This window comes from Simplicispira sp. GW247-4R2A (assembly GCF_059424465.1).
In genome coordinates this window covers 190,349-246,537 of record NZ_JBWKZM010000001.1, presented here as the reverse complement: position 1 = coordinate 246,537, position 56,189 = coordinate 190,349, and the positions used below count along the sequence as shown (strand labels likewise).

Below are 56,189 nucleotides of genomic sequence, written 5' to 3'. Positions count from 1 at the left end.
GGCGAGTGCACCTCCATCCTGTCGAACACCACCATCGAATGGGTGCTGGCAGACCTGGCCGTGCTGTGCTGCGGCGGCGTCTCCAACGGCATCTACCCGACCGATGCCGCCGTGCAGGTGCAGTACCTGTGCGAAGACTCGTCCACCCGCGTGCTGTTTGTCGAGGACGACGAGCAGCTCGACAAGGCGCTGGAAGTGCGCGCCCGGCTACCCTTGCTACGCAAGATCGTGGTCTTCGACATGGAAGGCCTGCGCGCCCTGGACGACGAAGGCGTGATGGGCCTGCCCGCGCTGCGCGCCCTGGGGCGCGAGTACCTGGCGCAGCACGCAGGCGAGCTCGAACGCCGCTCCCAGGCCTGCCAACCGCAGGACCTCGCCATCCTCGTCTACACCTCGGGCACCACCGGCAAGCCCAAGGGCGCCATGCACACGCACGGCGCCATCACCTACACCTTGCGCGGCTACAACACCTTGATTGCGCGCAGCGAAGCCGACGAAGCCATGTGCTTCCTGCCGCTGTGCCACATCGCCGAGCGCATGGGCGGTGAATACTTTTCGCTCTACACCGGATCGAAACTCAACTTCGTCGAGAACCCCGACACCGTGCCCGAGAACGTGCGCGAAATTTCTCCCACGGTGTTCACCGCCGTGCCGCGTGTGTGGGAGAAGTTCTATTCGGGCGTGATGATTTCGCTGAAAGAATCGACCCGGCTGCAGCAACTCGCCTACGCCTGGGCGATTGGCGTGGGCACGCGCATTGCCGATCGGGTTTTGGCGGGTGAAGCCGTCGGCACCAGTCTGAAATTGCGCTTCTATCTGGCGCGCTGGCTGGTGCTGGACAACGTACGCAAGCTCATCGGCATCCACAAGGCGCGCTTTCTCGTCACGGGCGCGGCGCCGATTTCGCCAGAGCTGGTGAAGTGGTACCTGGCGCTGGGCGTGCCCATGCTGGAAGTCTGGGGCATGACGGAAACCTGCGGCGCTGCCACCGGTGTACCGGCGAGCCGCATGAAGCCTGGCTCCATCGGCCCGGCGGCGCAGTTCAACGAAGTGCGTATTGCCGAGGGCACGGGCGAAATCCTGGTGCGCGGCCCCAACGTGTTCAAGGGCTACCTGAACCAGCCAGAAAAAACCGCCGAAGCCATCGACGCCGAAGGCTGGCTGCACACCGGCGACGTGGGCAGTATGGATGCCGATGGCTACCTGCGCATTACCGACCGCATGAAGGACATCATCATCACCGCCGGCGGCAAGAACGTGACGCCAAGCGAGTTGGAGAACGAGCTCAAGTTCAGCCCCTACATCACCGACGCAGTGGTAATCGGCGACAAGCGGCCCTACCTCACGGTCATCGTCATGATCGACCAGGAAAACGTCGAGAAGTACGCGCAGGACCATGACGTGCCCTTCTCCAACTACGCCAGCCTGACGCGCACGGCCGAGGTGCAGGCGCTGATTCAGGGCGAGCTCGACCGCGTGAACGCCAAGTTCGCGCGGGTCGAGCAGCTCAAGAAGTTCTTCCTGCTCGACACCCAACTAACCGCCGAGGACGAAGAGCTCACGCCCACCATGAAGCTCAAGCGCAAGCTGGTGGAAAGGAAGTACGCCGAACAGATCGAGGCGATGTACCGATGAATGGCGCGGCGCGCGGTTCCTAGGGAAATTGCCCGTGTCTGCTGCGCTGCATCGTTCTATAACCCTTCCACCCACAGGAGACAAAGCCATGAAACTTCACCACCTCGCAGCCCTGGCGTTCGCGCTGGGCACCACGGGCGCCGCCTTGGCGCAGGCGCAGCAGGGCGTCACCAAGGACACCATCACGCTGGGCACGATTCAGGATTTGTCCGGTCCGCTGGCCGGTTTTGGCAAGCAGGTGCGCCTGGGCATGATGCTGCGCGTGGACGAGGCCAACGAGCAGGGCGGTGTCGATGGCCGCAAGCTCGAACTGAAGGTGGAAGATTCGGGCTACGACCCCAAGCGCGCCGTGCTGGCTGCACAAAAGCTCGTGAACCAGGACAAAATTTTCATGATGGTCGGCCACATCGGCACGGCGCAGAACATGGCCGCCATGCCGGTGCAGTTCGCCAAGAACGTCATCAACTTCTTCCCGGTGACCGCCGCGCGTGAAATGTACGAGCCCTTCAATAGGCTCAAGTACTCGTTTGCCGCGACCTATTACGACCAGATCCGCCTGGCCCTGCCCAAGCTGGTGAAGGAAAAGAACGCCAAGAAGGTCTGCACCATTTACCAGGACGACGAGTTCGGCCTGGAAGTCGAGCGCGGTGGTGAAGCTGCTCTCAAGGCCATGGGCACGGACTACACCGAGAAAACGTCATTCAAGCGCGGTGCCACCGATTTTTCCTCGCAGGTGGCCAAGATGAAGGCTGCGGGTTGCGACTTCGTCGTGCTGGGCACCATCATCCGCGAGACCATCGGCACCATTGGCGAAGCGCGCAAGACGGGCTTCAACCCGACCTTCCTCGGTTCCAGCGCGGCCTATACCGACCTGATCCACAAGCTGGGCGGCAAAGCCATGGACGGGCTCTACGCCACCATGACGGTGCAGAACCCCTACCTGGATGAGGCCTCTCAGCCGATCCGCTTCTGGGCCAACAAGTACAAGACCAAGTTCAACGAGGACCCGACCGTGTTCTCGGTCTATGGCTACGACATCATCGACTCGTTCATCCGCGCAGCGCAGAAGGCGGGCAAGAACCTGACCACCGACAGCTTCATCAAGGCCATGGACACGATGGTGATCCCGCCGGACATTTTCGGCAGCGCCGAGGCCACCTTCGGCCCCAAGAAGCGCCTGGGCAGCAACCTCTCGCGCCTGTCGCAAATCCAGGATAGCAAGTGGAAGGTCGTGTCCGACTACGTGCAGCCCTGAGCCTGCGCACCGGTCGCCTGAGCCGCCCAGTAGGCGGCTCTTTTTTTGCCGCCATGCGCGGGGGCGCGAGCCGCCTCGCGCTTGTGAAGCGCTCGCGGCGAACCGCGCCCCGGTAGTCTCAGCGTGCGGGCCGGCGCAGTTCGCGCAGACGGCTTTCGAGGGCACTTGCGTCCAGGCTGGTGAAATCCGCATCGTGCACCCACTGCAGCCGGGCGGCCACGGCATGGCTCAGAACGGCCTTGAGGGCTCCCAGGAAGGGACTGGATGCCGTGAGCCACAAGGCCTCGTATTCCCCCTGTGCCAGGCCCTCCTCGAGCCGTGCCGCCAGTTCACAGGCGAACTGGTGCATCACCTTCTGGCGCGTGCTGGTGTGCAGCTCGAAGTGCGCGGCAGCTGTGCTGTTGTCGCTGCTCTCATGGCCCTGGCGGTCCCGTTCAAGTTCACCATCCTTGAGACGACCTTGGGGAAAGTCGATGGTCTCCAGCGCCACCAGCGGATCGCCCGCGCCGGCACGGCTGAAGAATCGGGCCAGGGCCCCGTTGGCAACCAGAATCCACTGCTTACTCATGGCCGTTCCTTTCCGAATCGAGGGCTCCCAATCTAGGACCAGCGAGGGCACACACCACTGAGTGCGATCAACATGGATGCAGGCGGGGGGCGCAACAGGCGGGCGCCTTCGCCACAGAACCCCGTGCACGGTGGGGCGCGGATTCCCATTCGTGCCGGCGCCGAAGGCGGACCACCAGCGTCCTGCAGAGAGGCGGGCTGGCGCACGAGGGCGACGTGGCCGACGCGGGTGGGCTATCAGCCCAGGCCGGGGCGGTACAGCAGAGAGCGGGGCATCGCACCTGCGCGGCCATTGAGTACGCTCAAGGCCACCGCCTGCGGCACCGCACAGACTGAAGGCCTCTGCTGCACACAGCATTTGGCGGGAAAGTGGTTTCGCAATCCGGCCCTGGAGACCGCACTGCGGCGGTCATCTGTACAAGCGTGGCGCAGACGTGAAGCGCCACCTACCGCCAGCCTGACGGCAGTTGGCACATCCCATCCTGGGGACAAGGAGGATCACCATGTTCAAGGTCCTGATTGCAGTCGACGGCTCCGAGCACGCCAACCACGCTATCGAGGCCGTGGCGTGGCTGCCGCGCGGACCGGGTGGCCTGGAGGTGGCGCTCGTGAACGTGAGCAACCCGGTGTACTACGGCGAACTCCCGGCCCTGGCGCAGGAGGAGGTCGAGAGGGCCCGGCGTGAACGGCAGGAGCGGATTCTGGAAGAGGCGGCGCAGCGGGCACGAGGCCTGGGCCTGATAGTGGGTGGCAAGCACGGCACGAGTGGATCGGTGGCCGAGGAGATCGTGGGGCTGGCGCGTGAGACCAGTGCCGATCAGATCGCCATGGGCACGCGCGGCCTGGGAGCGGCGGGCAGCCTCTTCCTCGGCTCGGTGGCCCTGGGCGTGGTGCACCGTTCGCATGTGCCCGTGTTGTTGGTGAAGTGAGGTAGCGACATGTCCGCGAAAGATGTCTGTGAAAGGAACCCCGCCGTGAACCGCATCCTGGTTGTCCACTACTCCCGAACGGGCCACACCGACCACGTGGCCAGGCATATTGCGGCCTCCTGCCATGCCGACATCGAGCGCATCGAGGACCGACAGAGCCGGGGGGGCATGTCTGGCTACCTGCGCAGCGCAGTCGAAGCGCTTCTCGGTTGGCGCCCGCCGATCGAACCCGGACACCACCGCCCGAGCGACTACGACCTCGTGATCCTGGGCACACCCGTATGGTTCTGGGGCGTGGCCAGTCCGATGCGCACCTGGGTGGAACGCCACCACAGCGAGCTGGACAATGTGGCGGTGTTTTGCACTTGCGGCGGTTCCGGATACGACAAGGCACTGGACGACCTGGAGCATTTGTGTGGCCGCCCTGCATTGGCGCGGCTGGCCCTGGCCGAACGCGCGGTGGCGAAATGCCAGCACAACCCGGCATTCCACCAATTCCTGCTCGAACTCAAGCGGGCGCGCTCAATCCCCAGTTTCACTGCCTCCACGTATGGTCAGGCGCACGCCTGAAGCACCATGAAAGCCGCTGTACTGGTTTTTCTCGGCCTGTCGGCATCCGCCGCGTTCTGCCAGCCAACGGCGGTCAAGCAGAACGTGCAGATGATGGGTCCATCGGTGCGCTCTGAAGCGGTGGTCGAGGGCGACTTCGCCGCGATGGGCGGGCATGTACTGGTGAGCCTCCCCGTGGCTGGCGACGCTCTGCTCCTGGGTGGCACGGTCGATGTGCACGCTCCAGTGGGCGACGACCTGCGCGCCGCCGGAGGCGATGTGGTCGTCGAAAGCTCCATCGGTGGCGACGTGCTGGCCGCAGCCGGCAACCTCAGGCTGACCAAGGCCGCGCGAGTGGCGGGTGGCGCCGAGCTCGCGGGTGGCGATGTGCGGGTGGACGGCCGGGTGGAGGGTTCGCTGAACGTGCGCGCCCGGCGGCTGGTGCTCAACGGACCGGTAGGCGGCAACGTGCAGGCCGCCGTCGAGGAACTCGAACTCGGGCCAGAGGCCCACGTCGGGGGCAGCTTGCGCCATACCGCATCCGCCCCCACGCAAGATCCGGCCGCGGTGGTTTCAGGCCCTGTGGAACGTGTCGACTGGCTGTTTGGCGAACGCCCGCGATGGAACGGCAGGCACCCCATGCACGAAGGGCGGTGGCCCGCCATGGGTGGGTGGTGGTTGCTGGTGCCGCTGTCCATGGGCCTGCTCGGTGTGCTGACCTTGGCCGGTCTCGTGCTGTTCGTCTTTTCCCACTTTGCCGATCAGGCGGCGCACCAGATCGAGACCCGACCCTGGCTCGCCTTGGGCGTTGGCGCGGGGTTGCTGGTCGCCCTGCCGATGCTGGCCCTGCTGCTCCTCTTCACGCTGCTGGGCATCCCGCTGGGCCTGGTGGTCATGGCCTTGTACCCGCCGCTGTTGCTGCTCGGCTGGTTGATTGGTGCGTTGTTTGCGGCGCGTTGGCTGGCAGCGCGCACCCGGCGAGGCCAAGTCACCGGGCCGGCTGTGTCCTACGGCTGGATGGCCGTGGCCGTGATCGCCTTGCTCATGGCCGGGATGATTCCGATCGTGGGGCCCCTGCTGGCAACCGCCACCATGGCCGTCGGCCTGGGCGCCTGCGTGCTGGAGTGGCGCCGCCGACTGGCCAGCCGCCCCAGGGACACGCCTTGAGCCGCAGTTCCCATCTGCGCCGCGCAGGGGTGTTCCTGTCCTGGGCACCGGCAAAATGGAGTTCCTTGTGCGACCGGGGCACCCAGTTTCCCAAGCACGCTCAATGCGACAGCAACACCGGCAGCGTCATCGAGGCCAACACGGTATGCGAGGCACCCCCCAGCACCCATTCGCGCGCTCGGCGGTGCCCGTAGCAGCCCATCACAAGCAAATCCGCCCCCACATCCGCAGCCATCGACAGCAGGTGGCTGCCCACATCGTTGCCCTCAGGACCTCCCGCATGCACCGTGATGTCCACGCCATGCACGCGCAGATAGCCCTGGAGCGAGCGCAGCGGCGCATCCGTGGCTCTACCGAAACACACCCCGTGCACATGCCGTGCGCGCTGCAGCCAGGGCAGGGCGGCCGACAGCGCTCGGGCGGCCTCCCGGGTCTCCTTCCAGGCCACCAGCACGTTGCGCCCGACGGGACCGATCGCGCCGGCGTAGGGCAGAACAAGGGCGGGACGGCCGCTCTCGAGCAGCACGCTGGAGACAAAGTCCGCCGGCAATTGCACGGCCGCGGGGTCGTCCGCATCGCGCTGGCCCAGGATCATCAGATCGGTATACAGCGCCCGGCGCGCAAAGCCCCACGGCCCATCGGCCAGCGGCTCGGCCCAGCGCAGCCGCTCACTCTCGCCCGCGAGTTGCCGGAAGGTGCTGCGCATTTTCTCGATGGCTTCCTGGTCCAAATCCTCCATCAGGGCGATGGTTGCTGCCGCACCCTCGATGGCGAATGGGTAGCTCACCAGGGCCGTCAACAGGCAGGGCTGGCCGATGACCTCGGCCTCGAAATCGTCCGCCAACTGGCGCGCCAGCTTGATGCGCTCTGGCGTGCGGACGGAACTGTCGAGGTGCAGCAGGATGGTTCTGGGCGTTTGCATACGCATTCACTCCCTCTAAAGTGGCGGTACCCACATTGGTACCTGCGCTTGCACCGATTGAAACGCGCCTATGCCGCATGGACGGGAATGCGCCGACCGCGCTCGCGGTCTGCGCGCGGCATGTCGATGCGCAACACGCCGCTACGGTAGTGTGCCTGGGTGCGCTCTGCATCGACCGCATGCGGCAGGACCAGGTTGCGCCGGAAGCTGCCGTAGGCGCACTGAACCAGGCGGTAGCTGCCATCGCCGCTCTCTTGCTCAAGGTGCTTTTCACCCGACACGCTGAGTCGGTCGCCGTCGATGTCGATCTGCAGATCTTCCCGGTTCATGCCGGGCAGCTCCATGCGCACGATGATGCGGTCATCCTCCACGCGCAGGTCGGCGGCCACCAGCCCCCAACTTGCACGGGCATCGCGGCCGGACAGATCGCTGCGCCGAAAGCGCGTGAGCGCCCCGCCGGCACGCCTGCGCAGATCTCTCCAGCCGTGCGCCAGCGAAGCCCAGGCCTGTTGCGCGCCCTGCTGCCAAGGTTTGGTCAGCGTGCTCATGGCATCACGCGATCGCGATTCGCTTGCTGGAGCTATCCGCCTTCTTCGGCAAGGTCAGGGTCAGGATGCCATCCTTGTAGCTGGCCTCGACCTTGCTTTCGTCCACCGGACAAGCCAAGCTGAAGCTGCGGCTGGCGTAGCCCTCCTGGCGTTCGCGGCGCAGCATGCGGCCACCGTTGCCTTTTTCCTCTTTCTCGGACTTGATTTCGGCGCTGATGGTGACCATGCTGCCGTCGATGCGTACGTCGATATCGTCTTTCTTCACGCCGGGAATCTCGGCCTTGACGGCGTAGCTGCCGTCCTGCTCCGAGAGGTCCAGTTTGATGCGCGGCGCTGCTTCCGGCATCTCGACGCGCCATGGGCGCATGAAGGAGCGCAATGCATCGTCGAAGGGGTCAATGGCAAAGGGATCCAGGGGGAGAAGCTCGTTCATGGTAATGCTCCTGTTGAACGGTGGAGATGGATTGCCTGACAGGTCCACGACATCACGAGGAATGTGCCAATGCAGGAAAGATGTTGAAACGGCAAGGTCCTGGCGCCATTGAGTGAACGCAATGCGGAAGCACTCTCTGGCGATGCCATCAAGTGCGCTCACGCTGCTCGCGCAGGGATTCCGTCTCGATCACCGCGGCCATCTCGCGCATCTGCTCGGACATCAGGGAGAGCACGTCGTCCATCGTCACCAGCCCGACCAGAACCCCTTGCGGCTTGACCACCGGCAACCGGCGGATGCCCTTGCGCCGCATGGTCGCGAGCAGGTCCTTGATCGAGTCGTCTTCCAGTGCGCTGATCAATTCATGGCCCATCACATCACCCACCGTGAGCTGGGCCGGGTTGAGTTCGTTGGCCACTACCGCCACCACGATGTCGCGATCTGTGAGCAGGCCCACCACCAGCGGCCCTGCTCCGGTTTCGTCGACAACGACCAGAGAGCCGACATGCCGCTTGCGCATGAGTTGCGCCGCCTTCACCAACGACAGACCGCGTTCGGCGACCACCACGATACGGTTGCAGATATCTCTTGCCAGCATCTTTTCATGCATGTCGCTCTCCAGCCAAGTTGCTTGATCAAGGCCGCGCGGATCGGACCTCAGGAGTTGACGCGCAACTCGTTGTCCACCCGGGTGACGCCGGGCGCCGACCAGGCCGCGCCCTGGGCAGCCTCGCGCTCGGCCCAGGTGTGCACCGAGCCGCGCAGTACGGCCGTCGAACCGTTGATGCTTACCTCAATGCCCTTGGCCTCGCGCTCGGCCCGGCGGGTCAGCGCGTCCCGGATGCGTTTTTCAATGTTGCCCGGTGTGGTTCGGGGTTTGAGCACAATGGCGTTGCTGACGCCCACGACCCCGAGCAAGGGTCGCACCAGATTGGCTGCGGTGGCCCGCTGGTATTCCCAGTCGACCTCCCCGCTGAGTGTGACCCAGCCCTTCTCGACCTTGGCCTTGATGCGTTCGGCCGGTACGGAACTGTGCCAGGCGAGTGCGGTCTCCACCGCATGGGCGATCTCCGTGTCGCTGCGCTTGCTGCCGCCGTTCAGCTTCACATCGATCTCGATCGCCACGGCGCGCACGCCAGCCACCCTCTGCACCACCTTCTCCACCTCGTACTTCTCGATGAAGCTATCCAATTGGCCGGACAACGTGACCACTCCGTCCTTGACCGCCACACCCACCTCGGCGGCATTGATCGAAGGGTCCCAGTCGAGTTCGTCCTCCACGTCCTTCTTGATCTGTATATCGGATTTCATGTTCAACCTTTCTGTTGAGAGGTGTGAAAAAAGATGGCCTGCCGTCCTTTCGGAGGGCAGGCCAAGGTGAAGGTCCCCGGCAAGACCCTCTCGGGCTCAACCGGTCTGAGGTTGCCTTCATCCCTTCATGGGGTGATTGACACTCCACGAACATTCCCCTAAGGGAAATCCTCACTTGGCCTTTGCATTTCGGTTTGACCCGTAGAGGCATCGGCAATTGCAGTATCGGCGGCGCCGGTGGCTGGCCCGTTGAGCATGCTCAACGCGGCCTCAGATCATGCAAACGATGGAGAAACACTGCGGATATCCGTACTGCGGGAAATCCTCGCACGGCGAGCAAGGGGCCACCCCGGAAGGGCTTCGCGGCGGGCCCCGTTGAGCGGAGTCAATCGATCCCGCTGTCCGCGATGCCAGGAAGCGGGACCGATGTTCGGCGATGCGGTGTTCGCCCTCCGGGCCGAGCCCTGCAAGCCCTGCTCAAGACGCCTGCCCGCATGGCGGTCCTGTGCCCACTGCTGCTTCGTCACACCCCAAAAGGATAGGTGTCGGCCAAGCCCTCGCCCACTTTCATCGGCAACGGCGTCACTGCATGGGTTTCGTCGAACCAGATGTACTCGTCGAACTGGCTCGGGAGCACCGCATCGAAATAATGGCTCTGGCGCTCCGTCTCGGGACGATAGAGGACGCCGATCGCGCGTTCCAGCCGAGGCGCTGCCAAGCCACCGAGCAGGGCTTTGGACAGGGAGGGTTCACGCAACGGCAGCAAGAAGCACGCGATACCGCTTGCGTGAAACAGGGACTCGTAACTTCGCGGCAGGGCGGGTCGAACGGCCTTCACTTCCATAGGGCCATCCCAGTCGGTGGCGGCGGCCACGGTGCCTGCGTAGGTTCCGAAACCCATCAGGCAGGCCGATTTCCCGAATTCCTGGCGACAGAGATGCCCGAGATTGAATTCCTCGCGCAGCGACATTTCGGTGGCGGCCGAATCGCCAACATGCGAGTTGTGTGCCCACACCACGGCCTTGCTCTGCGCGCCATGGAACGACAGCAGGTGCCGCAAGGTCGTGAACATGTGGGTATCGCGCAGATTCCAGGCCACGCGCGAACCGTAGTACATGGTGCGGTAGTAGCGCTCCGCCTGACTGACGACCCGCGCGTTTTGAAGCGCGTCCAGCAGGCGCTCGCCATCCTGGCCGATGTAGAGCGGGCTCTTTTGCTGCAGGTCGACGAGCATTTTCACGACGTCCGGCTCGCAGCTCCTGTAGCGCCTGGTCAATGCCGCCAGGCCATAGCTGGCGGGATCGGACTCCCAGGGGGTAAGACACCCGTAGCGCTGCCGCGCCACCCGCGCCGTCGGGGGATCGACCCGGTCCAGATAGGCCAGCACCGCGTCGATGGAGCTGTACAGGCTGTAGAGGTCCAGCCCGTGGAACGCAGCGGGTTGCTTCGCCTGCGCATTGTGTTCGCGCAGCCAATCGACAAAGCCCCGCACTTCCTCGTTGCGCCACATCCAGGCGGGAAATCGGGCGACCCCGGACCAGGCCTGGCCGGGCGCCGCACCCGCGCGCACGGACCGATCGATCCGCGCCGCATCGGGCCAGTCGCCTTCAATGGCGACAAAGGAAAAACCCTTGCGGGCGATCAGCTCGCGCGTGATGCGCTCGCGCATGCGATAGAACTCGGAGGTGCCGTGGGTGGCTTCACCCAGCAGCACGACACGCGCCTCACCAACGCGCTGCAGCAGCGGCTCCAGATCGGCGGACTCGACCGAGTCGAACGCTTGGGCCGCTTCGGCCACAAGGCGCGCCAGCGCGGCGTCCGCAACAGCCGCCTCCTTGCCACCTGCCGGCCTGCGCCACATGGCACCCGCATGCGGGTGCACGTGCGGCGCTTCCCCCAGCACCGGAGCCGGCCCGATGTCGGCCATGTCCTCGACACGAAACTGGTTGTCCGGCAAGCGCGTCACACGCACCAGCTCCGCGACCTCGGGATCGTCCCCCAGCGCCATGACAAGTCTCCCGCCCGGCACCAGCTGCTCTCTCAGCACGCGCGGAACGTGGCGGGCACTGGCGTGCACCACGATGGCATCGAACGGCGCCTCCTCCGGCCATCCCTGGGCCCCGCTGTCGTGGCGTATCTCGACGTTGTGGCAGTCCAGACGCGCGAGCGTGGCCGTGGCCGCCAATGCGGCCGGCCCCTGGGGCTCGACGCTGTAGACGCTCGCGCACAAACGCGACAGCAGCGCCGTCACATACCCCACGCCAGTGCCGATCTCCAGCACCCTGTCCCGCGCCTGGAGGTCCAGTGCGGCCAGCATCACGCCCACCTCGCTCGGACACGGCAGCAACAAACCCTCCGGGATGGGCAGCGCGACATCGTCAAACCCGAATTCCAGCAATGCCTTGGGCACGAACTCCTCGCGCGGCACCTCGCGCATGGCGTCGAGCACGCGCTCAGCACGCACATTGCGGCCCACCACATACCGCTCCACCATGACAGCCCGGCGCCGAGAAAATTCCGAATGATTCATAGGGCTGCCTCCTGGAACGCAACGGCCATCCCAGCGATGGCAACGCAATGGCCTATGGTCTGCGAGACGCATTCACCAGGCATTGAGTCGGCGCAACCGGGACTCCCAAAAAGCACGCTACGGCATTGCGGGAGCTGGAGGGCTGCTGCCTTGGCTACGTATGCAACTGCCTGGAACGGGGCGGCCGCAGCAGAGAGGCCAAGGCCGAGACGCTGCGGCACGCGCGGATGGCGCCGTTCAGGGTATTCTCAAATCCGATTTCAGGAGTCCCCCATGATCGAACGCAGTCTTTTCAGCACAGACCATCGGAGCTTCGGCGAGAGCTTCGAGCGCTTCATCGCCAAGGAAATCGCACCGCACCATGCCAATTGGGAAGACCAGGGCTACGTGGACCGCGCGGTCTGGACCAAGGCCGGCGAGAACGGCTTTCTGTGCATGACGCTGCCCGAGGCATACGGTGGCGCGGGCGCGGACAAGCTCTATTCGGTGCTGCAAATGGAGGCCATTGCCCGCGCCGGCGCGAGCGGCGTCGGCTTTGGCCTGCACAGCGAAATCGTCGCCCCGTACATCCTGCACTACGGCACCGAGGAGCAGAAGCAGAAGTACCTGCCCCAGCTTGCCAGTGGCGCCATGGTGGGGGCCATTGCCATGAGCGAGCCGGCCGCCGGCAGCGACCTGCAAGGCATCCGCAGCACCGCCATCAAGAGCGCGGACGGGGCGCACTATGCGCTGAACGGCAGCAAAACCTTCATTACCAACGGCTGGCACGCGGACCTCGTCATCGTCGTTGCCAAGACCGATCCAGCGGCGGGCGCCAAGGGGACCAGCCTGCTGCTGATCGAAGCCGGAATACCGGGCTTCGAGAAGGGCCAGCGCCTGAAGAAACTGGGCATGAAGGCGCAGGACACCTCGGAGCTGTTCTTCAACGACGTGCGGGTGCCGGCCGAGAACCTGCTCGGCGGCCCGGCCATGGAAGGCCGGGGCTTCATCTGCCTGATGGAGCAGCTCCCCTGGGAGCGTTTGCAGATTGCCATCGGCGCCGTCGCATCCGCAGAAGCCGCCATCGGCTGGACGGTGGATTACGTGAACCAGCGCAAGGCCTTCGGCCAGAGCGTGGCAGCCTTCCAGAACACACGCTTCAAGCTCGCCGAACTGCAAACCGAAGTGCAGGTGGCGCGCGTATTTGTCGACAAATGCTGCGAGCTGATGCTGGCCAACCAGCTCGACACCCAGACCGCCAGCATGGCCAAGTACTGGACCAGCGACCTGCAGTGCAAGGTGATGGACGAATGCGTGCAACTGCATGGCGGCTACGGCTACATGTGGGAATACCCCATCACCCGCGCCTACGCCGACGCACGCGTCCAGCGCATCTACGGCGGCACCAACGAAATCATGAAAGAAGTGATTGCGCGCGGGATGGGACTGGGAGGCAAATGATGACGCTTCACTATTAATAGCTGCTAGCGCTTACTGCATAAGCGCTAGAGGCCATTTTCACCAAATAATTGGTAATTGGGGTCAGATTCCAATTAATTGGCTGTTTGCTGCCCCTGAAGGCACCACAAACCTCCCATACCTCTGGCACCGTGCTTTCTTGAATTAAACAAAGCGTTCGCTCAGTTAAATAATTTATACTGATTTTCTGAATGCAACCAGGAGACCCCGCCCCATGACCGAAGCCTATGTATTCGAAGCCCTGCGCACCCCGCGCGGCAAAGGCAAAAAAGACGGCAGCCTGCACGAAGTCAAGCCCATCACCTTGCTCACCGGCCTGCTCACCGAGCTGCAGGCACGCCAGGGTTTTGACACGGCGGCGGTGGATGACATCGTCATGGGCATCGTCTCGCCCATTGGTGAGCAGGGCTCGGTGCTGCCCAAGGTCGCGGCCATCAAGGCGGGTTGGGCGTTTACCACGGCGGGCGTGCAGATCAACCGCTTCTGCGCCTCGGGCCTGGAGGCCGTGAACCTGGCGGCGCAGAAGGTGCGTTCCGGCTGGGAAGACCTGGTGGTGGCTGGCGGCGTCGAGAGCATGAGCCGCGTGCCGATTGGCGCCGACGGCGGCGCCTGGGCTCAGGACCCCGAGACCAACTCGGCCACGCTGTTTGTGCCACAAGGCATTGGCGCCGACCTGATTGCCACGCTCGACGGCTTCACACGCGAAGACGTGGACGCGTTCGCGCTCGAATCCCAACGCCGCGCCACCGCTGCACGCGCGGCCGGCTACTTCAAGCCATCGGTGGTGCCGGTGCGCGATGCCCTGGGCCTGGTGATTCTGGAAGAAGACGAATTCATCAAACCCCAGACCACGATGGAGGCGCTCGCCGGCCTCAAGCCCTCGTTTGCGCAACTCGGCGCCATGGGGTTTGACGCCGTGGCGCTGCAACGCTACCCGCAGGTGGAACGCATCCACCACGTGCACCACGCAGGCAACGCATCGGGCATCGTCGATGGCGCGGCGGCCGTGCTCATCGGCAACGAAGCAGCAGCCAAGTCGCAGAACCTCACGCCGCGCGCGCGCATCGTCGCCACCGCCCTCTCGGGCGCCGACCCGACCATCATGCTCACCGGCCCCGTGCCGGCAACGAAAAAGGCGCTGGCACGCGCCGGCATGACGGTTGACCAGATCGACCTGTTCGAAGTGAACGAAGCCTTTGCCGCCGTGCCCATGCGCTTCATGCGCGAGCTGGGCGTGCCGCACGAGAAGGTCAACGTCAACGGCGGCGCCATCGCCATGGGCCACCCGCTGGGCGCCACCGGCGCCATGCTGCTGGGCACGCTGGTCGATGAACTGCACCGGCGCCAGTTGCGCTACGGGCTTATCACGCTGTGCGTCGGCGGGGGCATGGGGATTGCCACCATCGTAGAAAGGATCTAGCTCCCCCTGTGCCGCTTTGCGGCTTCCCCCTGAGGGGGACGGCTCCAGCGGACTGGTGAAGCCAGATCCGCGTTGCCACTGGCTTAGGGCAACGGTTCGCTTCTCCATGCGCAGTCATTCATCAGATAGAGACACCACCATGCAAACCATTCGCTACGAACTTCTGGACACCGCTTCCGGCAAAGTTGCCCTGGTCACGTTTGACGAAGCGGGCTCGCCCGTCAACACCATGTGCCGCCAGTGGCAGGACGACATGGTCGAACTGGTGGCGCAGGTGCAGCAGGACCGCGCGCAGCTTTCGGGCATCGTCCTGACCTCGGCCAAAACCAGCTTCTTTGCCGGCGCCGACCTGAAGGCCACCATGCGCGCCACGGCGGACGACGCCCAGGCCGGCTTTGCCGTCATCGAGCGCATGAAGCAGCAGTTCCGCACGCTCGAAACCCTGGGCATCCCGGTAGTGGCGTGCCTCAACGGCGCGGCGCTCGGCGGCGGCTGGGAAGTGGCGCTGATTGCCCACCACCGGATTGCGCTCGACAACCCAAAAATCCAGTTTGGCCTGCCCGAAGTGACACTGGGTCTGATCCCCGGCGCGACCGGCATCACCAAAATGACGCGCCTGCTCGGCCTGATGGGAGCACAGCCCTATTTGCTGGAGGGCAAGCTTTTCAACCCGCAAGAAGCCGTGAAACTGGGCCTGGTGCACGCCACCGTGGCGACGGCGCAAGAGCTGCTGCCGGCGGCCCTGACCTGGATTGCCGCCAACCCCAAGGCGCAGCAGCCCTGGGACGACAAAAACCACAAGATCCCCGGCGGCACGCCTGCCAATCCCCAAATTGCCAACGCCTTGGTCGTGGCGCCCGCCATGCTCAAGAAAACCACGCGCGGACGCTACCCCGCGCCCGAGGCGGCGCTGGCCTGCATGGTGGAAGGCGCGATGGTGGACTACGACACCGCCCTGCGCATCGAAAGCCGTGCGCTGGCCAAAATCATGAGCGGCCAGGTGGCACGCAACATGGTCAGCGCCTTCTTCTTTGACATGAATGCCGTCAAGAGCGGGCGCTCGCGCCCCGGCAACGCGCCGCGCGCCAAGCTCGCCAAAGTGGGCGTGCTCGGCGCCGGCATGATGGGCGCGGGCATCGCCTGGGCGCAGGCCAGCAAAGGCATTGCCTCAGTGCTCAAGGACGTGAGCCAGGAGAAAGCCGACGCCGGCAAAGCGTACAGCGCCAGCCTCGCGGAAAAGCGCGTCGCCAAGGGCCGCATGGATGCCGCCAAGGCGCAGGCGCTGCTGGCACGCATCACCCCCACGGCCGACGCAGCAGACCTCGCTGGCTGCGAACTCATCATCGAAGCCGTGTTCGAGAACCGCGAACTCAAAGCTAAGGTGACGCGCGAAGCCGAGCCGCAGCTCGCGCCCGGCGGCTTCTTTGCCAGCAACACCTCCACCCTGCCCATCTCGGGCCTGGCGCAGGCCAGCAGCAACCCGGAGAAGTTCATCGGCATCCACTTCTTCAGCCCCGTGGACAAGATGAAGCTGGTCGAAATCATCCGTGGCAAGCACACGGACGATGAGACCGTGGCCCGCGCCTTCGACTACGTGCAGCAGTTGGGCAAGCTGCCCATCGTGGTCAACGACTCGCGCGGCTTCTACACCAGCCGCACCTTCGGCACCTACGTGATGGAAGGCGCGGCCATGCTGGGCGAAGGCCTTCCTGCCGCCCTCATTGAAAACGCCGCCATGCAGGCCGGTATGCCCGTGGGCCCGCTGGCGGTGCTGGACGAAACCGCGCTGACGCTGAGCGTGCATGTACTGGACCAGACGCGCGCTGATTTCGCGGCGGAAGGTAAGACTTACGAAGCGACGCCCGGCGAGCTGCTGGTCGAGCGCATGGTGAAGGAATTGAAGCGCCCCGGCCGGGCCGGTGGCGGCGGGTTCTACGACTACCCCGCCGGGGAAAAGAAGCATCTGTGGCCCGAACTGCGCGCCTTGTTCGAGAAACCCGATGTCGCGTGGAGCGTCGAAGAAGTGCAGGACCGTTTGCTCTACCGCCAGGCCATCGAGACGGCCCGCTGCCTGGCCGAGGGCGTGCTGACCAGTGTGCACGACGCGAATATCGGCTCCATCTTCGGGATTGGCTTCCCGGCCTGGACCGGCGGGGCCATGCAGTTCATCTATGGCACGGGCGTGGACGCCTTTTTGCGCCGCGCGGAGGAACTGGCAGCCAAGTTTGGGGCGGGGTTTGTGGTGGACGCGAAGGTGCGGGAGGCGATTGAGCGGTTCCGACCGGTATATTAGCGTTGAAGCTGGGAAAATGCTTGCCTCCACAAGCAAGACCCGTAATTCACCCAGTTCCTATTTGGGAATTGGGCAGGAGTATTCGGTCCACAGCGCCAATGAGTTCAAATGCGGTAAGACTTCGAAGGGAATAAAGTAAGCTGCAATTGGATTTTTACCATCCAGAACTACGATCCTCAGATCAAAAGTTACGTCCTGCTCTGGATGTTGGTCGGATAGATATCGCTGAATTTCACTCCAGTCGATAATTTGGATATTTGGATCATGCGTATTCCAACGAACACACGTGTGATGAGGTTGTACCTGTCCAAGTAATTCCAGCTTATGCAATCTCTCCAAGTTGTCGACTTGCCAGCGCAGATGTTTCTCACGATACTGGTTAATTGACCAATCTCCACATAGAAACCTGAGCACGGAAACGCAGAGCTGAGCGAAGGTGCGAAGGTCACCCGCACTAAGTTCTATGCGGTCATCCGCCCCTTTTTTCGAGCTAGCTACGTGCAATGCTCCGTTCTCTGAGACAAAGTTTTGAGAATGAATGATAGAGCCGCGCAGCGGTTCCGAGTTTATGTAGAGCGCCTTGAGGCGCGCTACCAGCCAAGGCCGTGATTCAAGGAAATACGGGTATCGAACATTCGGTACCGCCAACTTTTTGATTTTTTCCGAGAAACGAAATCCTACTGGCCCGTCATTTTTCAAAATCCACTCGAACAACATGTCGAGGAGCTTGAACGATGTTACAAAAATGAGTGGTGCGGCCGCGTGCTGAAAACTTGGCCGCCAGTCCCCCAAAACAATATTTATACGTCCATATCCCGTCGTCACCGGATTTTTAGTTTCTGCGTCATACACGGTTTCGTCCGGCCACTCAGGGAAAAGTTCGTTTTCGGTTAGCTGATATACAGACTGGAGGAGCCAATCTTCGTAGCCCACAAGTTCGCGAAGCTCTCGCATCTCCCGCACGGAGAAAATATTCTCAGTCATCATGCCAATTCACCCACTGCAAGCCCGCCACCCGCGAGAACTCGCGCACATTGCGGGTTACCAGAATCGCCTGGTGGCGCAGCGCAGTGGCCGCGATCAGCGTGTCGTGGGGGCCAATGGGGATGCCTAACGCCTCAAGCTCCGCACGAATGCGGGCTGCGTGCGCAGCGCACTCGCTGTCGAAGGGCAAGCTCTGCAAAGGCTGTAGCAGTTGCGCCAACGCAGCCAGCCGAGGCGCGGCGGCTTCGCTGGATAAGCGCAGCAGGCCGTAGCGCAGTTCGTATTCCACGATGGCAGGAACGCCTACGTCTGCGGGGCGTAGGGCCTGCATGCGCGGCACCACCAACGGGTCGCCACGGAAGTAGTAGCTGATGGTGTTGCTGTCCAGAACCCACATTGCTAGAACCCCAGACGTGGCACATCAGCAGCAGGCTTGGTGGGTGTCTTGTTGCCATCTTCGCTCAGAGGAAAGTCGGGAAACCGGCCGGCAAGTTGCAGGCAATCCTGTGGCCATTCGTGGGCAGCGTGTTTGCGGATGATGTCGGCCACCCAGCGGCTTTTGGAGACGCCATGGGCTTGTGCGGCCTGGTCCACCAGGGCCTGGGTCGCGTCGTCCAGATACAGGGTAATTTGCGACATGGAAGAACCTCTTTAGCAAAACACTTATATGTGCGAGTATAAGTTATCGCCCTATCAGATTTCAAGCACAAAGGACGGACAAAGGCCTCGCAGCCATCTCAGTGCCTGGGCATCGGCGGCGCTCTCATCTCGTTGTTCGCCAGCGTTGCGATAGGGGGTTACAGCGAGTCCGTCAAAATTTATTCCTCGCATATTGATCGTCAAATAATCAAAATGCAAGGATGATTAACCGCCAACTCAGCCCCCTTCTCGACGACCGCCTCGCCTTCTACCCCGGCATCGTCCTGCTGGGCCCGCGCCAGGTGGGCAAGACGACCCTGGCCAGGGCGATCGCCGCGCAGCACCCCGGCGCGCTGTTCCTCGACCTGGAACGGCCCGCTGACCGGGCGCAGTTGGCGGAGCCCGAACTCTTCCTGGCGCAGCACCGGGATCGCCTGGTGGTGATGGACGAAGTGCAGATGCTGCCCGACCTGTTCACCCACCTGCGGCCCGAGATTGACGCCGACCGGCGGCCGGGGCGCTTTCTGCTGCTAGGGTCCGCCAGCGGCGCGCTGCTGCGCCAGCGCTCCGAGTCGCTGGCGGGGCGCGTGGGCTATATGGAGCTGACGCCCCTGCTGGCCAGCGAGGTGGCGGCCACCAACGACTTGAGCGACCTGCAAAAACTGTGGCACCGAGGCGGTTTTCCGCTGGCGCACCTGGCACCCAGCGACAGGCTGGCCTACGCTTGGCGGCAGGACTTCATTCAGACCTTTTTGCAGCGCGACCTGCCGCAGATGGGCGTGACCGTGGCGGCGGATACGCTGCACCGCTTCTGGCGCATGCTGGCGCATCTGCAGGGGCAGCCTTTCAATGCATCGCAGCTCGGTCAGTCGCTCGGCGGGGCATCGCACACCACCGCAGCGCGCTACCTAGACCTGCTGGTGGACACCATGGTGGTGCGCCGGCTGGAGCCGCATTTGCCCAACGTGGGCAAGCGCCTTGTCAAGTCGCCCAAGACCTACATTCGCGACAGCGGCCTGCTGCACGCGCTGCTGAACATCGCCAGCCTGTCGAACCTGCAGGGCCACCCCATCGTCGGCGCTTCGTGGGAAGGGTTTGTGCTGGAGCAGGTAGCAGCGCACCTGCCCGAAGGCGCGCAACTGGGCTTCTACCGCACGGCGGCCGGTGCCGAGATGGACATCGTGGTGCAGGCCGGGCAGCGCCGCCTGGCTATTGAGGTGAAATTCTCGTCTGCACCGACGGTGACCAAGGGCTTCTGGCACGCGCGCGAAGACCTTCAGCCCACGCGCACGGTGGTGGTGGCGCCGGTGGAGCGGCGCTATCCGCTCAAGGAGGGGGTCGAGGTAGTGCCGGTGAGTGCCATTGCACCATTGCTGGCTGGACTGGGTTGAGCCTGGGGGCAGGTCTCCTGCGCGACGCTCGCCGAAGGCAGCATGGTCTGGAGAATCAAAATGCTATTAACTATGTAGCTAATGACGCTTACCCATCAAGCGCTAGAGCCTAAAACAGTCAAAATTTCCTATCCCGTGACCGGCTCACGGCACAAACCGATACCCGATCCCCGCCTCAGTACGCAGGTGCCGGGGCATCGACGGGTTGTCCTCCACTTTTTTGCGCAGGTTGGCCATGTGTACGCGCACGTAGTGCGTGTCGTCGGCATGGCCGGGGCCCCATACTGTTTTCAGCAGTTGCTGGTGGGTGATGACGCGGTCGGGCTGCGACGCCAGGTGGGTGAGCAGTTTGTATTCGATGGGCGTGAGGTGCAGCGGCTGACCGGCGCGCTCGGCGGTGCGCCGGGCGAGGTCGATGCGGACATCGCCAAAGGCAATCAGCGGCTCGCCACCGGGCGTCTGCTGGTAGTGGCGCCGCAGTTGCGCACGCACACGGGCCATCAGCTCGCCGGCCCCGAAGGGCTTGACCAGGTAATCGTCGGCGCCAGCGTCCAGCGCGGCAATCTTGTCAGCCTCCTGGCTGCGCGCCGAGAGCACGATCACCGGCACGGTGGACCAGCGGCGCAGGCCGTGGATCACCTCGATGCCATCGCCGTCGGGCAGCCCCAGGTCAAGCACGACCAGGTCGGGGCGCCGTGTGCCGGCCTCGATCAGGCCGCGGGCCACGCTGTCGGCCTCGTGCACGGTGTGCCCCTCGGCGCCCAGCGCCAGGCGCACAAAGCGGCGAATGGCGGCTTCGTCCTCGACGACCAGAATGCTGTGGCCTGCGGGATGCTCAGGTGTGCTCATGGTGTTGCGCCCTGCCCGGTGCCGTCGTCCTGCGGAGGCTCGCCGCGCGGCAGGGCAATGGTGAAGCGGGCGCCCGCAATGGTGCCATGCGCGCGCCGGTTGCTGCCCTGGATCTGGCCGCCGTGCGCCTGCACGATGGCGCGGCAGATCGCCAGGCCCAGGCCCACGCCCGGCAGCGAGCTCTCGCGGTTGCCGCGCTCGAACTTCTCGAAGATGCGTTCTTGTGCGCCTTCAGGCAGGCCGGGGCCTTCATCGTCCACCCACAGCAACACCTCACGCGCTGTGGCCTTGGCGCCCAGGGTGATGGCGCTGCCGCTGGGCGTGTACTTGGCAGCATTCTCCAAGAGGTTGACGAGCACGCGCTCGAACAGCACGGCGTCGAGGTACAGCAGCGGCAGGTCATCCGGCAGGTTCACGTGCAGCGCTCGGCCGGTCAGCGCCTCGCTACTCGCCGCCAGTGCGCTGCCCACTACCTCTTCGAGGGGCTGCCAGTCGCGGTGCAGGGGCGCGGCGCCCGCCTCCAGCCGGGCCATGTCGAGCAGGTTGTTGACCTGGGCACTCATGCGCAGCGCCGAATCGCGGATGGCATCGGCCACCTCGCGCTGGGCGGCGCTCAAGGGCGGCCCAGTCAGGCCGAGGGCATCGGAGAGCCCCACCAGCGAGGCCAGCGGCGTGCGCAGGTCGTGCGAGATGGCCGACAGCAGCGAGTTGCGCAGGCGCTCGGATTCGATCTGCACGGTACTCATACGCGCCACTTCGATGTAGTGGATGCGTTCGAGCGAAATCGCCAGCAGCGAGGCGCAGGTACCGAGCAGGCGCATCGGCTCGGGCCCAAGCTGCGCGCTGCCGGGCAGCTCCAGCACCAACACGCCGCGCACCCGCATCGGCGCCTTGAGCGGCACGACGAGGCAGGGGCTGGCCGGCAACGTGCCGGTGCCACGGCCAGCGGGCTCGGCACGGTCGAACGACCACTGGGCGACGCCCAGGTCCACCGGCGCCTCGCCCCCTGCAAGCGCTTCCAGGTGGTTGGCGTCGTCGGCCAGCAGCAGGCTGGAGCGGGCGCGGAACTCGGCGCGCAGGAAGCGTGCGGCAATCTCGCCCACCTGCTCGGGCAGCAGCGCGGCCGACAGGTCGCGCGACATGTCGTACAGGCTGCGCACGCGCCGCTCGCGCTGCATGGCCGCCGCCGCCTGCACCTTGAGCCCCGCGGTGAGCTGGCCCACCACCAGCGCCACCACCAGCATGACGGCAAAGGTGACCAGGTACTGCACGTCGCTGACCGCCAGCGAAAAGCGGGGCGAGACGAAAAACCAGTCGAACAGCACCACGCCCAGAAACGCGGCCAGCACCGCGGGACCACGGCCGAAGCGCAGCCCAACGCCCACCACCAGCAGCAGAAACAGCATGACGATGTTGCTCAGTTCGAGCACGCCTGCCAGAGGGGTCGCCACCAAGACCAGCGCGGCACAGGCCGCGGCGGTGGCGCCGTAGCCGCGCCATGACCTGGCCTCGTCCGCGTCCGGGTCTGCGCCCTGCAGCACGGGTGGACGTTCAGACGCCCCCGTGCCAGGCATGGCGGGCAGCGCCACCTGCAGCACGTCGAGGTCGTCAGCACAGCGCACCAACTGGTCCGCCAGAGCGCGCCGCCAGAGCCGGCGCGGGTGCGCGCGCCGCCCCAGCACCAGACGCACCAGGTTGTGTTCGCGCGCGTAGCGCACCAGCGCTTGTGCCGGCTCGGGCGCCGACAGTGTGGCCGTGTTGGCGCCCAGCTCCCCCGCCAGCTTGAGCACGCCCAGCGCCTGAGCGTCGCCCATGGTGCTGGTTTCCACGTGCACCGCGTGCCAGGGCACATCCAATTGGGCCGCCATGCGTGCACAGGTGCGCACGACCTTCTCGCCCGTGCTGCCCGGACCGATACAGGCCAGCAGCGCCTCGCGGTTGGCCCACACCGGCTGCACCGAGACCGAGCGGCGGTAGGCACGCACTTCGCCGTCCACCCGGTCGGCAGTGCGGCGCAGCGCCAGCTCGCGCAAGGCCAGCAAGTTGCCTTTGCGAAAGAAATTGGCGGCGGCGCGCTCGGCCTGCTGCGGCACATAGACCTTGCCGGCCTTGAGGCGCCCCAGCAGCTCGTCGGGCGGCAAGTCGACCACCACCACCTCGTCGGCTTCGTCGAAAACGCGGTCGGGCACGGTTTCCCAAACGCGGATGCCGGTGATACCGCTCACCACGTCGTTGAGGCTCTCAAGGTGCTGGACGTTCATGGTGGTCCAGACATCGATACCGGCGGCCAGCAATTCCTCTGCGTCCTGCCAGCGCTTGGGGTGGCGCGCGCCGGCGGCGTTGCTGTGGGCCAGCTCGTCAAGCAGCACCAGCGCGCGCTCGTCACCACCATGCGCGGCGCCGAAAGCCAGCGCAGCGGCCAGGTCAAATTCCAGCAGGGTGCGACCCCGGTACGGCAGGGCGATTGGGGGCAGGCGCGGCAGGCCGGCTGCCATGGCTTCGGTCTCGCCTCGGCCATGCGTTTCAACCACGCCGACAATCAGGGGCGTGCCCCGCACCTGCGCATCGCGGGCGGCGGCCAACATGGCGTAGGTCTTGCCCACGCCTGCGTTGGCTCCAAAGAAGATCTTGAGCCGGCCGCGCCGTGCCCGCACCTCATCGCGCTGCATCTGCGCGAGCAGTGTGTCAGGATCAGGGCGGGGTACGCTCATGGGCAGCTACTGTAGAGCAGGCACAGAGGCAAGGCAGCCCCGGCTCGTCAGGAATGGGGCAGCGCGTCGAGCGCCAGGTTGAGCTGCAGCACGTTCACGCGCGGCTCGCCCAGGAACCCCAGCAACGTGCCTTGGGTGTGCTGCGCCACCAGCGCCCGCACCTGCGCGGCCGGCAGGCCTCGCGCTCGGGCGACGCGGGACACCTGGTAGTCCGCAGCGGCGGCGCTGATGTGCGGATCAAGCCCGCTGGCCGACGCGGTCACCAGATCCACCGGCACCGGGGCATTGTTGCCTGGGTCGGCCGCGCGCAGCGCAGCAATGCGCGCTGCCACGGCCTCGGTCAGCGCCGGGTTGCTGGGCCCGAGGTTGGAGCCGGACGACGCTGCCGCGTTGTACGCATCGGGTGCCGTGGCCGAAGGGCGGCTCCAAAAATGGCCGGGCTGCGAGAACGGCTGGCCAATCAGCGCGGAGCCGACCACCACGCCATTCACCTTCACCAGGCTGCCATTGGCCTGCGATGGAAACAGCAGTTGCGCCAGCCCCGTGACGGCCAGCGGATAGGCCAGGCCGGTGATGAGGGTCAGCAGAATGAACAGCGACAGCGCGGGGCGAAACAGGGTTTTCATAGGGTCTCTCCTGGACAAAGCGCTCAAACCACGCCCAGCGCCACCAGCGCCAGGTCGATCAGCTTGATGCCGACAAAAGGCACCACCACACCGCCCAGGCCGTACACGGCGAGGTTGCGGCGCAGCAGCGACGCGGCGCCCACGGCGCGGTAGCGCACCCCTTTGAGGGCCAGCGGAATCAGGAAGACGATGATCAGCGCGTTGAACACCACGGCCGACAGAATCGCCGAGTTCGGCGTCGCCAGCTGCATCACGTTCAGGGCAGAGAGCTGCGGGTAGGTGCCCACGAACGCCGCCGGCACGATGGCGAAGTACTTGGCCAGATCGTTGGCGATGCTGAAGGTGGTGAGCGAACCGCGCGTCATCAGCATCTGCTTGCCGGTCTCCACGATCTCGATCAGCTTGGTGGGGTTGCTGTCGAGGTCCACCATGTTGCCGGCCTCTTTGGCAGCCTGCGTGCCGGTGTTCATGGCCACGGCCACATCGGCCTGGGCCAGCGCCGGGGCATCGTTGGTTCCATCGCCCGTCATGGCCACCAGTTGGCCGGCTGCCTGGTACTCGCGGATGCGTTCGAGCTTGGCTTCGGGCGTGGCTTCGGCAAGAAAGTCGTCCACCCCCGCTTCGGCCGCGATGGCCGCCGCCGTGAGGCGGTTGTCGCCAGTGACCATCACGGTGGTGATCCCCATTCGGCGCAGCTCGGCAAAGCGCTCCTTGATGCCGGGCTTGACGATGTCCTTGAGCTCGATGGCGCCCAGCACGCGGGCACCCTCGCTCACCACCAACGGCGTGCTGCCGCGGCGGGCAATGCTGTCCACCACAGCCTGCAGCGGGGCTGGGAAGTCGCCGCCCAGTGCCTCCACATGCCGGCGGATCGCATCGGCCGCGCCCTTGCGCAGGCTGCGGCCGCCGGGCAAGTCGACACCGCTCATGCGCGTTTGCGCGGTGAAGGGCACAAACTGGGCATCCAGCGATGCAGCGTTCAATTCTGGGAGCTTGAATTTCTGCCGCGCCAGCACCACGATGCTGCGGCCTTCGGGTGTTTCATCGGCCACAGAAGCCAACTGCGCGGCGTCGCCCAGCGCGGCTTCAGCGACGCCCGGCGCCGGGGCAAACGCGCTGGCCTGGCGGTTGCCCAGGGTGATGGTGCCGGTCTTGTCGAGCAGCAACACATCCACGTCGCCAGCGGCTTCCACCGCGCGGCCAGAGGTGGCAATTACGTTGGCCTGCATCATGCGGCTCATGCCCGCGACGCCGATGGCCGAGAGCAGGCCCGCGATGGTGGTGGGAATCAGGCACACCAGCAGCGCCACCAGCACGACCAGACTCACGGGTTTGCCCGCGCCGCTGACGGCCACGCCAAACTGCGAGAACGGCAGCAAGGTGACCACCACGCCCAGGAACACGAGGGTCAGCGCCACCAGCAGAATGGTCAACGCAATCTCGTTGGGCGTCTTCTGGCGCTTGGCGTTCTCGACCATGGCGATCATGCGGTCGATAAAGGTCTCGCCAGGGTTGACCGAGACGCGCACCACGATCCAGTCGGACAACACCCGCGTGCCCCCAGTGACGGAGCTGAAGTCGCCGCCCGACTCGCGGATCACCGGGGCCGATTCGCCGGTAATGGCGCTTTCGTCCACCGAGGCCACACCCAGAATCACTTCGCCATCGGCCGGCACGGTGTCGCCCGCCTCCACCAGCACCACGTTGCCACGCTTGAGCTGGCTGGCTTCGAGGGGCAGCCAGGTCATCGCTTCGCGCGTGGCGGGCAAAGGTCCCCCTTTGGGCAGTAGCTTGGCCCAGGTCTCCTTCTTAAGCCCGCGCAGCGAGGCCGCCTGCGCTTTGCTGCGCCCTTCGGCCAGGGCTTCCGCCATGTTGGCAAATAGCACCGTGAACCACAGCCACAGCGCGACCAAGGCGGTAAACAGGGTGGGTTCGGAGACTGCCAGCGCGGTGGTGAAAGCGCTGCCCACGTACACCACAAACATCACCGGATTGCGCCACTGCACGCGCGGATCCAGCTTCTTGAACGCCTCCAGAAGCGCGGGACGCAAAAGCGCGGGGTCGAACAGGGTCGGGGTTGTGTTGCGTGTCATTTCAGGGGCTCCACCAGCGTGAGGTGCTCAACCACCGGGCCAAGGGCCAGGGCGGGAACGTAGTTCAAAAGACCCACCAGCAGCACGGTGCCGATCAGCAGTCCGACAAAGAGCGGCCCGTGCGTGGGCAGCGTTCCCGCAGTGGCGGCTGCACGCTTCTTGCTCGCCAGCGAGCCCGCCATGGCCAGCACCGCGACGATGACGCCAAAGCGCCCGAACCACATGGCTGCCGCCAGCAACACGTTGTAGAAAGGTGTGTTGGCCGAGAGGCCGGCGAACGCACTGCCGTTGTTGTTGGCGGCCGAGGTCAAGGCATACAAGATTTCACTGAAGCCGTGCGGCCCCGGGTTCAAAATGCCCGCCCGCCCCGCTTCGGTGCTGACGGCCAGGGCGGTGCCAAGCAGCACCAGCAAGGGCGTGATGAGAATGGCGAGCGAGACCATCTTCATCTCGCCCGCTTCGATTTTCTTGCCCAGGTATTCGGGCGTGCGGCCGATCATCAGCCCGGCAATGAACACCGCCAGCATGGCGAACACCAGCATGCCGTAGAGGCCCGTGCCGACCCCGCCGAACACCACCTCGCCCAACTGCATCAGCACCATGGGCACGGCGCCGCCCAGCGGCGTGAAGCTGTCGTGCATGCTGTTGACCGCGCCGCAACTGGCCGACGTGGTGACCGCTGCAAACAGGGTCGAGGCGTTGATGCCGAAGCGCGCCTCCTTGCCCTCCATGTTGCCGCCGGGCTGCGTAGCGCTGACCGCCTGGTCCACCCCCAGCGCGGTGAGCGCCGGATTGCCTTCTTGCTCGGCCCAGTTGACAGTGACGGCAAAAACCACGAACAGCACCGTCATGGCAGCCAGCACGGCAAAGCCTTGGCGTCTGTCTCCCACCATGCGCCCGAACACCAGGCAGAGCGCGGCGGGGATGATGAAAATTGCCAGCATCTGCAGCGCGTTGGTGATCGCGCTGGGGTTCTCAAACGGGTGCGCAGAATTGGCGTTGAAGAAGCCGCCGCCGTTCGTGCCCAGCATTTTGATGACCAACTGCGAGGCGACCGGGCCCACGGCCAACTGCGTGCTGCCGCCCTCGACACCGGTGGTGGCCAAGTAGGCCGACAAGGTCTGCACCACGCCCAAGCCAGCCATCGCCAGCGCCAACAGGAACGACAGGGGCAAAAGCACCCACAGCGTGGCGCGGACAAGATCCACCCACACGTTGCCGATGGTGGCCGCGCTCTGCCGGGCAAAGCCGCGCACCAAGGCCACCACCACCACGATCCCGGTGGCGGCAGAGAGGAAGTTTTGCACCGTCAGACCCAGCATCTGGGTCAGGTAGCTCATGGTGGTCTCGCCGCCATAGCCTTGCCAGTTGGTGTTGGTGACGAAGCTCACCGCCGTGTTGAAAGCCGAATCGGCAGACACCGCAGCAAAACCCTGCGGGTTGAGCGGCAACGGCATCTGCAAGCGCTGAAGGGCATACAGAAACAAGAGTCCCAGGCTGTTGAACAGCAGCAAGCCCAGGGCATAGCGCACCCAGCCCGTCTCTTGCGCGGCATCGACACCAGCCACCTGCCAAAGCGGCGACTCAAGCTTGCGACCCAGCGCGAAACGCCCGCCCATGACCGCGTCGATGGCGCGGGACAGCGGCCAGGCCAGTGCAAAAAGCACCAGCAAAAACGCCACCAGTTGTACGACAGCGCCGGCAGTCATGAAAAATCCTCAGGCCGCAGCAGCACGGCGACGAGGTACACAAAGAGCCCGCCCGCAAGCGCGCCTGCCATCCAGTGCCAGGCACTCATGGTCATGCCTCCGGACGCTGCAACCGTTCGCAGCCCTTGACGAGCGCCACAGTCAGCAGCCAGAAAAGACCCGCCAGGGCCAGATAAATGATGTCCATTCCGTAATCCCTCACTACTTTGTTAGCGATCGCCAGATGCTAGAAACCGCGGCATCAAGTTGGTACCAAGAACCGAAGACAGGGCATCAAGAAAGCATCAAGACCTTCAGGTACGGCAACGCACGCATTTGCACACACGCTTGCCACCGGCTTGAGGCGAGCGTCCATTTGACAGGCCTCTTGACGGTTTTTTGAGACCGGCCTGGCGCTTCTTTGCAATTTATTGACGGCTACCGCGGGAGACTGATTGCCTGTCTTTCCCCACAGGAACTCTATGGCTTACGCCGCGTACAAGGAGCCGCCCGGCTCATCGCTCAGAAAACAGGCTGTCAATGAGGTGATCGATGTCACCGTGGCATCGGTCAATGCCTACCGGGTGCGCCGCGCCCTCGCATCGTGCGAAGGTGTCGGCGTTCTGCGCTGCGAACCCTTGCTTCACCCCGGGGCCGCCTATTCCAATGCGGCCGTTCGGGTGCGCCTGACCGTGGGCTTACCCCCGCAGCGGTATGCCGACCTGGTGCATGCCATCACGACCTGCGTTGAAGACGGCGAGATTGGCCCTCTGATGAGTTGGCATTCACACCTGCAACGCTGTGGAATGAACCATGGCGACTGAGGGGATCCCTGTGCTGGTGGCCGTCGGGGTCGTTTTCATCCCCCTCTTGTTGGCCAGATTCCTAGTCCGGCGTTGTCCTCCCCGCACCGAGCAAGAGGCGCCTGAGGAGGTCGCGCCCGCCGAAGCCAGCAGCCCACGCTCCGTCCCCTTTTGAGCTTCAGCCGACGCCGGCTTTGACCGGCTTGCCTGGTTGCGCGGATTTCATTGAACCCGCGCAGATACCCCTATTTCTCGCAACCTCTGACGGATAAAAATCCATGAATTACCACAAACTTTTCCTTGCCTGCATCGCTGCAATGCCCGTCGCGGCCAGTGCCCAGCTCAGTGCCAACCTGGGGCTGACCAGCAGCTACAAGTTTCGCGGCCAAGACCAGGACACCCTCGGCAGCGACGGCTCCCTGCGCTCCAAAGCCGCCGCGCCCGCAATTCAGGGCGGCTTCGACTACACCTTTGGCGAGACAGGGTGGTACGTCGGGAACTGGAATTCAAATGTCCACTGGCTGCCAGGCAACAGCATGGAGATCGACCTGTACGGCGGGTACAAATTTTCCGCAGCCGGTATCGGCTGGGACCTGGGGGCCTTGACCTACCTCTACCCGGGGAACCAGAGCGGCAACACCACCGAGCTCTACGGCGCTGGCAGCTACGGAGGTGTGACGCTGAAGTACGCGCACACGATCTCCCAAGATTACTTCGGTGCCGCAGGCGCGAACTCGGGGTCCGGCCTGCGGGGTCGCAACACCGGCTACCTGAACCTCGGCGTGGCACACGAGATTGCGCCTTCGTTGACGCTGAAAGCCGCGCTCGGTTACACACGCTTCTCTCGCGACCTCAAGGACATGGGCGTGCGCAACTACCTCGACTACGCGCTCGGCGTGTCGTACGACCTGGGCGCAGGACTGAGCGTTTACGGAGGTGTGCAGGGCGCCAACCAACGGCGCGCCTACGGCGACGTCAACAAGGCACGCGCCCTCGTCTCCATCACCAAGGCGCTGTAAACGACGGCTGCGGCAGCTTTGCGGCGAACCGGTGCACATGCGACCGGACGCCGTGCAAGGGCTTTGATGCGTCCTATGTTGCACAAACCCTAGCGCCAGTTATTGCTATATAATAAATAGCTAAAAAGTATTACTGGATAAGCGCTAGAGCCGAAAATATCCATAATTTTTAGTCCATCGGCCACAACAACGGCTCCAATTGCTCGGGGTCCTGCGCTGGCGGCTCGGGGTCGCTCGGCGCCTTCGCGCCCACCGGCTGCACCGCTCCCAGTTCCCGCCACCAAGGACAGTCCCGCGGTCCGTGCGCCGGCTCCACCGGCTCTCCCAGGCGCGGCATCAACAACTGCGCACCCTGCTGCGGCCCAAGCGTAAGCAGGGTTTCCGCGGGCTCGTCCCAGTCGTGCATCGCCAGGTTGAACGTGCCCCAGTGCACCGGCAGGAAGGCGCCGCCACCCAGCAGGTCCAGCGCCTTGAGGGCGTTTTCCGGGCCGAGGTGGATGTCGCCCCAGGTGGGGTGGAAGGCGCCGACTTCGAGCATGACGAGGTCAAAGGGGCCGAAGCGCTCGCGTATGCGGGCGTATTCGGTGGTCAGGCCCGTGTCGCCGCTGAAGAACACGCGGTGGCGGGGCGACTCGATGACCAGCGAGGACCACAGCGTGGCGTTGCGGTCCTTCAGGCTGCGGCCCGAAAAGTGCTGCGAAGGCGCGGCGTGGATGGTGAGCTCGGTGCCGGGCACCGTGTGCGACTGCCACCAGTCGAGCTCGGTAATGCGCTCGGGTGCAATCCCCCAGGCCTGCAGGTGCGCGCCGACGCCGAGCGAGGTGACGAAGGGGATGTTTGTCTTGGCCATCTGGCGGATGGTGGGGTAATCGAGGTGGTCATAGTGATCGTGCGAAATCACGACAACGTCGATGGGCGGCAGTTGCGACAGGCGCACCGGCGCTTTCTGAAAACGCTTGGGGCCAATGAGGCGGGACGGCGAGGCACGCGGGCCCCAGACCGGATCGGTGAGCACGCGCAGGCCGTCAATTTCGATGAGCACGCTGGAATGCCCGAGCCAAGTCGCGCGCAGGCCGGACCCAGGCTTGCGGGCCCAGCGCTCGCGCGGGTCCACAGTGGGCAGCAGCCCCTGCGGCACGCGCCGGCCTTCCGAGAACATGAACTCGCGCAGGGTGGGGCGCGCGGCCGTGGTGTCGCGCAGGCCTGGCGGTATCGGGTACTGGTTGCGAAAGCCGCCCTCGGTCCACAGCGGGGAGGCCTGCATGCGCTCCAGGCGCAGACCAGCGGCACGTTTGCCCAATGACATCATGGTGTGGTTTTCGAAAATTCAAAAAACCACTGTACGCCCTTGGCGCTGGCGCTGCTGGCGGGCAGCAGCGGTCTCAGAAATGGCTTTAGCGCTTGCCCATGAAGGCCGCAAAGGCTTCGCGCGCCGCGGGCTCGCGCAGCATGCGGCCAAAGCTGGCGCCCTCTTCGGCCATGCGCTCGATGACCTGGCTTTCCTGGCCGAGCTTCATCAGCCGCTTGGTTTCCACCAGGGATGCCAGGGGCTTGGCGGCCAGCTTCTTCGCCTGCGCCTGGGCGATGGCGTTGCATTCGGTGGGGGGCACCACGCGGTTGACCAGTCCCACCTCCAGCGCCGCCTCGGCCATGAAAGGCTCGCCCAGCAACAGCGCTTCGGCTGCGCGCTGATGGCCCATGAGGCGCGGCAGCAGCAGGCTGGAGCCCGCCTCGGGGCACAGGCCCAGGTTCACGAACGGCAACGAGAACATGGCGTTGTCGCCGGCATAGACCAGGTCGCAGTGCAGCAGCATGGTGGTGCCAATGCCCACGGCCGGGCCGCAGACGGCAGCAATCAGCGGCTTAGGGAAACGCGCGATGGCGTGCAGGAAGCGGTAGACGGGGGAATCCTGCGTGGCAGCGGGCTGCTGCAGAAAGTCGCTGATGTCGTTGCCGGCACTGAAGACCGTCACATCGCCCTGGAGGACCACGGCGCGCACGCCGCCGTCCTGCGCGGCGGCCTCCAAGGCGTCGGCCAGCGCCGCGTACATGGCGGTGGTGATCGAGTTCTTCTTGGCTACCCGGTTGAAGGTGAGGGTGCAGACACCGGCTTCGGTGTGCTGGAGGATGTCTTGTGTCGTGGTCTGCGTCATGGTCTCTGTTGACGCGGCGGGGCGCCGCGTCATTCCTTGTAGTAAACGATCTGGTGGCTGGTGGCGAGGAGCGTGCCGGCCTCGTTCCACAACTGCGCGGAATGGTCGAAAAAGCCGTTGCGAAACTCCTGCCCGCGCGCCTGGCCGAGCAGATAGCCGTCGCCGGTGGCGGCAAGATCCACCTGGCTGGCATGAAAGTACACCGTGATCGACACCGTGCCCGCCGGCACCTGGCGGGCGCGGCGCAGCCAGACGCGCGGAAAGAAGATGTCGGCCATGGCCGCCAGGCTGCAAAAGTCGAGCGCGCGCGGCGGCGCATCGCGCATCCACAGCTGCGACAGACTGTGGTCGCCGCTGCCGTCCCACACCGGGGGAATCGTTCCCGTGACGGGGCGCATTTCGTAGCGGCTGAGCCACTCCACACCAAACGCTGGCGGGATGGCCGCCAAATCCCCAGGCCGAGGCACCTCGGGCGCAGGCGTGTCCGCTGCGCTCCAGGTGTCACGCCGCACGGCGGTGACGGCCGTGCCGGTGGTGGTGACCACGGGCGCGCCGTCTGGGCCGGGCTGAAGGATGGACAAGGTCCAGTGCTGGGTCGAGCGGTTGGTGCGCACCGGCACCGCCTGGATTTGAAACTCGCCCGCGACCAGCCCGCCCCCGTAATTCACCGTCAGCGAGAGCGGGTCGCCCAGCAGTTCGGGGTGTTGAAGTACGGCGCGAAGCAATGTGGCTGCGGTGACACCGCCAAACGGCCCGACCATGTTCCAGTACGGCGCGGGCGCCACGCCTGTGTATTGCCCGGGCGCCTTCGCGTGCAATTGCAGGGCCTTGTCAAAGGGATGGGAAGAATCGGTCGTCATGCCCCCAAGTGTGCCCACAAAAGTACCCTCAGTGCGTCGTACTGGTGACTGGCTCGCTGCGAAATGTTGCCAGCGCGGCCACGGCACGTGGCCACAGCGTGGCGGAGAACTGCGGGCGAAAGAAACCAAAATGCCCGATGCGCCCTGCCCCTACCGCGTGCGGGTCAAGAATTTCCACGCGTGTGGGGGCCTGGCTGTAAAAGCCCACCAGATGCTCGATGCCGCGCAGCGTCATCAGCTCGTCGTCCGCCAGTGCCAAGGAAAGAATCGGAAAGCCCACGGCCGCGTAGCGCCGCTCGGCCGCCGCGCCCTCAGCGCCCATGCCGTAGCGCGGATGCAGGCACCAGCGGCGCCACTGGCGTATGACGCCGGCGGGCAGGTCGCCGATCATGCCCAGGCGTCTGCCCGGAAAGTAGCCGCACAAGCGTGTTGCCACCGGTACGATCAGCCCCCACAAAAGCGGCGCCATGCGCCGCACGCGCGGCGCCGTGTCGCGCCAGTACCCACTGCCCGCCGCCACGCCCAGCATGCCGTCAATGGCCGAGGTGTCCGCCATCAGCCCCGGCAACTGCGCGCCCAGGCTGTGGCCGATGAGGAACAGCGGCACCCCAGGCCGAGCGGCCTTCGCCGCTGCAACCACTGCTTCGTAGTCGTGCACCCAATCGGATATCGTCGCGCGCACGGCGCGCATGGGCCCTTGCAGCGAATAGCCATGCCCCCGGTAGTCAAAGGTGGTGATGCGAAACCCCTGCCTCGCCAGCCACGCAGCAAACGCCGCATAAAAGTCCTGCCGAACCCCCATCGCCGCGCCAATCACGATGCTGGCGTGCACTGCCCCGTCTGGCTCGTAGACCCGCAGGGCCAGCGTGGTGTTTGCATCCACTCGCAGGGTTTCAGTTTTCACGCCATCTCCCCGAATGCCAGTCGAATGACCCCTTGTCTTCCCACCCCGCCCTCAAGGGTGTAGCGAGCGGGATGCGCTGCTAGGCGGACGGAGCACAGGAACCGGAACGTACTGAAGGTACGTGAGGATTGCGAGCACCGCCCAACGACGCATGGCAGTCGCTCGGTAGCCAGCTAAACCGATTCGAAGATGCCGGCGGCGCCTTGGCCGGTGCCGACGCACATCGTCACCATCCCGTACTTCAGCTTGTGCCGCTTGAGCGCATGCACCACCGTCGCCGCACGAATCGCCCCGGTCGCCCCCAGCGGATGCCCCAGCGCAATCGCGCCGCCCATCGGGTTGACCGTGGCCGGGTCCAGGCCCAGCGTGCGCATGACGGCCAGCGACTGCGCGGCAAAGGCCTCGTTCAGCTCGTACCAGCCGATGTCTTCGTGCTTGAGACCGGCGTAGCGCAGCGCGGCGGGAATCGCCTCGATCGGGCCGATGCCCATGAGCTCGGGTGGCACGCCGCGCGCCGCAAAGCTGACAAAGCGCGCCAGCGGGCTCAAGCCGAACTGCTTGACGGCCTTCTCGCTGGCCAGAATCAAGGCGCCCGCACCGTCGCTCGTCTGCGAGCTGTTGCCGGCCGTGACGCTGCCCCGGGCGGCAAACACGGGCCGCAGTTTGCCCAAGGCTTCGAGCGTGGTGTCGGGGCGCGGGCCTTCGTCCAGGCTCACGGTGCGCTTCTTGGTGATCACTTCGCCAGTGGCCAGGTCCGGCGTGCGCTCGGTGATCTCAAAAGGCGTGATTTCGTCGGTGAATTCGCCGGCCTGCTGGGCCTTGACCGCGCGCAGGTGCGATTCCAGCGCAAAAGCGTCCTGGTCTTCGCGCGACACCTTCCATTGCTGGGCCACCTTTTCGGCCGTCAGGCCCATGCCATAGGCGATGCCGACGTTCTCGTCGCGGGCAAACACTTCGGGGTTAAACGAGGGTTTGTTGCCGCCCATGGGCACCATGCTCATCGATTCGGCACCACCGGCGATCAGCACGTCGGCCTGGCCCACGCGGATGCGGTCGGCTGCCATCTGGATGGCGCTCACGCCCGAGGCACAAAAGCGGTTGACCGTGATGCCGCCCACGGGGTGGTCAAAGACCAGGCCCATGGCGATACGGGCCATGTTCATGCCTTGCTCGCCCTCGGGGAACGAGCAGCCAATGATGGAATCCTCGATGGCCTTGGGGTCCAGCGTCGGCACCTGCAGCATGGCGCTGCGAATGGCGGCCACCAGCAGGTCGTCGGGACGGGTGTTCTTGAAGTAGCCACGGCCCGAGCGGCCAATGGGCATGCGCGTGGCGGCAACGATGTAGGCGTCTTGAACTTGTTTCATGGGGAGAACCTCAGGGTAAGGGCTGCGACTTCGGGGCGGCAGCGCCTGTCAATGTGGATAGGAATCAGGCTTTGGCGGCACCAAGGCGCATCCAGTCGGCCTTGTCTTTTTCGATGGCGGCCGGCAACGCGCCCAGCACACCGGCGCGCAGTCGCTGCTTGGTCGCGGTGAACGAAGCCGGGTGGGCTTTCTTCAGGCGGTCCACCTGCGCCTGCACGGCCGTGGCCAGCGCCTCGGGCGCGACGGCTTCGTCGAGCAAACCGGCATGCACGGCAGCCGCTCCGCCATAGGCCAGGCCAGTGCCCACCAAGTGCAGATGCGGCGTCGCCACCCGCTCGCGCAGAGCTTCGAGCGCGAAGTACGGCAGCGTCATGCCGATCAGCACCTCATTGGCCTGGAACGTCGCCCCTGCGTTCAAGCCGATGCGCACATCGGCGCACTGGAGCAGGAACAGGCCCATGGCCATCGCATGGCCCGAGCAAGCGGCAACCACCGGGTGCGGGTACGACAGCAGCCGCTGGGCCAGTTGTGCGCCACCGGTGAGCATCTGGAACGTTGCCTGGGGGTCGCCGGCCTTGAACACCGACAGGTCAAACCCGCCAGAAAAAACACCCGGTCGGCCGGTGAGCACCACGATGGCCTTGTCGGCCTCGGCCCGATCCAGCGCAGCATGGAGCGCGGCCTGCATGGCCGGCCCCATGGCGTTGGCCTTGCCGTCGTCCATGGTCAGCGTGGCCACACCGTCGGCAAAAGCGTAGGAAACCAAATCAGTCATGTGTCTCTCCAGGGGCGCGGCGGCGCTCAATTCCTTACGGGCTTGCCCGTGCTCAGCATGCCCAGAATCCGTTCCTGCGTTTTCGGGTGCTCGATCAGCGAGCAGAAGGCCTTGCGCTCCATGGCCATGAGGTATTCCTCGCTGACCAGCGCACCGGCATCCACGTCGCCGCCGCAGACCACACCCGCGATCAGGCTGGCAATGTAGAAGTCGTGCGCGCTGATGAAGCCGCCATCGCGCATATTGACCAACTGCGCCTTGATGGTGGCGATGCCGCTGCGGCCGGCCACGGGAAACAATCGCTTGTGCGGTGCGCGCCAGCCGCTGCGGGCCATGGCCTTGGCTTCGTTCAGCGCGACAAACAGCAGTTCGTCCTTGTGCGGCACGATGAGGTCACTGTCGAGCAGGTAGCCCAGCTTGCGCGATTCGAGCGCGCTGGTGCCCACCTTGGCCATGGCGGCGGCGGAGAAGCCTTCGGTCAGGAACGGCAACACGTCCTTGGAGGTGGACTGCGCCATGTTTTCCGCCGCGCGGCGGGCGATGTAGGTCAGGCCGCCGGCACCAGGCACCAGGCCCACGCCCACTTCCACCAGACCGATGTAGCTCTCCATGTGCGCCACGCGGCGGGCCGAATGCACGGCCAGCTCGCAACCACCCCCCAGCGCCAGGCCCCGGATGGCCGAGACCACGGGCACGTTGGCGTAGCGGATGCGCAGCATGGTGTTCTGCAGCTCCTGCTCGGCACCTTCGATGGCACTGACACCCGCAACCATGAACGCGGGCAGCATGGCCTGCAGGTCGGCGCCGGCGCTGAAGGGCTCGTCGCCCGACCAGACCACCACGGCCTGGTAGTCTTTCTCGGCGATGTCCACCGCCAACGCCAGGCCCTCGGCCACATCGGGGCTGATGGCGTGCATCTTGGTCTTGATGCTGGCAATGACGACTTCGTCGTCCAGCGTCCACAGGCGGATGGCGTCGTCTTCGTGCAGCGTCTTGCCGGCGGTCTTGTAGTCGGGCAGGTCCTCGCCCAGAAGTTTCTCAGGGAAATACTGCTTTTCGTAGACGGGCAAAGCGCGGCGCGCTACAAATTTATTAGCAGATGCACTCCACGAACCTTGCGCGGTGTGCACGCCACCGGCCTCGGCCACGGGGCCCTTGAAGACCCAGTCGGGCAGCGGCGCCTTGGAGAGTGCCTTGCCGGCGTCGATGTCTTCCTGGATCATCTTCGCCACTTCGAGCCAGCCCGCCTCTTGCCACAGCTCGAAGGGGCCCTGTTTCATGCCGAAGCCCCAGCGCATGGCCTGGTCGATGTCGCGCGCGTTGTCGGCAATCGTGGCCAGGTGCACGGCGGCGTAGTGGAAGCTGTTGCGCAGAATGGCCCACAGGAACTGGCCCTGCGCGCCTTCGGCATGGCGCAGGAGTTTCAGGCGTTCGGCGGCGGGCTTCTTGAGCATGCGCCCGTACACCTCGTCGGCCTTCTGGCCGCCGGGCACGTACTCTTCGCCTGCCAGGTCGAAGCGCAGCACATCGCGGCCGACCTTTTTGTAGAAGCCGGCCTTGGTCTTCTGGCCCAGGTTGCCCAGGTCGAGCAACTTTTGCAGGACGGCAGGGGTGCCGAAGCTTTCATAAAACGGATCGGTTTCAAGGCTCAGGTTGTCCTGCAGCGTCTTGATGACGTGGGTCATCGTGTCCAGCCCCACCACGTCGGCAGTGCGGAAGGTGCCACTGCTGGCACGGCCGAGCTTCTTGCCGGTGAGGTCGTCCACCACATCGAAGGTCAGGCCAAAGTTCTCGACTTCCTTCATGGTCGCCAACATGCCGGCAATGCCGACGCGGTTGGCCACGAAGTTGGGCGTGTCGTGCGCGCGCACCACGCCCTTGCCCAGGCCGCTGGTCACAAAGGCTTCGAGCTGGTCGAGCACTTCGGGGGCGGTGGTGGGGGTGTTGATCAGCTCCACCAGCGCCATGTAGCGCGGCGGGTTGAAGAAGTGGATGCCGCAAAAGCGCGGCTGGATAGCGGAGGGCAGCGCCTCGGAGAGCTTGGTGATCGACAGGCCCGAGGTGTTGGATGCGACGATGGCGTTGGGATTGACGAAGGGTGCGATCTTTTTGTACAGGTCGAGCTTCCAGTCCATGCGCTCGGCGATCGCCTCGATGATGAGGTCGCAGTCACGCAGTTGCTCCAGGTGCTCTTCGTAGTTGGCCTGGCCGATCAGCGCGGCGTCGTCCGCCACGCCCAGCGGCGAGGGTTTGAGTTTCTTCAGGCCTTCAACGGCCCTCATCACGATACCGTTCTTCGGGCCTTCTTTTGCCGGCAGATCGAACAGCACCACCGGCACCTTGACGTTGACCAGGTGCGCGGCAATCTGCGCGCCCATCACACCTGCGCCGAGCACGGCGACTTTCTTCACTTGAAATCTAGACATTGATTGTTCTCCGTGGAGCCCGTTCAGGCCGGGCCTCCGTTGTCAGACACCCCGCGACTGGCGCCGGGCAGACAGGGGGGTTACTGGATGCGAATCCAGGTTTGCGTGCGGCCAAAGGGACCGATGGAGCCGCGCACCTGAAGCTTTTTGCCGCCTTCGATAGGCGTCATGCGCAGGGTGTAGTTGCGGCCGTTCTCGGGGTCGAGAATCTTGCCGTCCTCCCAGACCTCCTTGCCCTCAGCCTTTTTGGCGTTGCGGATGATCTCCAGCCCCAGCAGCGGCTTGTCCTTGCGGTCGTCGCTGCACTCGGTGCACAGGTCGCCTGGCTTGGCATCCTTGAGCAGGCGCTTTTCGAGCACACCGTTCAGCGTGCCGTTGCCGGTGTCCTTGATGCGGATTTCCGCCTTGGCCTCGCCGGTCTTGTCGTCGATGTTGCGCCACAGGCCCTCAGGGGTCATCTGGGCCAGAGCCGGGGCGGCAAGCACTACCAAACCGATAGCTGTCAACGCTTTGTTCATGGGCGCTCCTGGGTCAAAAGGGGTTGAAAATCCGCACCGCGCACTCAGGCCAGCGCCAGATCGGTCTCCATCAGCGGCTTGGCACCCGCGCGCGCGGTGCGCATCAGGGTAGCGGTCTCGGGGAACAGCTTGGCGAAGTAAAAGCGCGCAGTCTGCAGCTTGGCACCGTAGAACGGGTCGGTGTTGCCGGCGGCGATCTGGCGCAGCGCCACCTGGGCCATGCGGGCGAAGAAGTAGCCAAACACCAGGTGGCCCGCGACGCGCAGGTAGTCCACGGCGGCGGCGCCCACTTCGTCGGGGTTCTGCATGCCACGGAAACCCAGCTCGGTGGTGAACTTGGTCATCTGGTCGGCGAGGTAGGCCACCGGGTTGATGAACTCGGCCATCTTCTCGTTCACGCCCTCTTCCTGCACCAGCGCCCCCACGAGCTTGCCGAACTTCTTCAGCGTGGCGCCGTTGTTGCCCAGAATCTTGCGGCCCAGCAGGTCCAGCGACTGGATGGTGTTGGTGCCTTCGTAGATCATGTTGATGCGCGCGTCGCGCACGAACTGCTCCATGCCCCATTCCTTGATGTAGCCGTGGCCGCCGAAGACCTGCTGGCACATCACCGTGGCCTCAAAGCCGTTGTCGGTGATGAAGGCCTTCACGATGGGCGTCAGCAAGGCGAGCATTTCGCCCGAGTCCTTGCGCACCTTCTCGTCGGCGTGGTGCAGCTCCTTGTCGAGCAGCATGGCGCAGAAGATCGAGAGCGCACGGCCGCCTTCGGCGTAGGCCTTGGCCGTGAGCAGCATCTTGCGCACGTCGGGGTGCACGATGATGGGGTCGGCGGGTTTGTCCTTGGCTTTGGTGCCCGAAAGACTGCGCATCTGGATACGGTCCTTGGCGTAGGCGAGCGCATTTTGGTAGGCCACTTCGGTCAGGCCGAGGGACTGGTTGCCCACGCCCAGGCGGGCGGCGTTCATCATGACGAACATGGCCGCCAGGCCCTTGTTGGGCTGGCCCACCAGGCTGCCAATGGCGCCGTCGATGTTGATCTGCGCCGTGGCATTGCCGTGAATGCCCATCTTGTGCTCCAGCGCGCCGCAGAAAATCGGGTTGCGCTCGCCCAAGCTGCCATCGGCATTCACCTTGAACTTCGGGACAGCAAACAGGCTGATGCCCTTGCTGCCCACCGGCGCATCGGGCAGACGCGCAAGCACCAGGTGCACGATGTTTTCCGTCATGCCGTGCTCACCGGCGCTGATGAAAATCTTGTTGCCGGTGATCTTGTAGGAACCGTCGGCCTGCGGCTCGGCCTTGGTGCGCAGCAGGCCCAGGTCGGTGCCGCAGTGCGGCTCGGTGAGGCACATGGTGCCGGTCCACTCGCCGCTGGTGAGCTTGGGCAGGTAGATTTTCTTCTGCTCGTCGGTGCCGTGCGCGTGCAGGCACTCATAAGCGCCATGCGAGAGGCCGGGGTACATGGTCCAGGCCTGGTTGGCCGAGTTCATCATCTCGTACATGCACTGGTTGAGCACGAACGGCAGGCCCTGGCCGCCGTATTCGGTGTCGCAGGAGAGTGCCGGCCAGCCCCCTTCGACGTACTTGGTGTAGGCGTCCTTGAAGCCCGTGGGGGTCTTGACTTCGTGCGTGGCCTTGTCGAGCGTGCAGCCCTCGGTGTCGCCGCTGATGTTGAGGGGGAAGATCACGTCGGTGGCGAACTTGCCCCCTTCCTCGATCACCGCGTTGATGGTGTCGGCATCCACTTCCGCGTGCGGCGGCAGGTTCTTGAATTCGTCGACAACGTTGAACACCTCGTGCATGACGAATTGCATGTCGCGCAGGGGCGGCGTGTAGGTAGGCATGTTGGCTCCTTGGGTTTACTTGTGGGTTGCAGAGGCGCCCGGCGTCGGCGCGGGGGCCGAGAAGCGGGCAAGAATGTTGTCAAAGCCGGTGAGCGCCCGGCCAAGCGAGCCGGGGTTCTTCAGAAAACGTGCTTCGTAGTGCAGCGCCAGGATCAGGCCGTGGATTTCGAAAAGCATCTGGTCTTCGTTCACGTCGGCAAGCAGTTCGCCGCATTCCTTGGCCTGGACGATGGCGCGGCGCATGGCGCTGTGCCAGGTCATGACCGACTCGACCAGCGCATCGCGCACGGGGCCCGGGCGGTCGTCGAACTCAATGGCGCCGCTGATGTAGATGCAGCCAGAATCGATTTCCACCGAGGTGCGCTGCATCCAATTGGCAAACAGCGCACGCAACCGTGCGACACCGCGCGGCGCCGACAGCGCAGGGTAGAAAACTTCCTGCTCAAAGCAGTGGTGGTATTCGCGCACCACGGAAATCTGCAGTTCTTCGCGCGAGCCGAAGTGGGCGAACACGCCCGACTTGCTCATGCCCATGAGCTCGGCGAGCGCGCCAATCGACAGACCTTCCAGCCCGATGTGGGTCGCCAGGCCCAAGGCCGCCTCGACGATGGCGGCCTTGGTCTGCTGCCCTTTTTGCAAAACGCGCGAGCCTGTGGCGCGCGGGCGTGGCGTGCGGGCAATGGGAGTGGTGGACGAAGCAGAAGGCATGGCCATAGAAAAACGAACGATCGTTCTATTCTGCAGCAAATTCTGCCTGTGGTCACCTCCCCTTTAAAAAATAGAGGCGCGCACCAAAAAAAGTGGGTCAGAGCATGTGGGCCAGGCAGGCATCGAGCTGCTCTGTCGGCAAGCGCCGAAACTGCGAGCGCGCAAAACGCTGCAAGCGGCCCTGGCAAAAGGCGATAAGGGTGCTGGCCGCGACCTGGGCGTCGGCCGTAGGCGCGGCCGAGCCGCCCTGCTGCGCCGCTTCGCGCAGGCATTGGCGCAGTTGCGACTCCAGGCGCTCAAAGCATTGGCCGGCACGCGCTTGCAGGCGCTCGTGCTCCAGCAGCAGCGCATCGCCCGCCAGAATCTTCGCCAGGCCTGGGTTGCGCTCGCAAAATTGCAGCAGCAAGGTGACGATGCGCATAGCCTTGGACGCGGGCGGCTCGCCCTCTGCGGCAGCGATCTGGGCACTGCGGGTAAACAGCGCCTCTTCGATGAAATCGAGCAGCGCATCGAACATCTGCGCCTTGCTGGCGAAATGCCGGTACAGCGCCGCCTCGCTGACCGACAGGCGCGCCGCCAAGGCTGCCGTGGTGATGCGTTCGGCACCCGGCGCCTCCAGCATGGCGGCAAGCGCTTGAAGAATCTGCGCGCGCCGCTCACCGGGTTGGGGGCGGCGCTTGGGTGCAGCGGCGGCGGGCTCGGGGGTATCGATCGGCATGGGGCTCATTCTCCTGGCGGTCGTGCGCCCGAAAGCGTGTCCGTGGTGAACACCAGCCGCACCCGCAAACCGCGCTGGCCGGCGCCGCTGCCAAGCTCCAGCGCAGCGCCATGGGCACGGGCGATTTCATCGGCAATCGGAAGCCCCAGGCCCGTGCCTTCCCCAGCGGTGCCGGGGACACGGTAGAAGCGTTGCAGTACCTTGTTGTATTCCGTGTGCGGCACGCCGGGGCCATCGTCTTCGACTTCCAGGTAGGGCTCCAGGGTGCCCCGGCGCATGCAGCGGCCGCAGCGAATCGTCACACTGCCACCTGCCGGCGTGTATTTGATGGCGTTGTCCACCAGATTGGACAGCAGTTCGCGCAATAGCCAGCCGTGTCCGGTGGCATGGACGGATTCGGCCTCCAGCCCCAGGTCGATGCCCTTGGCCTCGGCTGCATCGAGGTGCAGTTCCAGGGCGGTCTCGCACAGTTGCCGGAGATCCGCGCGCTCCATGGCGGAGGCATCGACATTGCGCGCATCGGCGCGCGAGAGCGTGAGCAACTGGTGCGCGAGCTGCGAGGTGCGCCGCGTGGCAGCGCGCAGTTTCTCAATCTCTTCAACTCCTAATGTGATAGCTAAAGAGTCTTGATGAATAAGCGGTAGAGCCGAATTTTTATCAAAATTCCTGGCTCTCCCACCGGAGCGCGCAAGCAAGGCCCAGGCCTCCACCTGCGCCTGCAGCCCGGCCAGCGGTGTGCGCAATTGGTGGGCCGCATCGGCGACGAAGCGGCGCTGGCCATCCACCTGCGCACGGACCATGTCGAACAAATGGTTGAGTGCGTGCACCAGCGGGCGCACCTCCGCAGGCGACGTGGCCTCGTCGATCGGGTTGAGGTCGCGCGGCGAGCGGTGCTCTACCGCCGTGGCCAGGTCCACCAGCGGTTTGAAAGCATGGCCCACCGACCAGTAAATCGCCAGCCCAGCCGCTGCGATCAGCAGCAGGTTGGGCAGCAAGAGACGCATCATCAACTGCTGCAGCCACTGTTGGCGCGGATCGGACCCGTCGGCCAGCGCCACCACCAGCTCTCCGGCGTTGGTCTCCCCCCGCTGCACCGCCACCCGGTAAGTCACGCCGCCGTACTCGACGCTGTGAAACTCCGCGGCCGTCGTTGCCGGCAACGGCCCTTGCACCCAGTCGTCGCCGAGCAGCAGTTCACCATTCACCCGGCGCACGCTGAACGCCGTGTACTCGCCGCTGCGGCGCAGGAACTCCTCGACCGCCGGCGCCAGCATCAGCAGCGGCTCGGTTCCCGGCGTGGTGGCTGCCACCACCGAATCGGCCAGCCCCGGCAGCAGGCGCAGCAGGCGCTGGTCGTGCTGCACCGCGGCATCATCGGCGGAGCGAAAATCGACCCAGGCCGAGGCCAGCACCAGGGCAAAGAGGGGCAGCACCAGCAAGAGCAGCAGGCGGTTGCGCAGGTCGGACGTCAGCGCCCGCAGGCTCGGGCGTGCCATTTAGCGGGCGGTGGCTTCGACGAGTTCGAGCCGGTAGCCAAAGCCCCGAATCGAGCGCAGCGCGATGCCATGCGGTTCGAGCTTGCTGCGCAGGCGCGAGACATAGACCTCGACGGCGTTGGGCGTGATTTCCTTGTCCCAGCCGGTGAGCGCCTGCAGCAGCTTGTCCTTGCTGGCGGGTTTGGGGGCATGGATCAGCAGGTATTCCAGCACTGTCCATTCGCGCGGCCCAAGCTCAATGGCCGTGGCGGCAGCGCCTTCGGTGCCGACGATGCTGGCGCGGCGGTTCGCGCTGTCGAGTTCCAGCGGGCCAAAGGAGAGCACGGCCGTGGTCGCGGCCTGCGAACGGCGCAGCAGCGCCCGCAGGCGCGCCAGCAGCTCGGGCAGCTCAAAGGGCTTGACCATGTAGTCGTCGGCGCCCAGGTCCAGCCCCTGCACCCGGTCCTGCAACGCGTCGCGTGCGGTGAGGATCAGCACCGGCATGGCGGGGTTGGCCATTTCGGGTCGGCGCAGCAAACGCGTGAGCTCCAGGCCATCAATGCCCGGCAGGCCGATGTCGATCACGCCGATATCAAAGGATTCCCGCGCCAGCACCTCCTGGGCGCGCTCGCCGCTGCCCACCCAGTCCACGGCGTAGCCGGCGTCGGCGAGCCCCAGCTTGATGCCGCTGGCGACCATGACGTCATCTTCAACAAGCAGCAAGCGCATGCAGAGCCCTTTCAGCCTCAGCTGTTGCTGATCATGGTGCCGAACGCCTGGTCCGACAAAATCTCCAACAGCATGGCGTGCGGCACACGGCCGTCCACGATGTGCACCGCCTTCACGCCGGCCTTGGCAGCGTCCAGCGCGCCGGCAATCTTGGGCAACATGCCGCCCGAGATGGTGCCGTCGGCAATCAAGGCGTCGATCTCGCGCGACGTGAGGTCGGTCAGCAAGTCGCCGGCCTTGTTGAGCACGCCGGGAATGTTCGTCAGCATGATCAGCTTTTCGGCCTGGAGCACGGTGGCCAGCTTGCTGGCCACCAGGTCGGCATTGATGTTGTAGCTCTCGTTGTGTTCGCCAAAGCCGAGTGGGCTGATGACGGGGATGAAGGCGTCGTCCTGCAGCGCCTTGACCACACTTGGGTCGATGCTGACGATCTCGCCCACCTGCCCCACATCGTGCTCCAGCGCCGGATCGGTGTGGTCCGTCATGCGCAGCTTGCGCGCCCGGATCAGGCCGCCGTCGCGTCCCGTCAGGCCCACGGCCTTGCCGCCGGCCTGGTTGATGAGGCCGACGATGTCCTGCTGCACCTCGCCCGCCAGCACCCACTCGACGACCTCCATGGTCTCGGCGTCGGTCACGCGCATGCCTTGAATGAAATGGCCCTTCTTGCCCAGGCGCGAGAGCGCCGCCTCGATCTGCGGGCCGCCGCCGTGCACCACCACCGGGTTCATGCCGACGAGCTTGAGCAACACCACGTCTTCGGCGAAATCAGCCTGCAACTCTGGGTCGGTCATGGCATTGCCGCCGTACTTGATGACGATGGTCTTGCCGTGAAACTTTCGGATATAGGGCAGCGCCTGGGCCAGGATCTCGGCCTTGTCGCGTGGGCCAAGGTTTTGCAGCGTGTCTGTCATGGAAAAGCGCCCCGGGGCGGGTAGAGGGGAAGCGCAAATTGTGCCGCATGTGCGGCGCGGCCATGGCCCAGGCTCAGGACGCGATCCAGTACGCCAGCACGACCAGCGCCAGCACCAGGGTGAGCCAGCCCAGCAGCAGCCAGCGCCAAAGCCCCGGAGCCTTGCGCATCTCCAGGTATTCCAGAATGACCAGCGCGCCCTTGATGCCGGAAAACACCAGCACCAGCAGCACCGGCAGCATGGCGCCATGGCCAAAAAAACCGCCCTCGCCGAGCCCGAAGGTGAGCCCGGTCAGCAGCACCAGCAGGACCCAGGTCTTGCCAATCGTCAAGCGGAACATGGTAGGCCTTTCATCGCATCACATAGACCAGCGGGAACAGCACGATCCACAGCAGATCGACCATGTGCCAGAACGCCGCCCCGGTCTCCAGTGCGTGCAGGTCGCCACGGCCATAGTCCCCGCGCCGCACGCGCCACCACAGCCAGGCGAGCGCCAGCAAGCCGACCAGCACATGCAGGAAGTGAAAGCCCGTGAGCAGCAGGTAGAACATGTAGAAGGTGTTGGTCGATAGATCGACCCCCTCGGCCAGCTTGCCGGCGTACTCCCACAGCTTGACACCCACGAAACCACTGCCGCACGCCAGCGCGCCGAGCAGCCAGCGGGCGCAGGCCACGCGCGCATCACGCCCCATGGCTTGCACGGCGGACGCCACGCAGGCGCTGCCGGAGATCAGCAGCACGGTGTTGAGCGCGCCGGTGTGCAGGTTGAGCGTGGCCTGCGAAGCGTTGAACAGCGCCAGCTCCTGCGTGCGCGCAAAAGCGTAGCTGACGAACAGGATGGCAAAGGTCAGCAGCTCCATCAGGATCACCAGCCACACCCCCAGGTCGCCGCGCAAGCGCGGCGCTGCTCTCACGCGGGCAGTCGGTTGCGATGGGCTGGCGAGGCCAGGGAGCGGTGCAAAAACGGGGGTGGGAGACGGCATGGGTCGTAGAGGGGATAGGCACCCTCTAACAGGGAGAGCGCCTTGGAGGGCCATTCTGCAAGCGACGGAAGCAAAAACAACACGCCGAAGACAAAAGATTCACTTGAAATGAATCTTATTGATTATGATCAACAAAATCAAGGGTTAACCCGATAAGGTTTGACCCTGTAATTTCGCAACCAGAGAAGGACCACCATGAGCCAAGGCTTCACCAGCCAGACGGCGCGCAATATTTTCTACGGCGGCACGATGTTCTTCGTGCTGGTGTTTGCGGCGCTGATCTTCAATTCCGAAACCAAGATTCCAGCGCGCTCCAAGGCGCAGGAGATCACCCCGGCAGTGGTGCGCGGCAAGCACTTGTGGGAATCGCGCAACTGCATTGGCTGCCACACGCTGATGGGTGAGGGTGCTTACTTCGCGCCCGAGCTGGGCAATGTGTACGAACGCCGCGGGCCCGACTTCATCAAGGGCTGGATCAAGGCCATGCCGACACACGCCCCCGGCCGCCGCCAGATGCCCCAGTTCAACTTCAGCGAGCAGCAGCTCGACGACCTGGTCGAGTTTCTGCGCTGGACCAACGGCATCGACGACGAGAAGTGGCCACCGAACATTGAAGGCTGAGCACCGGCACTCCCCGCTGCCACCCACCAAACCTTCACGAACTCACCATGAAAATTCCAACGCTTAAATACCAGTCGCAAGCTGTCGCCAAGCTGTACTTCGTTGCTGCGCTGTGCCTGTTCACCGGCCAGATCCTCTTCGGCCTGACGCTCGGCCTGCAGTACGTCATCGGCGACCTGTTCTTCCCCGCCATTCCGTTCAACATCGCGCGGATGGTGCACACCAACCTGCTGATCATCTGGTTGCTGTTCGGCTTCATGGGCGCCGCCTACTTCATGGTGCCCGAGGAGAGCGAGACCGAACTCTGGAGCCCGCTCTTCGCCAAGATCCTGTTCTGGGTGTTCCTCGCCGCCGCCGTGGCCACCATCCTGGGCTACCTGCTGGTGCCCTACGCCTCGCTCGCCAAATGGACCGGCAACGACTTTCTTGCCACCATGGGCCGCGAGTTCCTGGAGCAGCCGCTGCCGACCAAGCTGGGCATCGTGGTGGTCTGCCTGGGCTTTCTTTTCAACCTCACCATGACGGTACTCAAAGGCCGCAAGACCGCGATTTCGCTGGTGCTGATGATGGGCCTGTGGGGCCTGGCGATCATGTTCCTGTTCAGCTTCGTGAACCCCGACAACCTGGTGCGCGACAAGATGTACTGGTGGTTCGTGGTGCACCTGTGGGTGGAAGGCACCTGGGAGCTGATCATGGCATCCCTGCTGGCCTTCGTGCTGATCAAGACCACCGGCGTGGACCGTGAAGTGATCGACAAATGGATGTACATGATCGTTGCCTTCGCGCTCATCTCGGGCATCCTGGGCACCGGCCACCACTTCTACTTCATCGGTTTGCCTGGCTACTGGCATTGGGTCGGCGGCGTGTTCTCCGCACTGGAGCCGATTCCGTTCTTCATGATGACGCTGTTCGCCTTCAACATGGTGCAGCGCCGCCGCCGCGAGCACCCCAACCAAGCCGCCGTGCTCTGGGCCGTGGGCACTTCCGTGATCGGCTTCCTGGGCGCGGGCGTCTGGGGCTTCATCCACACGCTCAGCAGCGTGAACTACTACACGCACGGCTCGCAAGTCACCGCCGCGCACGGCCACCTGGCCTTCTACGGCGCCTATGTGCTGGTGGTGCTGGCCATCATCAGCTACGCCATGCCCCTGATCCGCGGCCGCGAGGCCAACCCCATGCGCGCCCAGCGCGCCGAGATGTGGAGCTTCTGGATCATGAGCATCGGCATGGCCGTGATGGTGCTCGCGCTCAGCGGCGCCGGCATCCTGCAAGTGTGGCTGCAACGCATGCCCACGAGCGGCGCCATGGGCTTCATGGCCACACAAGACCAGCTCTCTTTCTTCTACTGGGTGCGCATCGCCGGTGGCGTGATGTTCCTGACAGGGCTCATCACCTACCTGTCGAGCTTCTTCATCGGCCCCGCTGCCGACGAGCAGGAAGTGGCCGCCATTCCCGGCAGCCGCCTGCAACGGGCCTGAGCATGGCCTACGCCGAGCACACAGGCCCATCGGCGGGCGCCCCTGCGGGGGCGCCGGGCGCGGCGGCCATCTCCTCTGGCCCCTGCGTCCCCTACTACGCCGCCCAGGCAGGCGAATGCGCGCTCTTCGAGCACTGCTTCGCCCAGCAACTGCCGCTGCTCATCAAGGGCCCGACGGGCTGCGGCAAAACGCGCTTCGTCGAGCACATGGCGGCGCGCCTGGGCCGCCCGCTCATCACGGTGTCCTGCCACGACGACCTGAGCGCCGCCGACCTGGTCGGCCGCCACCTGATCGGCCACGGCAACACCGTCTGGGCCGACGGACCGCTGACCCGCGCGGTGCGCGACGGCGCCATCCTGTACCTCGACGAAGTGGTCGAAGCGCGCAAGGACACCACCGTGGTGCTGCACCCGCTGGCCGACGACCGGCGCGTGCTGCCGATCGAGCGCACCGGCGAGCTGATCGCCGCGCCGCGCGAGTTCATGCTCGTCATCTCGTACAACCCCGGCTACCAGAACCTGCTCAAGGGGCTCAAACCCAGCACCCGCCAGCGCTTCACAGCGCTCACGCTGGACTACCCTGAACCGGCGGTCGAGCGCGCCATCCTGGAGCGCGAAGGCCGCGCCACGCCGGAGATTGCCGCGCGCCTGGTGCAGCTCGCGCAGGCATTGCGGCGCCTGACCGACCACGACCTGGAAGAAACCGCCAGCACCCGCTTGCTGGTGATGGCGGCGCGCCTGGTCGCCTCGGGCCTACCCCTGCGCGAGGCCTGCCGCGCCGCCGTGGTCGATGCCCTGAGCGACGACCACGACACGCTGCGCGCCCTCGACGAAGTGGTGCGCGCCGTGGTGGGCGACGGCGATTGACGGGCCATTCATGGGCGATTGTTCGAGCTGCGCCAGCGCTGCCCACCATGGGGCTGGCATGGGCAATAGTGCAGCGCAGCCCCTGGCACGCACGCAGCAACTGCAGCGCCGGCGCCGGTGGCTGCAGCTGTCGTTCTTTGCCGTCTTCCTGCTGGCGCCAGCGCTCAATTTGCTGCGCTTTGATCTAACCGAAACCCAACTGTGGGTGCTCGGGTTTCGCTGGTCGCTGGGCATAGACGCCTTTTTGCACGGCCAGGCCACGGCGGCGCAGACCGCCTGGTCCATCATCTGGCGCGGCATCCTGCCCGTGCTGGCCCTCATCGTGGGCTTCCTGTCGGTGGCCTACCACTACGGGCGCCTGTACTGCGGCTGGCTGTGCCCACATTTTTCGCTGGTCGAAACCCTCAACGACCTGCTCCACCGCGCCACCGGCAAGCTGAGCGTGTGGGACAAATCCCCCACGCCGCGCCCCGGCCGCCGCGCCGACAAGCGCTGGTGGCCCGTGTTCCTGGTCGCCTGCCTGACCTTTGGCTTCTTCTGGGCGATCACGCTGTTGACCTACCTGCTGCCGCCCGCCCTGGTCTGGGGCAACCTGGTGCATGGCACGCTGTCGACCAACCAGGCCCGCTTCCTTGGCGTGGGCACACTGGTCTTTACGCTCGAATTCACGCTGGCACGGCATCTGTTCTGCCGCTACGGCTGCGCCGTCGGCCTGTTCCAGAGCCTGGCCTGGATGGCCAACCCCAAGGCCATGGTGGTGTCGTTCACCCGCACGCGCGCCCGCGAATGCAAAACCTGCGAGGTGATGCCGGCAAGCCGCGTGCCGCTCGCACCCGCCACACCAGCGCTGGCCCGCACCGGTCCCATTGGGCGGCCCGCGGTCCCCAGCGGCAGCGCTTGCGACCACGCCTGCCCCATGCGCCTGAATCCGCGCAACATCAAACGCATGATGTTTGCCTGCGTGCAGTGCGGCCAATGCCTCAGCGCCTGCGACGCCACGCAAACCCACCAGGGCCGCACGCCCACGCTGCAATGGAAGATCGGCGACGAGGCGGTGCGCGAAACCATGCGCCACAAGCGCGAGGGAGTTCACTGATGGAAGAATGGATTGGCCAATGGTGGCACCGCGCCATCACCCGCATGGCGGCGACGCCGCCCAACCCCGAGCGTGTGCTGCTCAGCGACGTGCAGCGCAGCATCGCCCTGCTCTACCGCGCTGGCGGGGGCGACGCTGCGGTGCGCGTGGCGCCCGCCGCCGCCTCGCGCCACCACGGCCCACGCCGCTTTCTTGAGCGCGTGGCCGGCAGCAACCAGCGCTGCGCGCAAAGCCGCCTGGACCCCGAGGTGCTGGCCTTGCCGCCCGAAATCGGCGTGTTTGGCCAGCGTGCCCTCAACCACGACCTGTACCTGTGGCTCGCCGCGCTGGCCGCCGTGTTCGAGCCCACCGGCGACTGGATCGCCGACAACCGCGCCGCCACCAGCCGCGCCCTGCAGCGCTTTGCCGGCCTGCGCAGCCGCCACGCCGCGCTGGTGCAGGCACACCTGGCGCAGCGCCCGCCGCTGGCCAGCCTGCGCGCGGCCAGCATGCCTTTCGAGGCCGCCGTGCAGGCGGCACTGCGCGGGCAAGACCACGGCCCGCTGTTCGTGCAACCCGACCAAGTGGCGCCCGTATGGCTCTGGCTGGCCGCCGACGCGCCAGTGCAAGACGGTGCGGCTCCAGGTCCGGCCAGCGCCGCCAGCGAAGGCGCCCATCCCAGCGCCGAGCACGACCCCAGCGCCCCCGACGAAGCCAGCGAGCGCCGCCGCCGCGCCAAGCGCGCGGACAGCGAAAGCGAACGCCCGCCCATGCTCGTCGGACCGAAGATGGAATCCGTCACCACCTGGAGCGAATTCGTGCGCCTGGCGCGCGGCAACGACGACGAGCCCGATCCCAACGCCAACGCCGCCGCCGACGACATGGACACGCTGACCCTGGCGCGCGGCAAGCAGACCACGGCGTCGCGCGTCAAGTTCGACCTCGACCTGCCCAGCGCCAGCGAGGACGACCAGCCCCTCGGCCCCGGCCGCAAGACCCCCGAATGGGACTGGCGCCGCCGCGCGCTGCTGCCCGACCACTGCGCCGTGCAGTGCCTGGTCACCCTGCCGCCAGCGCCTTTCGTGCCGGCACCGGCCTTGCGCGCCACCGCCCACCGGGTGCGCCGGCGCCTCGAAGTGCTGCGCGCCGCGCCGCGCTGCATCAAGGCCCAGCAAAGCGGCGACGAACTCGACCTCGACGCCTGGGTGCGCTTCCAGACCGAAGCGCGCGGCGGCGTGCAGCACAGCGATGCGCCCCCCATCTACAGCCGGCGCGAGCACGGCGAGCGCAGTCTCGCCACGCTGCTGCTGGCCGACCTGTCGCTCTCCACCGACGCCTACGCCACCTCGGACGCCCGCGTGATCGACGTGATCCGCGACGCGCTGTACGTGTTTGGCGAGGCGCTGTCCGGCACCGGCGACGCCTTCGAGATGCTGGGCTTCAGCTCGGTGCGCCGCCAGCATGTGCGCATCCAGCACATCAAGGGCTTTGGCGAGCGCTGGGGCGAGGCGGTGCGCGCCCGCGTCGGTGCCTTGAAACCCGGCTTCTACACCCGCATGGGCGCCGCCGTGCGCGACGCCACCCGGCGCCTCGCTGCCCGGCCCGAGCGCCAGCGCCTGCTGCTGGTGCTGACCGACGGCAAACCCAACGACCTCGACATCTACGAAGGCCGCTACGGCCTGGAAGACACGCGCCACGCCATCCAGGAAGCGCGCGAAGCCGGCCTCACCCCCTTCTGCGTCACCATCGACCACGAAGCGCACGCCTACCTGCCCCTGCTGTTTGGCAGCAACGGCTACGCCCTGGTGCGCCAGCCGCAGGAACTCACCCGCCGGCTCACGCAGGCCTGGGTGGCGCTGGCGCGCTGAAGACTATTAAAACAATAGCTGGCAGCGCATACCAGATATGCGCTAGGGATACTCTGCACGAATCCCTTTTGACCGTGCCACTACGGTGTCTGAGCTTAAACCTTGCCCGCTCATGAGCGAATGTCGCGCTTGGGACCTCATTTGCGCACTACGCAGGGACTCATCTGCCCAGGTCTTGGGGCATTACGCCCCCTGCACGCGCACATGTCCGAATTCCAGCAGCTTTTGCCTCGCCATCCACAGGTTTGAGAGCGCAAATAGAGTAACGAGCTGCGCCGTGTTCTTCTTGAGCCCCCGGTAGCGCACCTTCACGTACCCGAACTGTTGCTTGAGCACTCGGAACGGGTGCTCCACCTTGGCCCGGATGCTGGCCTTGGTGCACTCGAGTTGATCGATCAGCGCCTCAAGAGGCTTGTCCTTGTCCAACTCCCGGCGCAATCCTGGACGCATGGCTACGTGCCAGCGCACGGCTGGCTTGGCATCAGGCCGTTTGTGCACGCCTTGGTAGCCCGCATCTCCAAAGGCGTCTGTCTCCTGCCCGTGCAATAGGCTGTTGGCCTCGATCACATCAGCCACATGGCCGCTGGTGCCTCGCACCGTGTGCACCAGGCCCGAGTCCGCATCCACGCCAATGTGGGCCTTCATACCGAAGTACCACTGGTTGCCCTTCTTGGACTGGTGCATCTCGGGGTCGCGCTCGCCGCTTTGGTTCTTGGTGGAAGTGGGCGCGGCAATCAGCGTGGCATCCACCACCGTGCCCGCTTTGAGCTGCAGCCCTTTGGCCTGCAGCAGCGCATTGACCGTGGCCAGGATCTGCTCGGCCAGCTTGTGGCGTTCCAAAAGGTGTCTAAACCGCAGGATGCTCGATTCACTGGGAATCTGTTCGTCCCAGTGGGTCAGGCCCGCAAAGTCCCGAAAGGCTGGCACGTCATGTAGTGCTTCTTCCATGGCTGGGTCGCTGAGCTTGAACCATTGCTGCATAAAGTGGATGCGCAGCAGGGTCTGCACCGCAAAGGGCTGCTGACCCCGGCGTCCGGCTTCGGGCGCATACGGCTCTATGAGCGAGACCAGTTCAGCCCAGGGAACCACCAGTTCCATGGCGTCCAGGAACTCGCGCTTGCGGGTGCGCTTGACTGTGTTGCTCAGGCCCAGGCTGCTTTGCTTCATGCTCATATTGTCTGGGCTTCAGCCCTCCGCGCAATCACATCGCTTGGGGATTCGTGCAGAGTATCCCTAGAGGCCTAAAACACCTAGAAATTTACTTGCTTCGGGCGCGCTGTCGCAAAAGGCGGGGCCAGGCTGCAGTCGGCCGCGAACGCTGTGCCCTGTTTTCCGGCATTGGGGTCAGAGCACGAGTTTCGCTGCGCGAAATCGTGATCCGACCCCACTGCCTGCGCTGTGCGCGCTGCTGACACCGGGGCCGAGCGCAAGAGGAAAGGCGCGCAGCGCCTCAGGGCGTTGCCGTTCGTTCACCTGCGTAGCCAGCCCGGCACCTTGAAACGCACGATGGCCAGATAGGCCGCGACGTAGCTGACGACAAACAGGCCGCAGCACACCATCAGCACCGGCGTGTTGTTCCAGAACATCACGGCCGGCGCCACCGTCAGCATGGTGAAGCCCCACAGCCACGGCGAAGTGCGGTTGTTGCGCATCAAGAGGCGGCGCGATTCGTCGTCGTGGAACACGCTGCGCACGATGCGCCGGTAGATCAGTTGGTGGAAATGCAGCGCATCCGCCACGCCCGGTGAAGTGCCGCGCGCCGCCTTGCGGTAGATGGAAAACACCGTCTCCCACACCGGGTAGATCAGCAGCAGCATCGGAAACCAGGGCGAGACATCGCTGTTGCGCTGCACCAGCGACAGGCTGGCCAGCGCAATCACCACGCCCCAGATATAGGCCCCGCCATCGCCCGCAAAAAGCAGGCCGCGCGGGTAGTTCCAGACCAGAAAGCCGGCCGTCGCCGCCGCCGTGGACACCAGCAGCGCGGCCATGGCCCTGTCGCCCACCTGCATGGCGACATGGGCCAGGGCCAGACACACGATCAGCGCCACCATGCCAGCCAGGCCGTTGTAGCCATCGATCAGGTTAAACGCATGCGGCAGGCCGGCGATGGCCAGCACGGCGATGGCCATGCCCAGCCAGGGGGCCAGGTCCAGCGCCATGTCCAGCCAATGCAGGCCCAGTCGCGGCAGCGTGATGCCAGCCAGTGTCACAGCCAGCAGCCCAGAGAACCCAGTGAGGACAAGGCGGTAGAGCACCGAGAGCCGCTGCATCAGATCTTCCGCGATACCGCCCAGCGCTGCCGGCAGCAGCGCCAGCAGCCACCAGCCGACCCAGCTACCCAGGCGCAGGGAGCCCGGATCGCCCCACCCCGCCTGTGCGGCGCCCAGTATCCAGCTGGCGGCAATGCCCAGCAGCACCGCCGCGCCCCCCAGGCGCGGTACATGCCCGAAATGAAAGCGCTGCGGCATGGAGGCCCCATAACGCGCGGCATCCCCCCGCACCCATCGCACGATAAAACCGGCCGCCAGCAAGGCCACCACGAAAGCCACGACACAAAGCACGATCATGAGCAGTGGATGGTAAGGCAGCGGGCGCGCAGAATTCCCGGTGCAATGCGCTCAACGCACCAGAGTCCGGTAAAAGCGCATGACGCGCTGGACATACTGCTGGGTTTCCGGATAAGGCGGAATGCGCCGGCCGTACTTGAGCACCGCACCCTCGCCAGCGTTGTACGCCGCCAGGGCAAGCTCCTTGTCGCCGCCGAACAAGCGCAGCAAGTCCGCCAGGTAGCGGCTGCCCAGTTCGGCATTGAGCCTGGGCTCCATGACGGAGGCGCTCCCTTGCGCCGAAGCGCGCGCGGGCACGCCATAGCGCTCCGCCGTGGCAGGCATCACCTGCATCAGCCCAAGGGCGCCCTTGCGCGACACCGCTTGGGTATTGAAGGCCGACTCAGCCGCTGCTACGGCAATGACCAGCGCAGGCTCCACGTCCTGCGCCAGGGCAGCGGCCTCCAGATGCGGCTTGGCCGAGTCGTACCCCGGCAAGTCCTGTACCGCCCGGTCATGCCGGCCCGTGGCGCCGGCTTTCGGGTTGGGGGTCACGCCCAGCCAGATCAGCTCCCGCCCGGCAGGGGCCTGGGGCGCGGCAGCATTGCCGATATGCACCACCCCATCGCCATCGACAAATTGCCACACCACATCGGCATGCGCCGCAGCGGAGGCGCCTGCCAGCAGCAGCCACAGCACCGCGCGGCAGCACCCTGCCGGGAACAGCAACCGACCTGCACGATGGTGGGTGAGACTGCGTACGCCCATCCTGCCTACCTGCGTCCCAGCCAGCGGCGCCATGCGCTGCGCCACCCCGATACCGGCGAGGGGTGCGATGCCGCCGAGCCGCCAAAGGCATCCAGCCGCCGGGCGCGCAGCAGCGTCGCCGGCATACCCGCCGCCACCATGCCGGCGGGTACGTCCTGGCGCACCAAGGCACCCGCCGCCACTACGGCGCCGCGCCCAATGCGCACGCCCTCGAGCACGATGGCGCCGGCGCCTATCCAGGCGCCATCCTCGAGGACGATGCGGGCACGCGTGATGCGGTTGCGGGCAATGACCACGTCGCCCTCGTCGATGGCATGCCCGGCCGAGAGCAGCTTGGCGTGCGGGCCGACCAGCACGTCCTCGCCAATTTCCAGCCCGCCCTCGCCAGACAGGTAGGCACCCACGTTGACAATGGTGCGCGCCCCAATGCGAATGCCCACGCAGGGGTCGGCGGTCACGTCGCCCAGTACCAGCCGCGTCTGGGCGTAGAGGCTGACCGCGTCGCCGAGCTGGACGACATCGCTGCGCTCACCAAAGCGCATGACGGAGACGCTAGGGTCGATCCGGCAATCTGCGCCCAGCCGGTCCACGCCGGGAAAGGCGCACGTGATACCAGGAACGCCCAGCAACTCTTGCGCGCTCAGTTGGGCACCGCTCACCTCTGCCCCCTAAGCCTTCGCCAGCGCGCAGACCAGGACCGATCCGCCAACAAAGCTCTCAGCTGGTTCAGTTCTGCGAGCAAATTAGCACTCGGCTGTTGGATTGCCTCAATCTGG

General features: G+C 65.3%; 54 protein-coding genes (2 of these 54 running past the window's edge). 16 read left to right on the top strand and 38 right to left on the bottom strand.

Annotation, left to right across the window (positions count from 1 at the left end):
- Both AC07ZH_RS01175 and AC07ZH_RS01170 read left to right on the top strand, forming a co-directional pair.
- Positions 1–1,635, top strand: partial view of an AMP-dependent synthetase/ligase gene (locus AC07ZH_RS01175; RefSeq protein ID WP_495198196.1) — the 3' portion only. 222 nt of this gene lie to the left of the window's left edge; 1,635 of the gene's 1,857 nt are visible here — the last part of the coding sequence; its start codon lies beyond the left edge, outside the window; the stop codon is at positions 1,633–1,635.
- Between the two features lie 88 nt (positions 1,636–1,723).
- Positions 1,724–2,890 carry an ABC transporter substrate-binding protein gene (locus AC07ZH_RS01170; protein ID WP_495198195.1) on the top strand — a complete coding sequence of 389 codons (1,167 nt, stop codon included), beginning with the start codon at positions 1,724–1,726 and terminating at the stop codon, positions 2,888–2,890.
- A gap of 118 nt (positions 2,891–3,008) precedes the next feature.
- On the opposite strand, the gene AC07ZH_RS01165 is transcribed toward AC07ZH_RS01170, so the two are convergent.
- Positions 3,009–3,458 carry a host attachment protein gene (locus AC07ZH_RS01165; protein ID WP_495198194.1) on the bottom strand — a complete coding sequence of 150 codons (450 nt, stop codon included), beginning with the start codon at positions 3,456–3,458 and terminating at the stop codon, positions 3,009–3,011.
- A 502-nt stretch (positions 3,459–3,960) separates the two neighbouring features.
- On the opposite strand from AC07ZH_RS01165, the gene AC07ZH_RS01160 reads away from it, so the two are divergent.
- The 3 genes from AC07ZH_RS01160 to AC07ZH_RS01150 are packed head-to-tail and all read left to right on the top strand — an operon-like array spanning position 3,961 to position 6,102.
- Positions 3,961–4,386: a universal stress protein gene (locus AC07ZH_RS01160; protein ID WP_119109245.1), complete on the top strand. Its 426-nt coding sequence runs from the start codon at positions 3,961–3,963 to the stop codon at positions 4,384–4,386.
- A 45-nt stretch (positions 4,387–4,431) separates the two neighbouring features.
- On the top strand, positions 4,432–4,956 hold the full coding sequence (locus AC07ZH_RS01155; protein ID WP_495198193.1) for a flavodoxin family protein: 525 nt from the start codon (positions 4,432–4,434) through the stop codon (positions 4,954–4,956).
- A 6-nt stretch (positions 4,957–4,962) separates the two neighbouring features.
- Entirely contained in the window at positions 4,963–6,102 is a 1,140-nt protein-coding gene (locus AC07ZH_RS01150) for a DUF8173 domain-containing protein (RefSeq protein WP_495198192.1), read from the top strand.
- A 100-nt stretch (positions 6,103–6,202) separates the two neighbouring features.
- Here the strand turns inward: AC07ZH_RS01150 and AC07ZH_RS01145 are convergent, their stop codons facing one another.
- The 6 genes from AC07ZH_RS01145 to AC07ZH_RS01120 all read right to left on the bottom strand — a co-directional run bounded on the left by AC07ZH_RS01145 (position 6,203) and on the right by AC07ZH_RS01120 (position 11,846).
- Positions 6,203–7,024 (bottom strand): universal stress protein, encoded by an 822-nt coding sequence (locus tag AC07ZH_RS01145; protein WP_495198191.1) that lies wholly within the window; start codon positions 7,022–7,024, stop codon positions 6,203–6,205.
- A gap of 68 nt (positions 7,025–7,092) precedes the next feature.
- Positions 7,093–7,572, bottom strand: a complete 480-nt coding sequence (locus AC07ZH_RS01140; RefSeq protein ID WP_119109249.1) for an Hsp20/alpha crystallin family protein — start codon at positions 7,570–7,572, stop codon at positions 7,093–7,095.
- A 4-nt stretch (positions 7,573–7,576) separates the two neighbouring features.
- Positions 7,577–8,005: an Hsp20/alpha crystallin family protein gene (locus AC07ZH_RS01135; protein ID WP_119109250.1), complete on the bottom strand. Its 429-nt coding sequence runs from the start codon at positions 8,003–8,005 to the stop codon at positions 7,577–7,579.
- A gap of 148 nt (positions 8,006–8,153) precedes the next feature.
- Positions 8,154–8,615: a CBS domain-containing protein gene (locus AC07ZH_RS01130; RefSeq protein ID WP_119109251.1), complete on the bottom strand. Its 462-nt coding sequence runs from the start codon at positions 8,613–8,615 to the stop codon at positions 8,154–8,156.
- Positions 8,616–8,662: 47 nt separating this feature from the next.
- Complete coding sequence (locus AC07ZH_RS01125) at positions 8,663–9,316, bottom strand: BON domain-containing protein (protein ID WP_119109252.1); 654 nt, start codon at positions 9,314–9,316, stop codon at positions 8,663–8,665.
- A gap of 523 nt (positions 9,317–9,839) precedes the next feature.
- Positions 9,840–11,846 (bottom strand): erythromycin esterase family protein, encoded by a 2,007-nt coding sequence (locus tag AC07ZH_RS01120; RefSeq protein ID WP_495198190.1) that lies wholly within the window; start codon positions 11,844–11,846, stop codon positions 9,840–9,842.
- A gap of 273 nt (positions 11,847–12,119) precedes the next feature.
- On the opposite strand from AC07ZH_RS01120, the gene AC07ZH_RS01115 reads away from it, so the two are divergent.
- The 3 genes from AC07ZH_RS01115 (at position 12,120) to AC07ZH_RS01105 (ending at position 17,017) form a co-directional block, all read left to right on the top strand.
- Positions 12,120–13,286 carry an acyl-CoA dehydrogenase family protein gene (locus AC07ZH_RS01115; RefSeq protein WP_495198189.1) on the top strand — a complete coding sequence of 389 codons (1,167 nt, stop codon included), beginning with the start codon at positions 12,120–12,122 and terminating at the stop codon, positions 13,284–13,286.
- Between the two features lie 232 nt (positions 13,287–13,518).
- Positions 13,519–14,724, top strand: coding sequence for an acetyl-CoA C-acetyltransferase (locus AC07ZH_RS01110; protein ID WP_495198188.1), 1,206 nt, complete (start codon positions 13,519–13,521; stop codon positions 14,722–14,724).
- Between the two features lie 139 nt (positions 14,725–14,863).
- Positions 14,864–17,017 (top strand): 3-hydroxyacyl-CoA dehydrogenase NAD-binding domain-containing protein, encoded by a 2,154-nt coding sequence (locus AC07ZH_RS01105; protein WP_495198187.1) that lies wholly within the window; start codon positions 14,864–14,866, stop codon positions 17,015–17,017.
- Between the two features lie 57 nt (positions 17,018–17,074).
- On the opposite strand, the gene AC07ZH_RS01100 is transcribed toward AC07ZH_RS01105, so the two are convergent.
- From AC07ZH_RS01100 to AC07ZH_RS01090, 3 genes are read right to left on the bottom strand one after another with little or no spacing between them, the layout of a single operon-like run.
- Complete coding sequence (locus tag AC07ZH_RS01100; protein ID WP_495198186.1) at positions 17,075–18,001, bottom strand: hypothetical protein; 927 nt, start codon at positions 17,999–18,001, stop codon at positions 17,075–17,077.
- Positions 17,994–18,398, bottom strand: a complete 405-nt coding sequence (locus AC07ZH_RS01095; RefSeq protein WP_495198185.1) for a type II toxin-antitoxin system VapC family toxin — start codon at positions 18,396–18,398, stop codon at positions 17,994–17,996. Before AC07ZH_RS01095 ends, AC07ZH_RS01100 begins: the two co-directional genes overlap by 8 nt.
- Positions 18,399–18,400: 2 nt before the next feature.
- Entirely contained in the window at positions 18,401–18,640 is a 240-nt protein-coding gene (locus AC07ZH_RS01090; protein ID WP_495198184.1) for a ribbon-helix-helix domain-containing protein, read from the bottom strand.
- Between the two features lie 221 nt (positions 18,641–18,861).
- Between AC07ZH_RS01090 and AC07ZH_RS01085 the strand changes: the two genes are divergently transcribed.
- A complete protein-coding gene (locus tag AC07ZH_RS01085; RefSeq protein WP_495198183.1) occupies positions 18,862–20,031 on the top strand; it encodes an ATP-binding protein in 1,170 nt (389 codons plus the stop codon).
- A 144-nt stretch (positions 20,032–20,175) separates the two neighbouring features.
- On the opposite strand, the gene AC07ZH_RS01080 is transcribed toward AC07ZH_RS01085, so the two are convergent.
- The 7 genes from AC07ZH_RS01080 to AC07ZH_RS01050 are packed head-to-tail and all read right to left on the bottom strand — an operon-like array spanning position 20,176 to position 28,206.
- A complete protein-coding gene (locus AC07ZH_RS01080; protein WP_119109258.1) occupies positions 20,176–20,880 on the bottom strand; it encodes a response regulator in 705 nt (234 codons plus the stop codon).
- Positions 20,877–23,591 (bottom strand): DUF4118 domain-containing protein, encoded by a 2,715-nt coding sequence (locus AC07ZH_RS01075; protein WP_495198182.1) that lies wholly within the window; start codon positions 23,589–23,591, stop codon positions 20,877–20,879. The genes AC07ZH_RS01080 and AC07ZH_RS01075 overlap by 4 nt, the downstream gene beginning before the upstream one ends.
- Before the next feature lie 47 nt (positions 23,592–23,638).
- Positions 23,639–24,217, bottom strand: coding sequence for a potassium-transporting ATPase subunit KdpC (kdpC, locus tag AC07ZH_RS01070; RefSeq protein ID WP_119109260.1), 579 nt, complete (start codon positions 24,215–24,217; stop codon positions 23,639–23,641).
- Between the two features lie 23 nt (positions 24,218–24,240).
- The gene (gene kdpB / locus AC07ZH_RS01065) at positions 24,241–26,310 is read right to left on the bottom strand and encodes a potassium-transporting ATPase subunit KdpB (RefSeq protein WP_495198181.1); all 2,070 of its coding nucleotides are present in this window, start codon (positions 26,308–26,310) and stop codon (positions 24,241–24,243) included.
- On the bottom strand, positions 26,307–28,019 hold the full coding sequence (gene kdpA, locus AC07ZH_RS01060; protein ID WP_495198180.1) for a potassium-transporting ATPase subunit KdpA: 1,713 nt from the start codon (positions 28,017–28,019) through the stop codon (positions 26,307–26,309). The genes kdpB and kdpA overlap by 4 nt, the downstream gene beginning before the upstream one ends.
- Positions 28,016–28,108, bottom strand: coding sequence for a K(+)-transporting ATPase subunit F (gene kdpF / locus AC07ZH_RS01055; RefSeq protein WP_495198179.1), 93 nt, complete (start codon positions 28,106–28,108; stop codon positions 28,016–28,018). Before kdpF ends, kdpA begins: the two co-directional genes overlap by 4 nt.
- A gap of 2 nt (positions 28,109–28,110) precedes the next feature.
- Positions 28,111–28,206, bottom strand: coding sequence for a potassium ABC transporter ATPase (locus AC07ZH_RS01050; protein WP_495198178.1), 96 nt, complete (start codon positions 28,204–28,206; stop codon positions 28,111–28,113).
- A 274-nt stretch (positions 28,207–28,480) separates the two neighbouring features.
- Here AC07ZH_RS01050 and AC07ZH_RS01045 point away from each other — a divergent pair, with 274 nt between their 5' ends.
- A complete protein-coding gene (locus AC07ZH_RS01045) occupies positions 28,481–28,822 on the top strand; it encodes a hypothetical protein (RefSeq protein ID WP_495198177.1) in 342 nt (113 codons plus the stop codon).
- A gap of 257 nt (positions 28,823–29,079) precedes the next feature.
- Positions 29,080–29,820 carry a TorF family putative porin gene (locus AC07ZH_RS01040; protein WP_495198176.1) on the top strand — a complete coding sequence of 247 codons (741 nt, stop codon included), beginning with the start codon at positions 29,080–29,082 and terminating at the stop codon, positions 29,818–29,820.
- Positions 29,821–29,989: 169 nt separating this feature from the next.
- Here the strand turns inward: AC07ZH_RS01040 and AC07ZH_RS01035 are convergent, their stop codons facing one another.
- The 16 genes from AC07ZH_RS01035 to AC07ZH_RS00960 form a co-directional block, all read right to left on the bottom strand.
- A complete protein-coding gene (locus tag AC07ZH_RS01035; protein WP_495198175.1) occupies positions 29,990–31,129 on the bottom strand; it encodes an MBL fold metallo-hydrolase in 1,140 nt (379 codons plus the stop codon).
- Positions 31,130–31,214: 85 nt separating this feature from the next.
- Complete coding sequence (locus AC07ZH_RS01030; protein ID WP_495198174.1) at positions 31,215–31,973, bottom strand: enoyl-CoA hydratase; 759 nt, start codon at positions 31,971–31,973, stop codon at positions 31,215–31,217.
- Between the two features lie 29 nt (positions 31,974–32,002).
- Entirely contained in the window at positions 32,003–32,833 is an 831-nt protein-coding gene (locus tag AC07ZH_RS01025; protein ID WP_495198173.1) for an acyl-CoA thioesterase, read from the bottom strand.
- A 28-nt stretch (positions 32,834–32,861) separates the two neighbouring features.
- Entirely contained in the window at positions 32,862–33,737 is an 876-nt protein-coding gene (locus AC07ZH_RS01020; RefSeq protein WP_495198172.1) for an alpha/beta hydrolase family protein, read from the bottom strand.
- 173 nt (positions 33,738–33,910) lie between these two features.
- The gene (locus tag AC07ZH_RS01015) at positions 33,911–35,104 is read right to left on the bottom strand and encodes an acetyl-CoA C-acyltransferase (RefSeq protein WP_495198171.1); all 1,194 of its coding nucleotides are present in this window, start codon (positions 35,102–35,104) and stop codon (positions 33,911–33,913) included.
- Positions 35,105–35,168: 64 nt separating this feature from the next.
- Positions 35,169–35,879 (bottom strand): crotonase/enoyl-CoA hydratase family protein, encoded by a 711-nt coding sequence (locus AC07ZH_RS01010; RefSeq protein WP_495198170.1) that lies wholly within the window; start codon positions 35,877–35,879, stop codon positions 35,169–35,171.
- 26 nt (positions 35,880–35,905) lie between these two features.
- Positions 35,906–38,305 carry a 3-hydroxyacyl-CoA dehydrogenase/enoyl-CoA hydratase family protein gene (locus AC07ZH_RS01005; protein ID WP_495198169.1) on the bottom strand — a complete coding sequence of 800 codons (2,400 nt, stop codon included), beginning with the start codon at positions 38,303–38,305 and terminating at the stop codon, positions 35,906–35,908.
- A gap of 80 nt (positions 38,306–38,385) precedes the next feature.
- On the bottom strand, positions 38,386–38,823 hold the full coding sequence (locus AC07ZH_RS01000) for a DUF2147 domain-containing protein (RefSeq protein WP_119109271.1): 438 nt from the start codon (positions 38,821–38,823) through the stop codon (positions 38,386–38,388).
- Positions 38,824–38,867: 44 nt separating this feature from the next.
- A complete protein-coding gene (locus AC07ZH_RS00995) occupies positions 38,868–40,664 on the bottom strand; it encodes an acyl-CoA dehydrogenase C-terminal domain-containing protein (RefSeq protein ID WP_495198168.1) in 1,797 nt (598 codons plus the stop codon).
- Positions 40,665–40,679: 15 nt separating this feature from the next.
- Positions 40,680–41,372 (bottom strand): TetR/AcrR family transcriptional regulator, encoded by a 693-nt coding sequence (locus AC07ZH_RS00990; protein WP_119109501.1) that lies wholly within the window; start codon positions 41,370–41,372, stop codon positions 40,680–40,682.
- Positions 41,373–41,469: 97 nt separating this feature from the next.
- Complete coding sequence (slmA, locus tag AC07ZH_RS00985; protein WP_495198167.1) at positions 41,470–42,099, bottom strand: nucleoid occlusion factor SlmA; 630 nt, start codon at positions 42,097–42,099, stop codon at positions 41,470–41,472.
- Entirely contained in the window at positions 42,096–43,562 is a 1,467-nt protein-coding gene (locus AC07ZH_RS00980; RefSeq protein ID WP_119109502.1) for a sensor histidine kinase, read from the bottom strand. The genes slmA and AC07ZH_RS00980 overlap by 4 nt, the downstream gene beginning before the upstream one ends.
- A gap of 24 nt (positions 43,563–43,586) precedes the next feature.
- On the bottom strand, positions 43,587–44,294 hold the full coding sequence (locus tag AC07ZH_RS00975) for a response regulator transcription factor (RefSeq protein ID WP_495198166.1): 708 nt from the start codon (positions 44,292–44,294) through the stop codon (positions 43,587–43,589).
- A gap of 17 nt (positions 44,295–44,311) precedes the next feature.
- Positions 44,312–45,205, bottom strand: coding sequence for an acetylglutamate kinase (gene argB, locus AC07ZH_RS00970; protein ID WP_119109275.1), 894 nt, complete (start codon positions 45,203–45,205; stop codon positions 44,312–44,314).
- A 73-nt stretch (positions 45,206–45,278) separates the two neighbouring features.
- Entirely contained in the window at positions 45,279–45,545 is a 267-nt protein-coding gene (locus AC07ZH_RS00965) for a cytochrome C oxidase subunit IV family protein (RefSeq protein ID WP_119109276.1), read from the bottom strand.
- A 10-nt stretch (positions 45,546–45,555) separates the two neighbouring features.
- On the bottom strand, positions 45,556–46,188 hold the full coding sequence (locus AC07ZH_RS00960; protein WP_119109277.1) for a cytochrome c oxidase subunit 3 family protein: 633 nt from the start codon (positions 46,186–46,188) through the stop codon (positions 45,556–45,558).
- A gap of 195 nt (positions 46,189–46,383) precedes the next feature.
- On the opposite strand from AC07ZH_RS00960, the gene AC07ZH_RS00955 reads away from it, so the two are divergent.
- Genes AC07ZH_RS00955 through AC07ZH_RS00935 form a run of 5 tightly spaced genes read left to right on the top strand, consistent with a single transcriptional unit; the run spans position 46,384 to position 52,096 of the window.
- Complete coding sequence (locus tag AC07ZH_RS00955) at positions 46,384–46,809, top strand: c-type cytochrome (protein ID WP_119109278.1); 426 nt, start codon at positions 46,384–46,386, stop codon at positions 46,807–46,809.
- Between the two features lie 47 nt (positions 46,810–46,856).
- A complete protein-coding gene (locus AC07ZH_RS00950) occupies positions 46,857–48,287 on the top strand; it encodes a cbb3-type cytochrome c oxidase subunit I (protein WP_119109279.1) in 1,431 nt (476 codons plus the stop codon).
- A 2-nt stretch (positions 48,288–48,289) separates the two neighbouring features.
- Entirely contained in the window at positions 48,290–49,153 is an 864-nt protein-coding gene (locus AC07ZH_RS00945; RefSeq protein ID WP_495198165.1) for a CbbQ/NirQ/NorQ/GpvN family protein, read from the top strand.
- A 58-nt stretch (positions 49,154–49,211) separates the two neighbouring features.
- The gene (locus AC07ZH_RS00940) at positions 49,212–50,249 is read left to right on the top strand and encodes a 4Fe-4S binding protein (RefSeq protein WP_495198164.1); all 1,038 of its coding nucleotides are present in this window, start codon (positions 49,212–49,214) and stop codon (positions 50,247–50,249) included.
- Positions 50,249–52,096: a nitric oxide reductase activation protein NorD gene (locus AC07ZH_RS00935; RefSeq protein WP_495198163.1), complete on the top strand. Its 1,848-nt coding sequence runs from the start codon at positions 50,249–50,251 to the stop codon at positions 52,094–52,096. The genes AC07ZH_RS00940 and AC07ZH_RS00935 overlap by 1 nt, the downstream gene beginning before the upstream one ends.
- 183 nt (positions 52,097–52,279) lie before the next feature.
- Here AC07ZH_RS00935 and AC07ZH_RS00930 read toward each other — a convergent pair whose 3' ends face one another.
- From AC07ZH_RS00930 to AC07ZH_RS00910, 5 genes are all read right to left on the bottom strand, one after another.
- The gene (locus tag AC07ZH_RS00930; RefSeq protein ID WP_495198162.1) at positions 52,280–53,263 is read right to left on the bottom strand and encodes an IS5 family transposase; all 984 of its coding nucleotides are present in this window, start codon (positions 53,261–53,263) and stop codon (positions 52,280–52,282) included.
- 302 nt (positions 53,264–53,565) lie between these two features.
- Positions 53,566–54,666, bottom strand: coding sequence for a glycosyltransferase family 4 protein (locus AC07ZH_RS00925; protein WP_495198161.1), 1,101 nt, complete (start codon positions 54,664–54,666; stop codon positions 53,566–53,568).
- Between the two features lie 51 nt (positions 54,667–54,717).
- On the bottom strand, positions 54,718–55,413 hold the full coding sequence (locus tag AC07ZH_RS00920) for a lytic transglycosylase domain-containing protein (protein WP_495198160.1): 696 nt from the start codon (positions 55,411–55,413) through the stop codon (positions 54,718–54,720).
- 5 nt (positions 55,414–55,418) lie between these two features.
- Complete coding sequence (locus AC07ZH_RS00915) at positions 55,419–56,072, bottom strand: acyltransferase (protein ID WP_495198159.1); 654 nt, start codon at positions 56,070–56,072, stop codon at positions 55,419–55,421.
- Positions 56,069–56,189, bottom strand: partial view of a class I SAM-dependent methyltransferase gene (locus AC07ZH_RS00910; RefSeq protein WP_495198158.1) — the 3' end only. It continues 842 nt past the right edge of the window; the window shows 121 of its 963 coding nt (coding positions 843–963); its start codon lies beyond the right edge, outside the window; the stop codon is at positions 56,069–56,071. Before AC07ZH_RS00910 ends, AC07ZH_RS00915 begins: the two co-directional genes overlap by 4 nt.

Coding starts and splice junctions, on each gene's coding strand:
- AC07ZH_RS01170 (WP_495198195.1), top strand. CDS start 1,724: ATGAAACTTCACCACCTCGCAGCCCTGGCGTTCGCGCTGGGCACCACG.
- AC07ZH_RS01165 (WP_495198194.1), bottom strand. CDS start 3,458: ATGAGTAAGCAGTGGATTCTGGTTGCCAACGGGGCCCTGGCCCGATTC.
- AC07ZH_RS01160 (WP_119109245.1), top strand. CDS start 3,961: ATGTTCAAGGTCCTGATTGCAGTCGACGGCTCCGAGCACGCCAACCAC.
- AC07ZH_RS01150 (WP_495198192.1), top strand. CDS start 4,963: ATGAAAGCCGCTGTACTGGTTTTTCTCGGCCTGTCGGCATCCGCCGCG.
- AC07ZH_RS01145 (WP_495198191.1), bottom strand. CDS start 7,024: ATGCAAACGCCCAGAACCATCCTGCTGCACCTCGACAGTTCCGTCCGC.
- AC07ZH_RS01140 (WP_119109249.1), bottom strand. CDS start 7,572: ATGAGCACGCTGACCAAACCTTGGCAGCAGGGCGCGCAACAGGCCTGG.
- AC07ZH_RS01135 (WP_119109250.1), bottom strand. CDS start 8,005: ATGAACGAGCTTCTCCCCCTGGATCCCTTTGCCATTGACCCCTTCGAC.
- AC07ZH_RS01130 (WP_119109251.1), bottom strand. CDS start 8,615: ATGCATGAAAAGATGCTGGCAAGAGATATCTGCAACCGTATCGTGGTG.
- AC07ZH_RS01125 (WP_119109252.1), bottom strand. CDS start 9,316: ATGAAATCCGATATACAGATCAAGAAGGACGTGGAGGACGAACTCGAC.
- AC07ZH_RS01120 (WP_495198190.1), bottom strand. CDS start 11,846: ATGAATCATTCGGAATTTTCTCGGCGCCGGGCTGTCATGGTGGAGCGG.
- AC07ZH_RS01115 (WP_495198189.1), top strand. CDS start 12,120: ATGATCGAACGCAGTCTTTTCAGCACAGACCATCGGAGCTTCGGCGAG.
- AC07ZH_RS01110 (WP_495198188.1), top strand. CDS start 13,519: ATGACCGAAGCCTATGTATTCGAAGCCCTGCGCACCCCGCGCGGCAAA.
- AC07ZH_RS01105 (WP_495198187.1), top strand. CDS start 14,864: ATGCAAACCATTCGCTACGAACTTCTGGACACCGCTTCCGGCAAAGTT.
- AC07ZH_RS01100 (WP_495198186.1), bottom strand. CDS start 18,001: ATGACTGAGAATATTTTCTCCGTGCGGGAGATGCGAGAGCTTCGCGAA.
- AC07ZH_RS01095 (WP_495198185.1), bottom strand. CDS start 18,398: ATGTGGGTTCTGGACAGCAACACCATCAGCTACTACTTCCGTGGCGAC.
- AC07ZH_RS01090 (WP_495198184.1), bottom strand. CDS start 18,640: ATGTCGCAAATTACCCTGTATCTGGACGACGCGACCCAGGCCCTGGTG.
- AC07ZH_RS01085 (WP_495198183.1), top strand. CDS start 18,862: ATGATTAACCGCCAACTCAGCCCCCTTCTCGACGACCGCCTCGCCTTC.
- AC07ZH_RS01080 (WP_119109258.1), bottom strand. CDS start 20,880: ATGAGCACACCTGAGCATCCCGCAGGCCACAGCATTCTGGTCGTCGAG.
- AC07ZH_RS01075 (WP_495198182.1), bottom strand. CDS start 23,591: ATGAGCGTACCCCGCCCTGATCCTGACACACTGCTCGCGCAGATGCAG.
- kdpC (WP_119109260.1), bottom strand. CDS start 24,217: ATGAAAACCCTGTTTCGCCCCGCGCTGTCGCTGTTCATTCTGCTGACC.
- kdpB (WP_495198181.1), bottom strand. CDS start 26,310: ATGACACGCAACACAACCCCGACCCTGTTCGACCCCGCGCTTTTGCGT.
- kdpA (WP_495198180.1), bottom strand. CDS start 28,019: ATGACTGCCGGCGCTGTCGTACAACTGGTGGCGTTTTTGCTGGTGCTT.
- kdpF (WP_495198179.1), bottom strand. CDS start 28,108: ATGAGTGCCTGGCACTGGATGGCAGGCGCGCTTGCGGGCGGGCTCTTT.
- AC07ZH_RS01050 (WP_495198178.1), bottom strand. CDS start 28,206: ATGGACATCATTTATCTGGCCCTGGCGGGTCTTTTCTGGCTGCTGACT.
- AC07ZH_RS01045 (WP_495198177.1), top strand. CDS start 28,481: ATGGCTTACGCCGCGTACAAGGAGCCGCCCGGCTCATCGCTCAGAAAA.
- AC07ZH_RS01040 (WP_495198176.1), top strand. CDS start 29,080: ATGAATTACCACAAACTTTTCCTTGCCTGCATCGCTGCAATGCCCGTC.
- AC07ZH_RS01035 (WP_495198175.1), bottom strand. CDS start 31,129: ATGATGTCATTGGGCAAACGTGCCGCTGGTCTGCGCCTGGAGCGCATG.
- AC07ZH_RS01030 (WP_495198174.1), bottom strand. CDS start 31,973: ATGACGCAGACCACGACACAAGACATCCTCCAGCACACCGAAGCCGGT.
- AC07ZH_RS01025 (WP_495198173.1), bottom strand. CDS start 32,833: ATGACGACCGATTCTTCCCATCCCTTTGACAAGGCCCTGCAATTGCAC.
- AC07ZH_RS01015 (WP_495198171.1), bottom strand. CDS start 35,104: ATGAAACAAGTTCAAGACGCCTACATCGTTGCCGCCACGCGCATGCCC.
- AC07ZH_RS01010 (WP_495198170.1), bottom strand. CDS start 35,879: ATGACTGATTTGGTTTCCTACGCTTTTGCCGACGGTGTGGCCACGCTG.
- AC07ZH_RS01005 (WP_495198169.1), bottom strand. CDS start 38,305: ATGTCTAGATTTCAAGTGAAGAAAGTCGCCGTGCTCGGCGCAGGTGTG.
- AC07ZH_RS01000 (WP_119109271.1), bottom strand. CDS start 38,823: ATGAACAAAGCGTTGACAGCTATCGGTTTGGTAGTGCTTGCCGCCCCG.
- AC07ZH_RS00995 (WP_495198168.1), bottom strand. CDS start 40,664: ATGCCTACCTACACGCCGCCCCTGCGCGACATGCAATTCGTCATGCAC.
- AC07ZH_RS00990 (WP_119109501.1), bottom strand. CDS start 41,372: ATGCCTTCTGCTTCGTCCACCACTCCCATTGCCCGCACGCCACGCCCG.
- slmA (WP_495198167.1), bottom strand. CDS start 42,099: ATGAGCCCCATGCCGATCGATACCCCCGAGCCCGCCGCCGCTGCACCC.
- AC07ZH_RS00975 (WP_495198166.1), bottom strand. CDS start 44,294: ATGCGCTTGCTGCTTGTTGAAGATGACGTCATGGTCGCCAGCGGCATC.
- argB (WP_119109275.1), bottom strand. CDS start 45,205: ATGACAGACACGCTGCAAAACCTTGGCCCACGCGACAAGGCCGAGATC.
- AC07ZH_RS00965 (WP_119109276.1), bottom strand. CDS start 45,545: ATGTTCCGCTTGACGATTGGCAAGACCTGGGTCCTGCTGGTGCTGCTG.
- AC07ZH_RS00960 (WP_119109277.1), bottom strand. CDS start 46,188: ATGCCGTCTCCCACCCCCGTTTTTGCACCGCTCCCTGGCCTCGCCAGC.
- AC07ZH_RS00955 (WP_119109278.1), top strand. CDS start 46,384: ATGAGCCAAGGCTTCACCAGCCAGACGGCGCGCAATATTTTCTACGGC.
- AC07ZH_RS00950 (WP_119109279.1), top strand. CDS start 46,857: ATGAAAATTCCAACGCTTAAATACCAGTCGCAAGCTGTCGCCAAGCTG.
- AC07ZH_RS00945 (WP_495198165.1), top strand. CDS start 48,290: ATGGCCTACGCCGAGCACACAGGCCCATCGGCGGGCGCCCCTGCGGGG.
- AC07ZH_RS00940 (WP_495198164.1), top strand. CDS start 49,212: ATGGGCAATAGTGCAGCGCAGCCCCTGGCACGCACGCAGCAACTGCAG.
- AC07ZH_RS00935 (WP_495198163.1), top strand. CDS start 50,249: ATGGAAGAATGGATTGGCCAATGGTGGCACCGCGCCATCACCCGCATG.
- AC07ZH_RS00930 (WP_495198162.1), bottom strand. CDS start 53,263: ATGAAGCAAAGCAGCCTGGGCCTGAGCAACACAGTCAAGCGCACCCGC.
- AC07ZH_RS00925 (WP_495198161.1), bottom strand. CDS start 54,666: ATGATCGTGCTTTGTGTCGTGGCTTTCGTGGTGGCCTTGCTGGCGGCC.
- AC07ZH_RS00920 (WP_495198160.1), bottom strand. CDS start 55,413: ATGGGCGTACGCAGTCTCACCCACCATCGTGCAGGTCGGTTGCTGTTC.